This window comes from Streptomyces sp. NPDC048590, assembly GCF_043199535.1.
Classification (GTDB): Bacteria; Actinomycetota; Actinomycetes; order Streptomycetales; family Streptomycetaceae; genus Streptomyces.
Genome location: NZ_JBICWC010000008.1, coordinates 56,177 through 112,923, shown reverse-complemented (window position 1 = coordinate 112,923; position 56,747 = coordinate 56,177). Strand labels below are relative to the sequence as shown.

At 69.9% G+C, this 56,747-nt stretch carries 41 protein-coding genes, 8 pseudogenes and 1 riboswitch (1 of these 50 cut by a window edge); of the genes and pseudogenes, 20 read left to right on the top strand and 29 right to left on the bottom strand.

All coding sequences use genetic code 11. The features are described from left to right. Together ACGFNN_RS23425 and ACGFNN_RS23420 are read left to right on the top strand one after the other, a co-directional pair. Window positions 1-593 (top strand): annotated as a pseudogene (locus tag ACGFNN_RS23425) (ABC transporter substrate-binding protein); it begins 538 nt to the left of the window's first position. Next, window positions 506-1,285, top strand: coding sequence for an ECF transporter S component (locus ACGFNN_RS23420; RefSeq protein WP_393558615.1), 780 nt, complete (start codon window positions 506-508; stop codon window positions 1,283-1,285). The pseudogene ACGFNN_RS23425 and the gene ACGFNN_RS23420 overlap by 88 nt, the downstream one beginning before the upstream one ends. Here the strand turns inward: ACGFNN_RS23420 and ACGFNN_RS23415 are convergent. Then, window positions 1,273-1,583, bottom strand: a pseudogene (locus tag ACGFNN_RS23415) (short-chain fatty acyl-CoA regulator family protein); the annotation flags it as partial. The gene ACGFNN_RS23420 and the pseudogene ACGFNN_RS23415 sit on opposite strands and share 13 nt — an antisense overlap. A gap of 69 nt (window positions 1,584-1,652) precedes the next feature. On the opposite strand from ACGFNN_RS23415, the gene cobF reads away from it, so the two are divergent. After that, a complete protein-coding gene (gene cobF / locus ACGFNN_RS23410) occupies window positions 1,653-2,495 on the top strand; it encodes a precorrin-6A synthase (deacetylating) (protein ID WP_393558613.1) in 843 nt (280 codons plus the stop codon). Between the two features lie 351 nt (window positions 2,496-2,846). On the opposite strand, the gene metE is transcribed toward cobF, so the two are convergent. The 4 genes and pseudogenes from metE to aceA form a co-directional block, all read right to left on the bottom strand. Continuing rightward, on the bottom strand, window positions 2,847-5,165 hold the full coding sequence (metE, locus tag ACGFNN_RS23405; RefSeq protein ID WP_393558611.1) for a 5-methyltetrahydropteroyltriglutamate--homocysteine S-methyltransferase: 2,319 nt from the start codon (window positions 5,163-5,165) through the stop codon (window positions 2,847-2,849). Between the two features lie 162 nt (window positions 5,166-5,327). Continuing rightward, a riboswitch (cobalamin riboswitch) is annotated at window positions 5,328-5,555 on the bottom strand. Window positions 5,556-5,718: 163 nt separating this feature from the next. Next, window positions 5,719-6,597, bottom strand: coding sequence for a 3-hydroxybutyryl-CoA dehydrogenase (locus ACGFNN_RS23400; protein ID WP_393558610.1), 879 nt, complete (start codon window positions 6,595-6,597; stop codon window positions 5,719-5,721). An 8-nt stretch (window positions 6,598-6,605) separates the two neighbouring features. Next, a pseudogene (locus tag ACGFNN_RS23395) lies at window positions 6,606-7,966 on the bottom strand (hypothetical protein). A gap of 332 nt (window positions 7,967-8,298) precedes the next feature. After that, on the bottom strand, window positions 8,299-9,582 hold the full coding sequence (gene aceA, locus ACGFNN_RS23390; RefSeq protein ID WP_393558608.1) for an isocitrate lyase: 1,284 nt from the start codon (window positions 9,580-9,582) through the stop codon (window positions 8,299-8,301). A gap of 394 nt (window positions 9,583-9,976) precedes the next feature. Here aceA and ACGFNN_RS23385 point away from each other — a divergent pair, with 394 nt between their 5' ends. Then, entirely contained in the window at window positions 9,977-11,377 is a 1,401-nt protein-coding gene (locus ACGFNN_RS23385) for a short-chain fatty acyl-CoA regulator family protein (protein ID WP_393558606.1), read from the top strand. Window positions 11,378-11,636: 259 nt separating this feature from the next. Beyond that, window positions 11,637-11,948, top strand: coding sequence for a hypothetical protein (locus ACGFNN_RS23380; protein ID WP_393558604.1), 312 nt, complete (start codon window positions 11,637-11,639; stop codon window positions 11,946-11,948). Between the two features lie 184 nt (window positions 11,949-12,132). Here ACGFNN_RS23380 and ACGFNN_RS23375 read toward each other — a convergent pair. Together ACGFNN_RS23375 and rpmF are read right to left on the bottom strand one after the other, a co-directional pair. Next, window positions 12,133-13,294: pseudogene (locus ACGFNN_RS23375) on the bottom strand (GTP-binding protein). A gap of 7 nt (window positions 13,295-13,301) precedes the next feature. Next, window positions 13,302-13,472 carry a 50S ribosomal protein L32 gene (rpmF, locus tag ACGFNN_RS23370; RefSeq protein WP_393558603.1) on the bottom strand — a complete coding sequence of 57 codons (171 nt, stop codon included), beginning with the start codon at window positions 13,470-13,472 and terminating at the stop codon, window positions 13,302-13,304. Between the two features lie 434 nt (window positions 13,473-13,906). Between rpmF and panD the strand changes: the two genes are divergently transcribed. Further along, entirely contained in the window at window positions 13,907-14,332 is a 426-nt protein-coding gene (panD, locus tag ACGFNN_RS23365) for an aspartate 1-decarboxylase (protein ID WP_393558601.1), read from the top strand. Between the two features lie 445 nt (window positions 14,333-14,777). On the opposite strand, the gene ACGFNN_RS23360 is transcribed toward panD, so the two are convergent. The 3 genes from ACGFNN_RS23360 to ACGFNN_RS23350 all read right to left on the bottom strand — a co-directional run bounded on the left by ACGFNN_RS23360 (window position 14,778) and on the right by ACGFNN_RS23350 (window position 18,069). Continuing rightward, a complete protein-coding gene (locus ACGFNN_RS23360) occupies window positions 14,778-16,064 on the bottom strand; it encodes a diaminopimelate decarboxylase (protein ID WP_393558599.1) in 1,287 nt (428 codons plus the stop codon). Between the two features lie 125 nt (window positions 16,065-16,189). Continuing rightward, the gene (locus tag ACGFNN_RS23355) at window positions 16,190-16,987 is read right to left on the bottom strand and encodes a family 1 encapsulin nanocompartment shell protein (protein ID WP_393558597.1); all 798 of its coding nucleotides are present in this window, start codon (window positions 16,985-16,987) and stop codon (window positions 16,190-16,192) included. After that, window positions 16,984-18,069 carry a Dyp-type peroxidase gene (locus ACGFNN_RS23350; RefSeq protein ID WP_393558596.1) on the bottom strand — a complete coding sequence of 362 codons (1,086 nt, stop codon included), beginning with the start codon at window positions 18,067-18,069 and terminating at the stop codon, window positions 16,984-16,986. Before ACGFNN_RS23350 ends, ACGFNN_RS23355 begins: the two co-directional genes overlap by 4 nt. A 356-nt stretch (window positions 18,070-18,425) precedes the next feature. On the opposite strand from ACGFNN_RS23350, the pseudogene ACGFNN_RS23345 reads away from it, so the two are divergent. Continuing rightward, window positions 18,426-18,655 (top strand): annotated as a pseudogene (locus ACGFNN_RS23345) (IS110 family transposase); the annotation flags it as partial. A gap of 18 nt (window positions 18,656-18,673) precedes the next feature. Here ACGFNN_RS23345 and ACGFNN_RS23340 read toward each other — a convergent pair. Further along, the gene (locus tag ACGFNN_RS23340; RefSeq protein WP_393558594.1) at window positions 18,674-18,907 is read right to left on the bottom strand and encodes a hypothetical protein; all 234 of its coding nucleotides are present in this window, start codon (window positions 18,905-18,907) and stop codon (window positions 18,674-18,676) included. A gap of 414 nt (window positions 18,908-19,321) precedes the next feature. Between ACGFNN_RS23340 and ACGFNN_RS23335 the strand changes: the two genes are divergently transcribed. Both ACGFNN_RS23335 and ACGFNN_RS23330 read left to right on the top strand, forming a co-directional pair. Then, window positions 19,322-19,942: an SMI1/KNR4 family protein gene (locus ACGFNN_RS23335; protein ID WP_393558592.1), complete on the top strand. Its 621-nt coding sequence runs from the start codon at window positions 19,322-19,324 to the stop codon at window positions 19,940-19,942. Between the two features lie 254 nt (window positions 19,943-20,196). Next, the gene (locus tag ACGFNN_RS23330; RefSeq protein ID WP_393559092.1) at window positions 20,197-21,294 is read left to right on the top strand and encodes a methyltransferase domain-containing protein; all 1,098 of its coding nucleotides are present in this window, start codon (window positions 20,197-20,199) and stop codon (window positions 21,292-21,294) included. 89 nt (window positions 21,295-21,383) lie between these two features. On the opposite strand, the pseudogene ACGFNN_RS23325 reads toward ACGFNN_RS23330, so the two are convergent. The 4 genes and pseudogenes from ACGFNN_RS23325 to ACGFNN_RS23310 form a co-directional block, all read right to left on the bottom strand. Further along, a pseudogene (locus ACGFNN_RS23325) lies at window positions 21,384-21,515 on the bottom strand (AAA family ATPase); the annotation flags it as partial. A gap of 616 nt (window positions 21,516-22,131) precedes the next feature. Beyond that, entirely contained in the window at window positions 22,132-23,571 is a 1,440-nt protein-coding gene (gene gndA / locus ACGFNN_RS23320; protein WP_393558590.1) for an NADP-dependent phosphogluconate dehydrogenase, read from the bottom strand. A gap of 256 nt (window positions 23,572-23,827) precedes the next feature. Next, window positions 23,828-25,681 carry an ABC transporter ATP-binding protein gene (locus ACGFNN_RS23315; RefSeq protein WP_393558588.1) on the bottom strand — a complete coding sequence of 618 codons (1,854 nt, stop codon included), beginning with the start codon at window positions 25,679-25,681 and terminating at the stop codon, window positions 23,828-23,830. Window positions 25,682-26,254: 573 nt separating this feature from the next. Continuing rightward, complete coding sequence (locus ACGFNN_RS23310) at window positions 26,255-26,722, bottom strand: DUF5709 domain-containing protein (protein WP_393558587.1); 468 nt, start codon at window positions 26,720-26,722, stop codon at window positions 26,255-26,257. 1,121 nt (window positions 26,723-27,843) lie between these two features. Between ACGFNN_RS23310 and ACGFNN_RS23305 the strand changes: the two genes are divergently transcribed. Both ACGFNN_RS23305 and ACGFNN_RS23300 read left to right on the top strand, forming a co-directional pair. After that, on the top strand, window positions 27,844-29,361 hold the full coding sequence (locus ACGFNN_RS23305) for a carboxylesterase/lipase family protein (protein ID WP_393558585.1): 1,518 nt from the start codon (window positions 27,844-27,846) through the stop codon (window positions 29,359-29,361). Between the two features lie 210 nt (window positions 29,362-29,571). Further along, window positions 29,572-30,705: a S1 family peptidase gene (locus ACGFNN_RS23300; protein ID WP_393559090.1), complete on the top strand. Its 1,134-nt coding sequence runs from the start codon at window positions 29,572-29,574 to the stop codon at window positions 30,703-30,705. A gap of 283 nt (window positions 30,706-30,988) precedes the next feature. Here ACGFNN_RS23300 and ACGFNN_RS23295 read toward each other — a convergent pair whose 3' ends face one another. After that, a complete protein-coding gene (locus ACGFNN_RS23295) occupies window positions 30,989-31,342 on the bottom strand; it encodes a cupin domain-containing protein (RefSeq protein ID WP_393558583.1) in 354 nt (117 codons plus the stop codon). A gap of 75 nt (window positions 31,343-31,417) precedes the next feature. Here ACGFNN_RS23295 and ACGFNN_RS23290 point away from each other — a divergent pair. Further along, a pseudogene (locus ACGFNN_RS23290) lies at window positions 31,418-32,055 on the top strand (Tn3 family transposase); the annotation flags it as partial. A 179-nt stretch (window positions 32,056-32,234) separates the two neighbouring features. Then, window positions 32,235-33,482, top strand: a complete 1,248-nt coding sequence (gene thrS, locus ACGFNN_RS23285) for a threonine--tRNA ligase (protein WP_393558581.1) — start codon at window positions 32,235-32,237, stop codon at window positions 33,480-33,482. On the opposite strand, the pseudogene ACGFNN_RS23280 reads toward thrS, so the two are convergent. After that, window positions 33,483-33,963: pseudogene (locus ACGFNN_RS23280) on the bottom strand (site-specific integrase); the annotation flags it as partial. It lies immediately after the preceding gene. A 414-nt stretch (window positions 33,964-34,377) separates the two neighbouring features. Between ACGFNN_RS23280 and ACGFNN_RS23275 the strand changes: the two are divergent. Continuing rightward, window positions 34,378-35,511 (top strand): DUF1996 domain-containing protein, encoded by a 1,134-nt coding sequence (locus ACGFNN_RS23275; protein ID WP_393558579.1) that lies wholly within the window; start codon window positions 34,378-34,380, stop codon window positions 35,509-35,511. A 95-nt stretch (window positions 35,512-35,606) separates the two neighbouring features. Further along, window positions 35,607-37,373, top strand: a complete 1,767-nt coding sequence (locus ACGFNN_RS23270; protein ID WP_393558577.1) for a discoidin domain-containing protein — start codon at window positions 35,607-35,609, stop codon at window positions 37,371-37,373. Between the two features lie 156 nt (window positions 37,374-37,529). Here the strand turns inward: ACGFNN_RS23270 and ACGFNN_RS23265 are convergent, their stop codons facing one another. Further along, window positions 37,530-39,530 carry a hypothetical protein gene (locus ACGFNN_RS23265; RefSeq protein ID WP_393558575.1) on the bottom strand — a complete coding sequence of 667 codons (2,001 nt, stop codon included), beginning with the start codon at window positions 39,528-39,530 and terminating at the stop codon, window positions 37,530-37,532. 199 nt (window positions 39,531-39,729) lie between these two features. Continuing rightward, the gene (locus ACGFNN_RS23260; RefSeq protein ID WP_362553801.1) at window positions 39,730-40,104 is read right to left on the bottom strand and encodes a hypothetical protein; all 375 of its coding nucleotides are present in this window, start codon (window positions 40,102-40,104) and stop codon (window positions 39,730-39,732) included. A 283-nt stretch (window positions 40,105-40,387) separates the two neighbouring features. Between ACGFNN_RS23260 and ACGFNN_RS23255 the strand changes: the two genes are divergently transcribed. Continuing rightward, entirely contained in the window at window positions 40,388-41,716 is a 1,329-nt protein-coding gene (locus tag ACGFNN_RS23255) for an ROK family protein (RefSeq protein ID WP_393558573.1), read from the top strand. Between the two features lie 41 nt (window positions 41,717-41,757). On the opposite strand, the gene ACGFNN_RS23250 is transcribed toward ACGFNN_RS23255, so the two are convergent. From ACGFNN_RS23250 to ACGFNN_RS23240, 3 genes are all read right to left on the bottom strand, one after another. After that, entirely contained in the window at window positions 41,758-42,786 is a 1,029-nt protein-coding gene (locus ACGFNN_RS23250; protein ID WP_393558571.1) for a DMT family transporter, read from the bottom strand. Beyond that, complete coding sequence (locus ACGFNN_RS23245; RefSeq protein ID WP_393558569.1) at window positions 42,783-43,388, bottom strand: TetR/AcrR family transcriptional regulator; 606 nt, start codon at window positions 43,386-43,388, stop codon at window positions 42,783-42,785. Before ACGFNN_RS23245 ends, ACGFNN_RS23250 begins: the two co-directional genes overlap by 4 nt. Window positions 43,389-43,673: 285 nt before the next feature. Beyond that, window positions 43,674-44,234: a TetR/AcrR family transcriptional regulator gene (locus ACGFNN_RS23240; RefSeq protein WP_393558567.1), complete on the bottom strand. Its 561-nt coding sequence runs from the start codon at window positions 44,232-44,234 to the stop codon at window positions 43,674-43,676. A 114-nt stretch (window positions 44,235-44,348) separates the two neighbouring features. Between ACGFNN_RS23240 and ACGFNN_RS23235 the strand changes: the two genes are divergently transcribed. Together ACGFNN_RS23235 and ACGFNN_RS23230 are read left to right on the top strand one after the other, a co-directional pair. Continuing rightward, window positions 44,349-45,035, top strand: a complete 687-nt coding sequence (locus tag ACGFNN_RS23235; RefSeq protein WP_393558565.1) for an SDR family oxidoreductase — start codon at window positions 44,349-44,351, stop codon at window positions 45,033-45,035. A 130-nt stretch (window positions 45,036-45,165) separates the two neighbouring features. After that, window positions 45,166-46,170, top strand: coding sequence for an NADP-dependent oxidoreductase (locus ACGFNN_RS23230; protein WP_393559088.1), 1,005 nt, complete (start codon window positions 45,166-45,168; stop codon window positions 46,168-46,170). Window positions 46,171-46,279: 109 nt separating this feature from the next. On the opposite strand, the gene ACGFNN_RS23225 is transcribed toward ACGFNN_RS23230, so the two are convergent. Continuing rightward, complete coding sequence (locus ACGFNN_RS23225) at window positions 46,280-47,350, bottom strand: LacI family DNA-binding transcriptional regulator (RefSeq protein ID WP_393558563.1); 1,071 nt, start codon at window positions 47,348-47,350, stop codon at window positions 46,280-46,282. Window positions 47,351-47,547: 197 nt separating this feature from the next. Here ACGFNN_RS23225 and ACGFNN_RS23220 point away from each other — a divergent pair, with 197 nt between their 5' ends. Then, window positions 47,548-48,798, top strand: a complete 1,251-nt coding sequence (locus ACGFNN_RS23220) for a transglycosylase family protein (RefSeq protein ID WP_393558562.1) — start codon at window positions 47,548-47,550, stop codon at window positions 48,796-48,798. On the opposite strand, the gene ACGFNN_RS23215 is transcribed toward ACGFNN_RS23220, so the two are convergent. From ACGFNN_RS23215 to ACGFNN_RS23190, 6 genes are all read right to left on the bottom strand, one after another. Further along, window positions 48,768-49,904, bottom strand: coding sequence for a DMT family transporter (locus tag ACGFNN_RS23215; protein WP_393558560.1), 1,137 nt, complete (start codon window positions 49,902-49,904; stop codon window positions 48,768-48,770). The two genes, ACGFNN_RS23220 and ACGFNN_RS23215, sit on opposite strands and share 31 nt — an antisense overlap. Window positions 49,905-50,085: 181 nt before the next feature. After that, window positions 50,086-50,544: an ATP-binding protein gene (locus ACGFNN_RS23210; protein WP_393558558.1), complete on the bottom strand. Its 459-nt coding sequence runs from the start codon at window positions 50,542-50,544 to the stop codon at window positions 50,086-50,088. Window positions 50,545-50,644: 100 nt separating this feature from the next. After that, window positions 50,645-51,088: a response regulator gene (locus tag ACGFNN_RS23205; protein WP_362553827.1), complete on the bottom strand. Its 444-nt coding sequence runs from the start codon at window positions 51,086-51,088 to the stop codon at window positions 50,645-50,647. Then, window positions 51,085-52,710, bottom strand: a complete 1,626-nt coding sequence (locus ACGFNN_RS23200; protein ID WP_393558556.1) for a CHASE3 domain-containing protein — start codon at window positions 52,708-52,710, stop codon at window positions 51,085-51,087. The genes ACGFNN_RS23205 and ACGFNN_RS23200 overlap by 4 nt, the downstream gene beginning before the upstream one ends. Before the next feature lie 13 nt (window positions 52,711-52,723). Continuing rightward, a complete protein-coding gene (locus ACGFNN_RS23195; protein ID WP_393558554.1) occupies window positions 52,724-53,950 on the bottom strand; it encodes a PP2C family protein-serine/threonine phosphatase in 1,227 nt (408 codons plus the stop codon). Between the two features lie 146 nt (window positions 53,951-54,096). After that, complete coding sequence (locus ACGFNN_RS23190) at window positions 54,097-54,993, bottom strand: RNA polymerase sigma factor SigF (RefSeq protein WP_362553836.1); 897 nt, start codon at window positions 54,991-54,993, stop codon at window positions 54,097-54,099. 230 nt (window positions 54,994-55,223) lie between these two features. Between ACGFNN_RS23190 and ACGFNN_RS23185 the strand changes: the two genes are divergently transcribed. Further along, window positions 55,224-56,699 carry an MFS transporter gene (locus tag ACGFNN_RS23185; protein ID WP_393558552.1) on the top strand — a complete coding sequence of 492 codons (1,476 nt, stop codon included), beginning with the start codon at window positions 55,224-55,226 and terminating at the stop codon, window positions 56,697-56,699. The last annotated feature ends 48 nt before the right edge of the window (window positions 56,700-56,747 follow it).

Sequence of the window (56,747 nt, the reverse complement as noted above, 5' to 3'; positions counted from 1 at the left end):
TCACCCTCGTCCTGCGCAAGCCCGACTTCGAGTTCCCGAGCGCACTCGCCGCGGCCGGCACCGAGATCGTTCCCGAGGACACCAAGGACTTCCGGCATCCGATCGGGTCGGGGCCCTTCACCTTCAAGTCCTTCACACCGGGCGGCAAGGCGGTGTTCAGGGCGTGGGACGACCACTGGGCCGGGCGCCCGCACATCGACGAGCTGCAGTTCGTCCCCGTCAACGAGGAGCGGGCCCGGCTGAACGCGCTGCTGTCCGGTCAGGTGGAATACGCCCATGACCTGTCCGCCGCCTCCGCGACGCGGCTGAGCGGGCGGGACGGATTCGCGCTCGCGCAGAGCAAGCTCGCCACCATGCAGGCGATCCTGCTCCGTCTCGATCAAGCTCCCTTCGACGACCCCGCCTCGTGCGCGCCTTCGCGCTCGGGCTCGACCGTGAACACCTGGCCGGCGAAGAGACCCGCCCCCGCCATCAGTCTCTCCCCCGGGTCGGCCTCGTCATCGCGATGGCGGCCTTTCTCGGTGTCGTCGCGTTCTTCCGGCCGTTCGTCGTCGCGCCCGGCACCTTCGGCTCGAACTACGCGCCCCCGCTGATCTTCGGCGTGCTCCTCGTACTGATCCTGTGCGTCGTCCTGTCCGAGATCGCCGAGGGCGGAATCGACTCCAAGGCCCTGGCCATGCTCGGCGTGCTGTCCGCGGTCAACGCCGCCCTGCGCCCGCTCGGCGCGGGCACCGCCGGCATCGAGACGGTCTTCTTCGTCCTCGTTCTTGCCGGTCGCGTATACGGGCCCGGCTTCGGCTTCACCCTCGGCTGCACGTCGTTGTTCGCCTCCGCGCTGATCACAGGTGGAGTCGGCCCCTGGATGCCGTACCAGATGTTCGGCTGCGCGTTCGTCGGGATGCTCGCCGGGTTCCTGCCGCGCGCGACGGGCCGCGTCGAGATCCTGCTGCTCGCCGTCTACGGTTCGCTCTCCGGCTACCTCTTCGGCTTCCTGCTCAACCTGTCGTTCTGGCCCTTCTCCCTCGACCCCAACAGCTCCATCGCCTACCTGCCCGGTCTGCCGTTCACCGAGCAGTGGCACCGCTACGTGGCCTTCGACCTCGCGACCTCCCTGGGCTGGGACACGGGACGCGCCGTCACCAACTTCGTGTGCGTCCTGCTCGCGGGTCCGGCCGTCCTCACCACGTTCCGGCGAGCGGCCCGCAAGGCCAGGTTCCGGGCGCCCGTACGGTTCGTCCCCCGGCAACGCGGCGGGCGGGACGGTGCGGGAGATCAGTCCTCCTGACCCTCCACGGGATACGGCACGTACGTGCGCCGGTCCGCGTCGATCGACAGCCGCCCACCGGCCGGCGGGCGGCGGGCCCGCTGGGCGCAGTCCCGGCGTTCACAGATGCGGCAGCCGAGCCCGATCGGTGTGGCGGCACGAGGATCGTCGAGAGCCACGCCCGCGGCGTAGACCAGCCGGTGAGCGTGGCGCAGTTCGCAGCCGAGCGCCACGGCGAACTCGGCGCGTGGAGGCCGTGTCCACCGCGTGTGACGGTCCGCGCGACCCAGAAGTGCCGTTTCCCGTCCGGCATCTCGGAGCCACCTCCGAAACTCGCCCGGGCGGGACCGGGGGGCGCCCTCGGAGTGGCCCCTGGGAGACTGTCCGTATGAGCATGGAACGGCGCGAAGTCCTCGTCATCGGTATCGGGGCCGGCGACCCCGACCACCTGACCCTTCAGGCGGTGAAGGCGATCCGCCGCGCCGACGTCTTCTTCGTCGTCGGCAAGGGACCGCACAAGGCGTCCCTCACGGACCTGCGCCACCGGATGATCGAGGAGCACGCGCAGGGACCGTACCGGGTGGTGGAGGTCGAGGACCCCAGCCGCGACCGCCGCCCCATGGGCCGCTCCGACTACACGGCGGTCATCCAGGACTGGCGTGAGCGACGCGGCGAGATCTTCGAACGGGCGATGCGTGAGGAGCTGACCGCCACCGAGACGGGAGCCTTCCTCGTCTGGGGCGATCCGTCGCTCTACGACAGCACGCTGGGCATCCTCGCCGACATCGAGGCCCGAGGCGCGCTCTCCGTGAGCATGGAGGTGATCCCGGGCATCACCAGCATCGCCACCCTCACCGCCCGGCACCGTATCCCGCTCAACCAGGTGAGCCGGCCGGTGCACATCACCCCGGCCCGCCTCCTGGCCGACATCGGTCGCGACGACGGCGGCGACATCGTGGTCATGCTCGACGCAGGCGAGTCGTTCGCCCAGGTCGCGGGCGACGACGTGTGGATCTACTGGGGCGCGTATCTCGGCACCCCGGACGAACTCCTCGTCGCGGGCCCTCTCCACGAGGTCTCCGACCACATCCGGCAGGTCCGTGCCGAGGCTCGCGAGCGGCACGGCTGGATCATGGACACGTATCTGCTGCGGGCCATCGATCCGCCGGTTCGGGGTGCCGGGCCGCTGGTGCCGGGGGAGACGTCCGAGGATCGCGGGAAGGGCTGCTGACCCCTGGCTCCGGTGAGCGCCCGCGCGTGCCGGATGTGACGGCGAAGCTCGGCGGGCTGTGGTTCCCTGGCGGCTTCCAGCCGTTCCAGGAGGTCGGCCACCTCGCTGAGGGCTCTCCGAAGCGTCTGCATTCGGGCCCCCTGTGCCCCCAGCTGTCTGCGCAAGGCGAGCAGGGACTCGTACTGCGCCACTGGTACGGCGACCATCCGCTCACCGTCGACGAAAACGGTCCGCGGTTCGTGCTTCACGACTGCCCCTCCCTCCGGTCCCCTTCGGCGCAACGACGGGGGTGGGGGGGGGGGGGGGGGGGGGGGGGGGGCGCCCCCCCCCCCCCACGGCACCCGTTACCGATCAGTCCGAGTCGAGCTCGGCACGGACGGTCCTGGCGGCGGCGACCAGGTTCTCGAGGGAGGTGCGGGTCTCGGGCCAGGCGCGGGTCTTCAGGCCGCAGTCGGGGTTGACCCACAGCCGTTCGGCCGGGATGGCCTTGAGTCCGGTACGCAGCAGGGTGGCCGCTTCCTCCTGGCTCGGGATGCGCGGGGAGTGGATGTCGTAGACGCCGGGGCCGGCCTCGCGCGGGTAGCCGTGGTCGGCGAGCTCGTAGGCGACCTGCATGTGGGAGCGGGCGGCCTCCAGGCTGATGACGTCGGCGTCGAGGTCGTCGATGGCCTGGACGATGTCGCCGAACTCGGCGTAGCACATGTGGGTGTGGATCTGGGTTTCCGGACGCACCCCCGCGGTCGACAGCCGGAACGCCTCGGTCGCCCAGTCCAGGTACGCGGAGTGGTCGGCGGCGCGCAGCGGCAGCGTTTCGCGCAGAGCGGGCTCGTCGACCTGGATGACCGAGGTGCCGTTCGCCTCCAGGTCGCCGACCTCGTCGCGCAGGGCCAGGGCGACCTGGCGCGCGGTGTCACCGAGGGGCTGGTCGTCGCGGACGAAGGACCAGGCGAGCATGGTGACGGGTCCGGTGAGCATGCCCTTCACGGGGCGGTCGGACAGCGACTGGGCGTACGAGGTCCAGCGCACCGTCATCGGCTCGGGCCGGGAGATGTCGCCGGCCAGGACCGGCGGGCGGACGTAACGGGTGCCGTAGGACTGGACCCAGCCGTGCTGGGTGGCGAGGTAGCCGGTGAGCTGCTCGGCGAAGTACTGCACCATGTCGTTGCGCTCGGGCTCGCCGTGCACCAGGACGTCGATGCCGGTCTTCTCCTGGAAGGAGATGACGTCCCGGATCTCGGTCTTGATGCGCTCCTCGTACCCGGCGGTGTCGATGCGGCCGGCGCGCAGGTCGGCGCGGGCGGTGCGCAGCTCGGTGGTCTGCGGGAACGAGCCGATGGTCGTGGTCGGCAGCAGCGGCAGGCCCAGGTGGGTGCGCTGGGCGGCTGCCCGGTCGGCGTACGGCTGGGAGCGGCGCGAGTCGGCGTCCGTGACGGCCTCGGCACGGGCGCGGACGGCCGGGTCGCGGGTGATGGGCGATGTGGCGCGGGAGGACAGCGCCGCCCGGTTGACCGTCAGCTCGGCGGTGATCGCGTCCGTGCCCTGGGCCAGGCCCTTGGCGAGGGCGACGATCTCGGCGGTCTTCTGGCGGGCGAAGGCCAGCCAGGTCAGGATCTGCGGGTCGACGTCCTTCTCGAGGGCGGCGTCCAGCGGGACGTGCAGGAGCGAGCAGGAGCCGGCAACGTCGACGCGGTCGGCGAGACCGAGCAGGGTGCCGAGCGTGGCGAGTGACTTCTCCAGGTCGTTGACCCAGATGTTGCGGCCGTTGACGACACCGGCGACGAGGCGCTTGCCGGAGAGGCCGCCGACGGCGGCGAGAGCGTCGAGGTTGGCGGCCGCGGCGTCGGTGAAGTCGAGGGCGAGGCCCTCGACGGGCGCCTTGGCGAGCACCGGCAGGGCGTCACCGAGCCGGCCGAAGTAGGAGGCCACCAGCAGCTTCGGCCGGTCGGTCGCGGTACCGAGGTCGCGGTAGGCGCGCTCGGCCGCGTTCAGCTCGGCCGGGGTGCGGTCCTGGACCAGGGCGGGCTCGTCGAGCTGTACCCACTCGGCGCCCGCGGCGCGCAGGTCGGCGAGGACCTCGGCGTACACGGGGAGCAGGCGGTCGAGGAGGGTGAGCGGGTCGAAGTCGGCGGCGACACCGGGAGCGGGCTTCGAAAGAAGGAGGTAGGTGACGGGGCCCACCAGGACCGGTCGGGCGGTGAGGCCTTCGGCGAGGGCCTCCTTCAGCTCGGCGACCTGCTTGGCGGAGTCCGCGGTGAACACGGTGTCCGGGCCCAGCTCCGGGACCAGGTAGTGGTAGTTCGTGTCGAACCACTTGGTCATCTCCAGCGGCGCCACGTCCTGCGTGCCCCGCGCCATGGCGAAGTACCCGTCAGGGGCGTCGGCGGCGACTGCGGCGCGGTGCCGCTCGGGGATGGCACCGACCATGACCGTGGTGTCCAGGACGTGGTCGTAGTACGAGAAGTCACCGGTGGGCACCTCGTGGATGCCGGCCGCAGTCAGTTCCTGACGGTTGCTGCGGCGCAGCTCGCAGGCGGTGGTACGCAGGGCCTCAGCGGTGACGCGGCCCTTCCAGTACCCCTCGATCGCCTTCTTGAGCTCGCGGTTCTCCCCCTGGCGGGGGTAGCCGTACACGGTGGCTTGCGCTGCCGCGGCTGCGGTCTTGGTGGTCACGGAGTTCTCCTTCGAGAGACGTATCCCTGAAATCCCGAAGACCGGAACGCGTGAAGGAGCGACAGAACCGTCGGTGCGACCTCGCGCGGCAAAGGCGCGGCCGTCCGCCGAATGTGTACGCCGACCCGCCCTCGAGGTCACCGGGATGTCCGCGCACGCGTTGGACGTGCACGGGCAACGGGCAGGTCTTCGGACTCGCGGGCACACCCACCGGATCGAACCGGAGGGCACCTACTGGCCGTCGCTTCCCAGGCCCGGTACGTCGGACCCAGTGCGTATGACGGCGGTCGTTCCCGCTCACCGCTGCGGGGCAGTCCCGGATTCCCACCGGGTTCCCTCTTACGACACCCCGCCTGGCGGACAGGGCGAACCAGCTGCGGTGCTCACCCTACGGCCCCCGGGTCCGAGATGACCAGCGCGTCCGGACAGCGGACGGTGACGTCGGGCCCGCCGGTCACATACACATGCCTGTGGGGGTGGACCGGTCCCTCTCCGGTCCACCCCCACAGGTTCCGCCGTCGGGCCCTGTTCCCGACGGCGGCACCCGGGCCCCTCAGCTCGGGTGGTTCGCGGTGGCATCCTGTTCGTAGACGTGGAACCCGCGCCCGGTCTTCCGCCCCAGCAGGCCCGCCTCGACCATGCGCTGGAGCAGTGGCGGCGGCGCGTAGAGGGGTTCCTTGAACTCCTCGTACAGCGATGCCGCGATCGAGGCGACCGTGTCGAGACCGATCAGGTCGGCGAGCCGCAGCGGCCCCATGGGGTGCGCACAGCCCAGCTCCATGCCGTGGTCGACGTCGGCCGGTGTGGCGAAACCGGACTCCGTCATACGGATCGCCGACAGGATGTACGGGATGAGCAGCGCGTTGACGACGAAGCCCGCGCGGTCCGGGGAACGCACGACGGTCTTGCCGAGCGTCGAGGCGGCGAACCGCTCGACCAGGGCGGCGGTGTCGGAAGAGGTGTGCAGGGAGGCGACCACCTCGACCAGCGGCAGGACCGGTACCGGATTGAAGAAGTGCAGTCCGACGACCCGGTCGGCACGCTCCGTGGCCATGCCGAGGCGCATGACGGGGATGGAGGAGGTGTTGGTGGCGAGGACGGCCGCCGGATTCTCCACGATCTTGTCGAGCGCGGCGAACAGCTCCGTCTTGGCCTCGGTGTTCTCGACGATCGCCTCGATGACGAGATCCCGGTCGGCCAAGTCGTGGAGCTCGCCGGTGAACGTCAGCCGCGCCATGGCGAGTCGTGCCTCCTCGGCCGTGCACCTGCCTCGGCCGACCGCCTTGTCGAGCGAGGCCGTGACGCGGTCACGGGCGCGCCGGACAGCCGTGGCGTCTGCCTCGCACACGATCGTGTCGATGCCGGCACGGGCGCAGACCTCGGCGATGCCCGCTCCCATCTGGCCGCCTCCGACGACTCCTACACGGTTCATGTCGATGATCATGACGACCGCTCCGTGGTCCGGACGAGATGGCGTGTATAGGCGTCGGGGGTGAAGAAGAGCGGGAGTTCGGTGTCGAGTGCGTTGCGCCGGAAGAGCTCCTGTATCTCGTCCAGCGGCGTGAAGGGGAACTCGGCAACCAGTGCGGACAGTTCCTCGTCGAGAAGCGACAGGACGGTCTCCCGGTCGACGTGGCGGTGGCGCAACCACTGCCAGACCTGCACCCGGGCGATCTCGGCGGTGGCGGCATCCTCCATGAGACCGTCCAGGGCGACCGCCCCCTGCCCCCGCAGCCAGGCGGCGAAGTACCGCAGCGCGACCGAGATGTTGGTGCGGACGCCCTCAGTCGTCGGAGGCCCGCTGACCTTGCGCACGGAGAGGAGTTGTGCGGGCGTCACCTCCACGTCCTCGCGTGTCGTGCCCAGCTGGTGCGGTTCGCTGCCGAGCACGCCGTCGAAGACCTCCCGGCAGATGGGGACCAGTGCGGGGTGGGCGACCCATGACCCGTCGAATCCGTCCTCCGCCTCGCGTTCCTTGTCCAGACGCACCTTCGCTCCCGCAGTTCGTACAGGATCTCCTCCATCTCGAACACCGCGGTGATCGTCTCGATCAGCACCGTCGCGCGGATCGTGCCGCGGGGGATGGAGAGGAGTTCCTGCGCGAGGACGAAGATGTCGTTCCACAGCCTGGCCTCCTCGCGGTTCTCGAGCTTGGGCAGGTAGAAGTACGGGCCGTGCCCGGCATCGATCTGCCGCTGCGCACAGTGGAAGAAGTACAGGCCGAAGTCGACGAGCGCGGCCGGCACCGGGCGGCCGTCGACCTCCATGTGCTCCTCGTCGAGGTGCCAGCCACGCGGCCGCACCACGATGGTGGCCGGCGTCCTGTCGGTGGCGAGCCGGTACTCCTTGCCCTCGTCGGTGGTGAAGTCGATGCGCCGCTTGATCGCGTCGAGCAGGTTGATCTGCCCCCCGATCACGTTGTCCCAGGTCGGAGAGGTGGCGTCCTCGAAGTCGGCCAGCCACACCTTCGCACCGGAGTTCAAGGCGTTGACCGTCATCCGCCGTTCGGGCGGACCGGTGATCTCCACTCGCCGGTCGACGAGACCCGGAGCCGGAGGGGCGACGCGCCAGCCGGCGTCCTCGCGGATACGTCGGGTCACCATCGGGAAGTCGAGCGGATACCCCTCGGCCAGCCGCATGGCCCGACGACGGCGCTCCTTGAGCAGACGTGCACGGCCCGACGCGAACGTGCGCGCCAGCTTACCGATGAAGTCGAGTGCGGCCGGGGTGAGGATCTCGTCGTGACGATCGCCGGGAGCGGCGCGGACGTGAGCGGGCCGGGTGATGAGCTGCGGGGACATCGGATCTCCTGAGGGAGGGAGGCGAAGGCGCGATGAGTGGGTGTGTTGCACGATGCGGGAGCGGTCACGGGAGTGAATGCGGATGGTCACGGGGCGGTCGTCGAGCGCTTGACGCCGCCCGTCGTGGTCCGCCGTGCCGACCGGTGGCGTTCCTGTGGCGGAGGCCCGCAGGGCCAGGAGCCCGGAAGTGACGCCGAAGCGTTCGGGGGCGGGAGCCGGGTCCGGCAGCCCCGCCGTCGAAGGCCAGTTCCTGCCGCTGCCGGGCTGGGCGGTGAGGACGACGCCGCCGGCACGGTGACCAATGGCGGACCGGCGGGGCGCCCCCTGCTCTTCTAGTGGAACTGCTCTTCCTCGGTGGACCCGGTCAGGGCGGTGGTGGAGGAGTTCGGGTTGACCGCCGTAGAGACCAGGTCGAAGTAGCCGGTGCCGACCTCACGCTGGTGCTTGACCGCGGTGAAGCCGTGCTGCTGCGCGGCGAACTCGCGCTCCTGGAGGTCGACGTAGGCAGTCATGCCGTGCTCGGCGTAGCCGCGCGCCAGGTCGAACATGCCGTGGTTGAGGGAGTGGAAGCCTGCCAGGGTGATGAACTGGAAGCGGTATCCCATCGCGCCCAGTTCGCGCTGGAACTTCGCGATCTGGTCGTCGTCCAGCGCGGCCTTCCAGTTGAAGGACGGCGAGCAGTTGTACGCGAGCATCTGGTCCGGGTGCTCCGCGTGGATCGCCTCGGCGAACTCACGGGCCTGCGCCAGGTCCGGGGTGCCCGTCTCCACCCAGATCAGGTCGGCGTACGGGGCGTAGGCGAGACCGCGGGCGATGACTGGAGCCATGCCGTTGCGCACCCGGTAGAAGCCCTCGGCCGTGCGCTCGCCCGTGACGAACTCGGCGTCGCGCTCGTCGACGTCGCTGGTGAGCAGATTGGCCGCGAGGGCGTCCGTGCGGGCGACGATCAGGGTGGGCACGTCGGCGATGTCAGCCGCGAGCCGCGCCGCGTTGAGGGTGCGGACGTGGTGGGAGGTCGGCACGAGAACCTTGCCGCCGAGGTGGCCGCACTTCTTCTCCGAGGCCAACTGGTCCTCGTAGTGGATCCCGGCGGCACCTGCGGCGATCATCGCCTTGGTGAGTTCGAAGGCGTTGAGCGGGCCACCGAAGCCGGCCTCGGCGTCGGCCACGATCGGGGCGAGCCAGTCGATGGAGTCGTCGCCCTCGCTGGTGGCGATCTGGTCGGCGCGCAACAGCGCGTTGTTGATCCGGCGCACGACCTGGGGGACGGAGTTCGCCGGGTAGAGGCTCTGGTCCGGGTAGGTGTGACCGGCGAGGTTGGCGTCGGCGGCGACCTGCCAGCCGGACAGGTAGATGGCCTGGAGCCCGGCCTTCACCTGCTGGACCGCCTGGCCGCCGGTCAGCGCGCCGAGCGCGTGGATGTAGTCCTGATCGTGCAGCTGACGCCACAGCCGCTCGGCGCCGCGCCGGGCCAGCGTGGCCTCCTCGCGGACACTCCCGGACAGACGGATCACGTCGTCGGCGCTGTAGGTGCGGTCGATCCCCTTCCAGCGCGGGTCGGTCGCCCAGCGGCGGGTGAGTTCCTCGGCTGCCTGCGTACGCGTGTCGGTTGCCATGACGGTCACCGTCTCCTCGGTCGTTCGTCTGCGAATCGTCTGCGAATCCAGTCATCACGCACGAAGGCCATCGAATGCAGTGGCACTGCGTGTCGGATGTGGGGTGCGGCCCACCGTCCCCGAGTGGAGTCGAGCTGAGCAATGCGGACGACGAGCGGGTGCGTTCGGTGCCGGGATCTCCGACGTCAGGGCATGAATCGTGCCCCGGTTCCGAGGCGCACCCGCCGGGGTCCGGTGGGCCGCACTAAGACTCTGGCACTGGCACTGAGTGCCATCAAGGATGGATCGATGCCAAGTTCTGCGAACCTTCCCGCTCCCGTTTGCCAATGTTGCGAAGGGCGGGAGCGGTTAGTGGTCGCTTACGCTGCGCCCAAGACCGAACAGGAGGGGTGCCGTGGCCAAGATCTACGCGGGGGCACGACTGCGTGGGCTGCGCGAGGAGCGAGGCATGAGCCAGGCGGAGCTGGCCCGTGCCCTGACCGTGTCACCCAGCTATCTGAACCAGATGGAGCACGACGCCCGACCGCTCACCGTGCCGGTGCTGCTGAGGCTGACCGAGGAGTTCGGCATCGACCCGTCGTTCTTCTCCGAACGCGACACGAGCCGTCTGATCGCGGATCTCCGGGAGGCGCTCGGCGCCGAACTCACCGCCGGCCGTGTGAGAGCCGCCGATCTGGGCGAACTGGCCTCGCGCCTGCCATCCGTGGCGCACGCTCTGGTCGACGTCGCCCGCCGCAACCAACGCCTCTCCGAACAGGTCGTCGGCCCTGACGGCCGCGAGGGGGCAGCAGGGGCACCGCCCACCCCGCACGAGGAGATCCGCGACTACTTCTACCGCCGTCAGAACTATCTCCACCACCTCGATCTCGCGGCCGAGGGACTCGCCGCCACCCTCGGCATCCGCCCCGGCGACGTACTGCGGGCACTCGCCGAGCGCCTCACCGATCACCACGACGTACGCCTCGTGACCGAGCCGGTCGGACCGCTGCACAACTACGACAGTGCGACCAGGACCCTGCACCTGTCCGCGAGGCTGCGTCCGGGGCAGCAGGCATTCCGCATGGCCACCCAACTCGCCCTGCTCGAACAGGCCGACGAGATCGACCGGCACGCGAGCGAGGACTTCACACCGGGTACGGAAGCCCATTCCCTGGCCAGAATCGGCATCGCCAACTACTTCGCCGCCGCGTTGATCCTGCCGTACGGAGCCTTCCACGCCTCCGCCGAAGGCTTCCGCTACGACATCGAGCGCCTCACCGACCACTACGGACTCGGTTACGAAACGATCTGTCACCGTCTGAGCACACTCCAGCGGCCCCGTCTGCGTGGCGTTCCCTTCTCCTTCGTCCGTGTCGACCGGGCCGGCAACCTGTCCAAGCGCCAATCGGCCACCGACTTCCACTTCTCACGCTCCGGTGGCACCTGTCCACTGTGGAACGTCTACGAGGCATTCGCCGCCCCCGGGAGGATCCACGTCCAGGTAGCCGAAATGCCGGACGGCAAGCGGTATTTGTGGACCGCGCGTGCGGTCGTCCGCCGCTCCGGCTGGGGAGACCCGGGCAAGACCTTCGCCATCGGGCTCGGCTGCGAGATCCGCCACGGCCACCGACTCGTCTACGCCGATGGTCTGGATCTGGGCAGCGCCGCCGCCACACCCATCGGGATGGGCTGCCGCGTCTGCGAACGGCTCGGCTGCTCCCAGCGCGCGGCACCGCCGCTCGGCCACTCTCTGCACATCGATCCGAACGCCAGCACGTTCGTGCCCTATCCCGTGGCGGACGGGACAGCCCACTGAGCGCAAGGCGCCGTCGGGCTCCCTACGCTGACGCTCCCGATTTGATCGGCGCTGAACCTCTCAGTTCACCGCCTTGACGTGTGAGTTGCTAAACCAATGGAGGAATGGCCTTTTTCCGGTGAAAATCGTTATCGACTTCACTTCTGCGAGTTGATGCGTTTGTTGCCGTGTGTCTCCCGTGGCATTGTTGTTCGCGGCGGTAGGAATTAGGAAACATCCAGCTGCCGCTCATGAATGTGCGGTAGCCCAAGCTGTGGAGATGAGTGGCGTGACAGCTTCAGTGCAGCACCGACCGCATGCCGGACACGACCACGTGCACGGTGAGGGCTGCGGGCACGTGGCGGTCCCGCATGACGGTCATGTCGACTACGTACACGACGGCCACCTGCACCGTACGCACGCTGATCACATGGATGAGTGCGAGGCGGGCGACCACCAGCAGCACGCCGGGCATGATCATGTGCACGGTGAGGGCTGTGGGCACGTGGCGGTTCCGCACGGTGGCCACCTGGACTACGTCCACGACGGCCACCGCCACGCGGCACACGACGGACACTGGGACGACCACTGAATTCAATACGTCCCCAGGGTGCATGCGCCCCTCGGTTAACCGGGGGGTGCATTTCTTTGTGACGATTTTCTGTTCCGGTTGTTCTTATCGGGTTGAGTGTGGAATCAGGGCAATTTCCCCGGCATCCTGGTGGTGTACCGGGCCGGACGGTGCCGTGGCTGCGACCACCGTCCGGCCCGGAGTCTCAGTGCCCCGTCACGGCGGCGAGGGGTTCGTGCTCGTGTGTGCAGGTCTCGTCGAAACCGTAGGTTTCCCAGGCGGGGAAGGGGTCGTGCGCGGCCGGTGCCTCGCCTTCTGTCATGAGGCAGGCGGTCAGGGCCGCGTGCAGGGGTTCCTTCTGCAGCTGGGTTCCGATGAAGACGAGTTCCTGGACATGCGGGCTGTCCGTGTCCCGCGCGGACGAGGGTTCGAAGCGTGCGACCGAACCGGCCTGTGACCACAGTCCCATCGCATGGGGCCTGCTGGCGAGGGTGAAAAAGCCCTTGGAGCGGAGAACCTGCCCGTAGGACCCGCTTTCCAGCAGCGTCTGCGTCACGAAGGTCCATAGGCGCCCGGGGTGGAAGGGGGCTGCGGAGCGGAACACGGTGGAGGAGATGCCGTATTCCTCGGTCTCGGGGACGTGGTCGCCGTTGAGCTCCCTGACCCAGCCCGGGGCCTGCTGGGCGCGTTCGAGGTCGAAGCGGCTGGTTCCCAGGACTTCGCCGACCGGAACGCGGCTTCGCACGGCAGACACGACATGGGCGGCTGGGTTGAGGCGGGCCAGGGTGGCTCGGAGCCGTTCGGCCGACGCGGAGTCCACGAGGTCGAGCTTGTTGAGGACGAGGACGTCGGCGAACTCGATCTGGTCCATGAGGAGGTCGCTGACGGTGCGTTCGTCGTCCTCGTACTGGTCGAGTCCGCGTTCGGTGAGTTCGTCGCCGGCGGCCAGTTCGGGCAGGAAGTTGGCGGCGTCGACGACGGTGACCATCGTGTCGAGGCGGGCCAGGTCGCCGAGGGTGGCGCCGTCGTCGCGGGCGAAGGCGAAGCTGGCGGCCACAGGCATCGGTTCGGAGATGCCCGAGGACTCGATGAGCAGGTAGTCGAAGCGCCCCTCGCGCGCCAGCCGGTCCACCTCTTCCAGGGGGTCGTCGCGCAGGGTGCAGCAGATGCACCCGTTGGTCATCTCGACCAGGCGCTCCTCGATGCGCGACAGGGCGGCCTCACCCCCGCGCACGAGAGAGGCGTCGACGTTGATCTCGCTCATGTCGTTGACGATCACGGCGACGCGCAGGCCCTCCCGGTTGGAGAGCACCCAGGAAGCCCGACAGGACGGTGACAGGAAGGCGCGACGAGGGAGCGTGAGTCATATCTGGATCAGCCCTTGGGGCGGAGCAGGCCGCGCTCGTACGCCTTGGCCAGCCGCTGCGGGACGAGGTACGGCACGCCGTCCACCGTGACCGACACCAGCTGGGGCGTCGTGGCCTTCCACTGGGCGCGGCGGTGACGGGTGTTGCTGCGGGACATCTTGCGCTTGGGTACGGCCATGCGGGCCTCCTGGTGCGATCGGCAGTGGACGGGAACGGACGATATATGAAAATGAATGTCGTTACTACTTCGCGGGGTGCGCGGCGGTGCGAGGGTGTGTGTGGCTCACCTGGCAGCCGTACTGCCTCGAAGTCCCTGCGGAGATGCGGCCCCTGAGCGTCAGGCCGCAGCCCTGCTGTCGGAGTGACGGTGATCACGAGTGCTCTCGAGGGGAGCGCTGCGTAGGCTTGCGCATGTCATCGAGCTGGAGGCCGAGGGGGCGGGCGGGGTCTCCATCTGTGCCTGATGATGCGTCAGGAAAGTCAGCGAGTGGTCAGCATGAGTCCTGGAAAACCTGGGGACAACTGCCCGGACATGCGACTGGTTGTAGGGTGTCGAAACAGCCCTTGACCTGCAAATGCGCAGGCAGGGAGCCTACTTGTGGGAGTGCCTCGATGTTGCGTACCATGTTCAAGTCCAAGATCCACCGTGCCACTGTCACCCAGGCCGATCTCCACTACGTCGGATCGGTCACCGTCGACGCAGATCTGATGGATGCCGCGGATCTCCTGCCCGGCGAGCTCGTGCACATCGTGGACATCGACAACGGCGCCCGCCTCGAGACTTACGTGATCGAGGGCGAGCGCGGCTCCGGCGTCATCGGGATCAATGGAGCCGCCGCCCACCTGGTGCATCCCGGCGATCTGGTGATCCTGATCAGTTACGCCCAGGTCGACGACGCCGAGGCGCGGGCACTGGTGCCGAGTGTCGTGCATGTGGACGCCGAAAACCGCATCGTCGCCCTGGGGACGGACGCCTCGGCACCCGTACCGGGTACGCGTACCGAGCGCAGCCCGCAGGCCGTGCCCGCGCGGGGCTGATCAGCCGGCGCCCGGCGGTCCGCTTCGGTCCGCTCTGCGCCGGTCGGGGGACACGGGCCACAGGTGTCACTGTGTGCACGTATGGACTCGGCAGGCGCGGGCAGCCGCACGGGGAGACGGTGGAGAGAGTCACCGTCTCCCGTTCGTCGCAGTTGGAGGACCGAGATGACGCAGCCGTATCCCGACCCCGTACCGCCCGCGCCGACGCCCCCGCCGATGCCGGGACCGCCCACACCGGTGCCCTCCCCGCCCCCCGTGCCGCCGGGGCCCGTACCCCCCGGACCGGCGCCGGATCCGATTCCGCAGCCGCCGAACCCCAACCCGGAGCCGGTACCCGAGCCGGAGCCGTCACCGCAGCCGGCGGGATGAGCGCGGGAGGCCGGACCCGCGGGTGAGCGCAGTGGTGACCCGGCCGGTCGGGTGCGAGCAGACCCGGTGCGGGCGCTCAGGCTTCCGCGTGGAGACCCGTCAGGGCGTTCACGTGGTTCAGCCCGCTCTCCGCCGCGACCGAGTCCAGCGACTGCGCGTCGCGGACGGTGGCGAAGCGTAGCCGCCCCGCCTTCCCGGCGAAGCCGTACACGGCGGGGCGCGGGAGGCTGTTGTAGGCCCAGGGGGTCGAGAAGTAGTACGCGCCCGTGTCGTACAGGGTCACGAAGTCGCCCTCGCGCAGTTCCGGCAGCTCACGGGCGTGGGCGACGACGTCCCCGGCGAAACAGCATGGTCCGGCCACGTCCTGCACCATCGGCGGCCCGGTCCGGGGGCTGCCCTCCGCGTCGAAGGCGCCGATCCGCAGCGGCCAGGCGTCAGGCATCAGTACCGTACGGGTCGCCACCTGCGCGCCGGCGTGGGTGAGCGCGATACGGCGCCCGCCCGCGTCCTTGGTGTACTCGACACGGGCCCCGATGAAGCCGTTCTTGGCCAGGAGTGACCTGCCGAACTCGGTGACCAGGTCGTAGCGCCCGTCGAAGAGGCCCGGGACCGCCGTACGGAGCGCCGCCACGTAGTCGCTGAAGGCCGGCCGGGCCTCGTCGTCGGCGAAGTTGACGGGCAGCCCGCCGCCGATGTCGATCCCGGTCACTCTGCGCGTGCCCAGCCGTTCGTTGATCTCCTCCGCCAGGCGGTAAGTCTCCGCGATGCCCGCGGCGATCAGCTCCAGGGAACAGCCCTGGGAGCCGACGTGGGCGTGCAGTCGGGTCAGCCAGGGCCGCTCGGCGAAGGCACGGACCACCCGTTCACGGGCGCCCGGGTCGTGCAGCGCCACACCGAACTTCGACGTCATCGTCGCCGTGCTCATGGCTCCGATGGCGCCGCCCCCGACCTGCGGATTGACCCGCAGCCCGAGGACGGACGCCGAGCCGGACGAGTGCAGTTCCTCGATCCGCCGGAGTTCACCCAGACTGTCCGCGTTCACCGCGACACCGAGTGCGAGAGCCAACCGGAGCTCGTCGCGGGTCTTGGCAGGGGAGTCCAGGACGATGCGTGAAGGGGCGAAACCGGCCTCTACGGCGAGCCGGAGCTCGCCCGGACTGGCGACCTCGCACCCCATGCCGAGGCCCGCGAGCAGCCGTAGCACCGGAACCAGGGAAGCGGCCTTCGCCGCGAAGGTGTGCAGGACCCTGACTCCGGGCTCGACCGCGAAGGCATCCCGCAGCGCGTCGACGGAGGCGCGAACCCCGTCCGCGTCCAGGAACCCCGCCAGCGGCCGCCGTTCGCCGATGAGGTCCTCCGCCACCGCGAGACGGAGCGCCTCGGCGAATCTCGCCGAGCGCGGGGAGCCGAAGGGGCTCTCGGACGCCTCGATGGCCGGTGGCCGTGTGCGGTGGATGTCGTTGATGGGAGCCTCGCAGGTCGGAGCCTTCAGGCGATGATCGGGACGACGGCCTCCGGCGTCAGCATCCGGAAGGTGAACGCCTGATGGAAGTAGAGCTGGATGCTCGTCGCGTCGTGGGCCAGGTATCCGATGGACAGGTCCTGGCCGAGGCACAGCTCGAAGTCCCCGCCGCGTGTGGACAACAGGACCCCGCCGGTGACGGCGGGTGCCCACAGGATGGTGTCGTCCAGCTGCCGGGCCAGATGGGTGGCCACCGGGTAGCCGTGGTCGGACGTCTCGGTCGCCTCGGTGAACGCGTCCGCGCCCAGCAACAGGCGGTAGGGCCCGTCCACCCCCGCGAGGCGCAGCCGGGTCAAGGCCTGGCTCACCGTGGTCGGATAGTCCCTCGCATCGGCCGGCAGCGGCAGCGCCGGGTGGGAGGACCCGTCCCGCAGCCCGGTGATCCCGGCCGCCGCGTATCCGTCGATGATCGCCATGTCCTCCGCGAACGCGCAGGTGCGCGCCGCGTCCTTCACCGGCTGCCAGTCGCTGTCCTCGGAGCCGCGTTCCACATCGTCGACGGCGGCCCTCGTCACGGTGAAGGGAACCCTCCACTCGATGACCGGCGTGGAGGTGCGTGCGCGGGCGATCACGTCAGGGGTCGGCGGATCGATGTCCCGCAGGTGCCCGTCGCCGATGGCCGACAGCTCAGGACCCTGCGGATCGCTCACGTCCACGACCCTGCGTCCTGCCACGTGCCGGCTGAAGGTGCGCCTGGCCTCCTCGTCGATCTGTTCCCAGGCGGCGTCGGTCACCGGGGCGAGTTCGCGGTGCAGATTGTTCATCGCGGGGCGCTTTCTCGGAGGCCGCCGAGGCTGCCGATGCGCAGCGAACCGTCGTGTTCCGCATCGGGGCCGACAGATGTCGTCGAAACCTCCGGGGAGCGGTCCTCAGGGACGGCCGGGAACCGCGTCAGGGCGGGCGGCGGTGGGGGAGCGTCGAGGAAGTCGGCGCTCGGGGCGTGGAAGAGCGTTCCGGTGACCGCGGTGGAGAAGTCGAGGATGCAGTCGTGGGTGCCGGGCGGACTGCCGAGGAACATGTTGCGCAGCATCTGTTCCGTGACACCGGGATCGGCCGCGTAGCCGATGAAGTACGTGCCGAACTCGCCCTGCCCGAAGCTGCCGAAGGGCATGTTGGCCCGCAGGATGTCGCGTTCGGTGCCGTCCGCATCGGTGATGGTGTTCAGCGCGACGTGGGAGTTGGCCGGTTTGTCCTCGTCGGCGAGCTCGATGTCGTCGAACTTCGTACGGCCGATGATCCGTTCCTGCTGCTCGGTGCTGAGAGCGTTCCAGCCGGCCATGTCGTGCAGGTACTTCTGTACGACGACGTAGCTGCCGCCCTCGAAGTCGGGGTCCTCGCTGCCCACGAGGGCTGCCGCCCGTGCGTCGTCACCGACCGGATTCTCCGTTCCGTCGACGAAGCCGAGCAGATCCCGGTGGTCGAAGTAGCGGAAACCATGTACCTCGTCGACGATCCTCACCGCGTCACCGAGCCTCCTGAACAGCTGGGAAGCCCACTCCCAGCAGACGTCCATGCGCTCGGCGCGGACGTGGAAGAGCAGATCGCCCGGCGTGGCCGGCGCGTGGTGAACGGGGCCGCGCAGTTCCCGGAACGGGTGGAGACGAGCCGGCCTCGGGCCTGCGAACAACCGGTCCCAGGCGTCGGAACCGAAGCCCGTGACACACGCCAGCCCGGCGCTGGGCACCCGGAACCCGACGGAGCGGGCGAACGCCGCCAGGTCGGGCAGCACCTCCCGGACGGCCGTCTCGCCACCCGGCGTGATCGTCGCGACCAGGACCACCGCGGCACTGGTCAGCGGTGCGACGACTGGCTGGACCACAACGGGATCCGGTACGGCCTCGGACATGCGCGCACTCCGTGGATGGTGGACGTGGCTCCCTGCCACTTATCCACACGGCGGCCCGGGGCGCACGCCGGACCGGGCCGGGCGGGCGAAGGCGAAGCCCGGCTCCGACGCCGATGGAGCCGTCGGGTACGGGGCCACGGAGCCGTCGGCCGGGAGCCGCGAGGCCACGGATCCGTCGGGCAACGGGTCCGAGGACTCACGGAGCTGCCGGGGATCAACGGCCCCCGCCCCCACCCGCGGCTCCAGCCCCATGCCCCCGAAGTCACGCGGCCCTATGACCCGGGGCAGACCCGACCGATTCGCCGTACCGGGGGACTGCCTGGATCAGCTCTTGGCATCTGTCCTGTCGCCGCCCCAGAGGGCAGCCCTCCAGACGCGGAAACAACAGCTCAAACGGGCTTTCTTCCTCTCCGCCTTCGCGGCCCTGGGCGACCCGGCCTCGCGGGCCTACTACGACAAGAAGATCGCCCAGGGAAAGCACCACACCCAGGCCCTGCTCTGCCTCGCCCGACGCCGGGCCGACGTCCTCTTCGCAAGGCTCGGCGACGGAACCTTCTACGAGCCCCAACCGGTTGCGGCCAGGTGAGGAGTCCAGAACACTCGATCAGTCCTCCGGCCGAAGCCGCTTACGAGCGGCCTCAAGCCGCTGGTCATAGTCAGGCGCGAACAGCCCCGGAAGCGCCTTGTCGAGCGTTCCGGCGATCTGATGGATCGGCGCCCAGACCGCCGGATCGTCGACAACACGGCTGAGGTCCGTCATCTGGAGCTTCTCCAGCCAGTGCGACAGCACCAGTGCCTCGTCACTCGTGAGCTTGATCGTGACCTGGCTATCACCCATGCACACCCCCACGGCTCGGCCCGCCCTTTGCTCGCACGAACCTACTGGCCTTGGACCTTGACCAAATACATAGGGGCCCCGCTGGCTGGACAGCGGGGGTCGACCACGTTGGGAGGGACGAGAGCCTGGTGTTGTTCGATTGCCGCACGGCTGGAAGAGGCCAGCCGAAGTGCCCGGCGTGAGGGTCTCGAGGATCGTGCGAAGCCAAGGGCTGCGTACGGCCGGTAGCCGGACCAAGGTGTGTTGGAACGTTCGCCGGTCGGCCCCGAACAGGTGGTTAGGGAGCAGCGGGAGCGGGTCGTCTCGGAGGACGTCTTGAGCTAAGGGGCCCGACGCGGGAACCGGCACCCGCCAGCCGTGCTGCCCGCCCAAGCCGCTAAGTTGAGCCGAGCAACTGGAAGGAAGGGGAGGCTGATGACCGAGCACCCGGATATCGCAGCACTGGCCCAGGTCATGGCCCCGACCTTCGGCGTTGACGAGGCCCTGGACTGGCCCTCGGTCGAAGAACGACTGGACTGCCGGCTGCCCAGCGACTACAAGGCGTTCATGTCGCTCTACGGCGGTGGGGGCATCGATGACCTGCTGAGTGTCCTCCTCCCTCTGCACGAGGACGGTATCCAGTGGGATCCCGGTGCCATCGAGGACGAGATTTCGGGCGCCCGCTCGACATGGGAGCACACTCCCGCGCAGCGGCGCCACGACATCGACCCGGCTCACATTCTCCCCTGGGGCCAGACTTCCGGCCCCGATCTCCTGTGCTGGCTTACCGCTGATCCCAATCCGGACACCTGGCCGGTGCTGGTCTGGGGCCGGCACACCGACGAGCGCTGGACCCTGTTCGAGTGTGGCATGGCCCGCTTCCTCCTGCGGATCTTCACCACTGACCTCGACACCTGCCCCCTGAGCGATACCTCGCTCTGGGGCAAGACCTCTCCAGGATTCGTTCACTGGCGCGAGCAGCAGATCCGATGGAAGGCCGGACGGGATCCCTTCACCAACGAACCGGACCCCTACGCCGACATGTTCCCCCGCTGAGCACAGCCCACAGTCTCATCGAGCGAGTTCGCGGAGCAGGGGAGTGGGGTCGGTGAGGTCAGACGTCCCGGAGCTCTGCAGTGCTGGAGCGCCCGGTAGCGACGGCCAAGACCTGTACTCCGTGAGTAAGGCCGGCGGCGACGCCGGCTGGACTTGTTTCCGCTTCGTGTTCGGCTCTTGCTGCCGTGGACGAGGTTCTTGACCCTCACGTGGCGTCAGGCTGCATAGTCGGTGCCGTGGACGATCACTGGACCGTGGGACGCGTGGCCGGGCTGGCCCACGTGAGCGTCCGCACGTTGCATCACTATGACGAGATCGGTCTCGTTCGGCCGTCGGCGCGGACCGCGGCCGGGTACCGGGTCTATTCGGCGGACGACGTGGAGCGGCTGCGGGAAGTGCTGGCCTATCGGCGGCTGGGCTTCGGGTTGCGGGAGGTCGCGGAACTGGTCGGCGATCCGTCCACCGACGCGGTCGCACACTTGCGCCGGCTGCGCGGCCTGCTGCTGGACCGGCGTGATCGCGCTGACGCCATGGTGACGGCCATCGACAGGGAACTTGAGTCACGAGCGAAGGGACTGAAGGTGACACCGGAAGAGCAACTGGAGATGCTCGGTGCGGAGCTGTACGACGCGATCGGCGGCGCTTACACCGCGACACGGCGTACCGAGCCCCGGATCGCCGCGCAGATCTGGGACGCGCTAGGGGACGCGCGGACGGTGCTGAACGTCGGGGCCGGCACCGGCTCCTACGAGCCCACTGATCGCGACGTGACCGCGGTGGAGCCATCGGCGGTCATGCGGGCGCAGCGGCCCGCCGGTTCGGCGCCGTGTGTGGCCGCCGCCGCGGAGAGCCTGCCGTTCGAGGACCACTCCTTCGACGTCGCGATGGCCGTCTCCACCGTTCACCACTGGGAAGACCCGATGGCGGGGCTGCGGGAGATGCGTCGTGTGGCCCGCCACGTGGTGGTACTCACGTTCGACACTGACGAGCCCGGATGGCAGGACCGGTTCTGGCTCACCCGCGACTACCTGCCTGAGTTCGCCTCCGTCCTCACGGAGTTCCCCTCGCTTGCCGGGATGGCCGATGCGATCGGCGCCCGCGCTGAGCCGGTGCCGATCCCGTGGGACTGTGCTGACGGCCTGTTCGAGGCGTACTGGCGTCGACCGGGGGCGTATCTGGAGGATCATGTGCGCCGTGCGTCGTCGGTGTGGACGAGGGTCGGTCCGGAGGCCGAGCAGCGGGCGGTGCGAAGCCTCAGCGACGACCTCGACTCCGGCCGGTGGGCCGAGCGCAACAGCGACCTCGCTGCCCTCGAATCGGCAGATCTTGGCCTCCGCCTGCTCATGGCTTGACCACGTCGCATGTTCAGAGCCATGGCGGCTCCTGGACGGCCCGCCGGCTCGGCTGGTTGTCAGGTGGTCTCTCCCCCCATGGCGCCCGGTCAGCTGGCCTGGGCTTGTTCGGCTTGGGCTTTGGTGTGGGCGAGGCGGTAGGACTCGGTGCCGGTCTGGATGATGGCGCCGTTGAAGGTCAGCCGGTCGACGATGGCCGCGCAGAGCCGGGGATCGGTGAAGGGCCCGCCGCACGATCGGGTGACATCTTGACCTGCCCTACCTCTCAGGTTCCAGTTCTGGTGACTGACTGACAGCCCTTCAGGAAAGGCTGGCAGTCATGCCTCATCCCTACCCGCCGGAGTTCCGCGAGGACGTCGTGCGGGTCGCGAGGAACCGCGGCCCGGGCGTCACTGTCGAGCAGGTGGCCGCCGACCTGGCTGTGCCCACTGCACTCGTACCCTCAGACGGCAAGAGCGCTGGCTCGGTCCTGATCTTGGCCGTACCCAACCGCAAGCAGCGAAGTCTCCCGGGAATATCCCAGGGACTTTTCAGGGACTTTCCGCCGCGTAAGCAGGGAAGGCCCCGACAGCGCTGAAAGAAACGAAAGCGCTGGCCATGGCCTATTTCCCTAGCACTCGATGATGTTCACAGCCAGCCCGCCCCGGGCCGTCTCCTTGTACTCCGCCTACAAGAGGACATGCGTCCCGCCTGTGGATGGGGGTGTTCCTCTCCCTTGCGTCCTTGTGTGCCGTGGCTCGACTGGAGCGTGGTCTCGTCCATCACCGTTGATCTCTTCAGCTTCCCGATCGTCTCTGGGGCGATTCCGCTCCGGTGTCGGCTTGCGCGGGTGGTCGGTCAGCTTTCGACTTCGGTCCTGTCGCCGCCCCAGAGGGTGTGGAAGGTGCCGTCGCGGTCGGTGCGGTGGTAGGTGTGGGCGCCGAAGTAGTCGCGTTGGCCCTGGGTGAGGGCGGCGGGGAGGCGTTCGGCGCGCAGGGCGTCGTAGTAGGCGAGGGTGGCGGCGAAGGCGGGAGTGGGGACGCCCTGGGGGACGGCGGTGGAGATCACGGCGCGCCAGTCGTCCTGGGAGGCGGCGATCTCGTCGGCGAAGCCCTTGTCGGCCAGCAGGCTGACGAGGCCGGGCTCGGCGTCGTAGGCCTGGGTGATGCGGTCGAGGAACGCGGCGCGGATGATGCATCCGCCGCGCCAGATCGAGGCGACCTTGCCGAGATCGATGTCCCAGTCGTACTGGGCGCTGCCGGCGGCGATCTGGTGGAAGCCCTGGGTGTAGGACACGATCTTCGAGGCGTAGAGGGCCTGCTCGACCTGGTCCGCGAACGCGGCTGCCTCGTCCTTGCCGAATTGGCGGGCGCTGGGGCCGGCGAGGTGCCTGGATGCCTTCCGCAGGTCGGCGTGGCCGGAGACGGAACGCGCGAAGACGGCCTCGGCGATGCCCGAGACGGGAACTCCGAGGTCCAGTGCGATCTGCACGGTCCACCGCCCCGTGCCCTTCTGCTCGGCCTGGTCGAGGACCACGTCCACGAACGGCTCACCCGTTGCCGCGTCCGTGTGTGCGAGCACCTCGGCGGTGATCTCGATCAGGTAGGAGTCCAGCCGCCCCGTGTTCCACGTCCGGAAGATCTCCGCAATCTCGGCGGGGGAGTAGCCTCCGACGTCTCGGAGCAGTTGGTACGCCTCACCGATGAGCTGCATGTCGGCGTACTCGATGCCGTTGTGAACCATCTTGACGAAGTGGCCCGCGCCATCCGGCCCGATGTGCGTGACACAGGGGTCGCCGTTCTTGGCCTTGGCGGAGATCTTCTCGAGCATGGGCCCGAGTGATTCGTACGACTCCGCGCTGCCGCCGGGCATGATGCTCGGACCGTTGAGCGCCCCCTCCTCACCGCCGGAGACGCCCGTACCGACGAAGTGGATCCCGTGGTCTCGGAGTTCCCGCTCGCGTCGGCGGGTGTCCGCGAAGTGCGCGTTGCCCCCGTCGATGATCATGTCCCCGTCCTCGAGGAGCGGAGCGAACTCGGCGATCACGGCATCCGTGGCCTCGCCAGCCTTCACCATCACGACCAGGCGGCGCGGCCGTTCCAAGGCGGAGACGAACTCCTCGGCGCTTTCGGTGGCGATGAAGTCACCCTCGTCGCCGAACTGTTCGACGAGTTCGTGGGTGCGGGCGACGGTCCGGTTGTGCAGGGCGACGGTGTATCCGTTGCGCGCGAAATTCCGGGCCAGGTTGCGCCCCATGACGGCAAGTCCTGTGACACCGATCTGCGCTGTGCTGCTCATCGTGACCTGCCTGCTTCCGGTCTCGTGGTGTGCGGTGGCCCGGCGTACCGCCGTGCTCGAACAGGCCACCGAGCCTACGGTCTGCAGCCGGTCGCGGCCCGATGCCCGTCGAGGTGTCGCGGACAGGCCCCCGGACGGTCGTCAGCGATCGCGCCGGGGCTCGTCGGTCAGCCCAGCCCGCACCGGCCCTGCGCCTGAACCGGACGTGCCGCGGCCCTGCCCCACAGGGACCGGGCCGCGGTGGTCACCGCGTCGGCTACTTCGCCGCCAGGGGGCCGCCCCCGGTCCCCGCCACACCGGCAGCGGGCTCGACCGTCACGGCGTCCGCGAGGAATCCACCCGACTGGTGGTGCCAGAGCTTGGCGTACGCGCCTCCGGCTGCCAGCAGTCCGTGGTGGGTGCCCTGTTCGGCGATGCGGCCGCGATCGAGCACGATCAGGTTGTCCATCGCCGCGACCGTACTCAGACGGTGGGCGACGACCAGTGCGGTCCGGCCCTCCATCAGCTGCCACAACGCCTGCTGGACCAGCGTCTCGCTCTCGGAGTCCAGCGCGCTGGTCGCCTCGTCCAGCAGCAGGATCGGTGCGTCACGCAGGATCGCCCGGGCGAGGGCGACACGCTGTCGCTGACCTCCGGAGAGTTTGACGCCGCGTTCGCCGACCATGGTGTCGAACCCGGCGGGGAGCTGATCGGCGAACTCCGACACATGGGCTGCGTCGGCGGCAGCGCGGATCTCCTCCTCGGTGGCGTCCGGGCGGGCGAAGCGGATGTTCTCCTTGAGCGTGCGGTGGAACATGGCCGGTTCCTGCGGCACGTACGAGATCAGGCTCCGCAGATCGGACTGGCGCAGCCTGCTGATGTCCTGACCACCGATCAGGATGCGGCCGGATCGGACGTCGGCCATGCGGAGCAGAAGCCTGGTCAGGGTGGTCTTGCCGCCCCCGGACCGGCCGACCAGTCCGATCCGCGCACCACTGGGTACGTCCAGATCGAGGCCCTCGAAGATCGGGTCACCACCGTCGTGGGCGAAGGTCACCCGGTCGAATCGGACGGCCGCGCCCTTCGGGGCGAGTGGTTCGGGAGTCTCGGGGTCGAGAACGGTGGGGGAGACGAGGAGCAGTTCGGTGAACTGGGCGGCCTCGGTCATCGAGCTCTCGAGGCGGCGGTAGATCTGGTTGAACTCGAACATGATGCGGGTCGACCCGGTGTAGTAGGTGAACGCGACCACGATCGCCTCCACACCGCCGGCACCGGCACCGATCCCGACCGCGAGCAGCAGTCCGAGGCCGTTGGTCAGCACGGAGAGCGGTGCGACGAGGGTGTCGATCCGGAGATTTCCGTAGTCCCACGAGCGCAGCGTCAGCCTCCGGGATTCCGCGACCCGCGCCCGGTGTTCGGCGGCCTCACGCTTCTCCGCGGCGAACGCGCGCACCGTGTCCATGTTCATCAGCGAATCCGAGACGTGCCCGGACACCCGGGCGATGGCCTCCTCCCGCTTGTTCACCAGCCGCTGGCGGCGCCGGATGAGCGGTGTGGCGCACACGGCGGTCAGCGTGATCATGGTCAGCAGCCCGGCCACCAGCAGGGGGTCGTAACTCCACAGGATGACCGTGCCGAACAGCAGCGGTGCCAGACTGCCGACGATGTTGAAGGTGAGGGTGTCCACGAACTCCTCGAAGCGGGAGGCGAAACTCAGTACCCGCTTGGTGAGTGATCCGGCGAAGTTGTCCTGGAAGAACGCGGCGTCCTTGGCGAACAGGGCGTCCATGCCGGTGACGTAGAGATGCTCGATGCCCCGGGCGTCGACACGGTTGAGGCAGTGCAGCCCGAGCCGCCACATCGTCTCCGCGAGAAGCAGTACACCGGCGAAGACGCCGACGTACGGGAGGGCCGTGGAGATGTCGACGCTCCCCTCTTCGGAGATCCGGCCGACGAGCTTGGCGACGACGAGTGGCGCGACGTACGTGATCCCGATGTTGCCGAGCGCGGGCAGTGCGAGAGCGAAGACGGAGAGCCTGCGCTGACGCGACAGCTCCCCCAGGTAGTGGCGGAGTGCGAGCCGGACCGGGCCTCTGTCCGGCCCGGTCCGTCGAGACTGCTGCGGTCCCATGCCGACCTCATGTCGTTTCGCGGGCAGTTGCGCCGGGCCTCCGCAGGGTGGGCGGCCGAGCCGTCGAGGCGGCGTCGCCGCACCGGGCGGAATCGCTGGTCACGCGTCCGCCGCTGGAGATCCGGGAGAGAAGAGTCTCCCGTGACGGGCGTCGGCCGTCCAAGTGTTTTCGGGAGCACGGGCCGCTCGGCGGCGCGATTCGGCCGCTCCACGATTCTCCCCGCGCTGCGAGGTGCGCCTGGCGCACGGGCGCGGGTGCGGTTGGCGGGCCTGGTGGTTCCCGAGGTGCTGCCGGCGGTGCGCGCGGTCGTTCGCGTACGGGATCAAGGGCGTGAGGGAGGCCTGAAGTTTTCGAGGGGGGGACCCCGGGCAGGCCGACCGGAACCTCGGTGCAGAGTCCGACGGAAGGGCGCCGCAGGGATCTCCACGAGGCGGATGCTGGGCGATCGCGGGGATCGCGGACGGCGGCGGGGCAGGGAGCCGTGGGGATCGTGGACGGCGGCGGGGCAGACCGCCGCGGGGATCACCGACGACGGCGGTTCGGATCGGCGGGGTGTGCGGTTCGGCCTGGTCCTATCCGAAGAGGTCCCTCTCCTCGGGGATGACGTGCATGGCGCTCTCCTCGGCGGATGAGGCCGCGCCGTCGATGCCGACGTCCTGGGCGGTGAGGGTGGAAGGGACGTGTCCGTCGCCCTCCTGCGTGAGACGTCCCGTTCGGTCCGTCCACCCCCGGGTGCCGTCGACGTCCGCCTCGCCCTCGCCGTCCGTCTCCTCCTCGGGGCGGTCGCTGAGGGGGTCGTCGTTCTCAGGGACTTCCCGCGTCAGCCGGTGGTCGAGGGATTCACCGGAGTGCTGTTCGGAGGCGGTGGTGCCCTCGTCCTCGACCGCCCAGGGCCGCTCGGGTGGGGAGTATCCCTCGTCCAGGACGTCGTCGAGCCCGGATGTGTCGAGGGTGTCCTCGAGATCCAGCAGGTCAGCGGGGTCCGATGCCTCCGGCTCCTGCGGCTGGTAGACGTCGTCCCCCAGTTCGCTGTCGGTCATGGCGTGCCCCTTCCTGCGGGTCCCCCTGTATGCAATTCCACTCCGGTCCGGCGAGTGACGCAACGGAAGCGCGTGTCCGGCCGAGGTGCCGCTGCTTCGCATCGCGGTGAAAGCGACTGCCGACGGTTGTCCTATGGCCACCGGGGGACTCTCCGTATCGGCGTGATGCCCGTCTGTCGTGAGTACGGTGCGGGTGGGGCGGGCGATACCGAGGCGGTCACTCTGACTGCCGGTGATCGAGAGCCGAGGCGCCGCGGGAGCGAGCGGACTGCCTGCGGAGGCTCGGAAAGCGGCGTCCGTATGCTCCGCATGCAATCGGCGGCCGGATCCGCGGGTGACAGCACCGACGGAGCGTGGCCGCCCGATGTTCACTGTGAGCGACGCTGAATCACGGCGGGGTATCCAACCTTGATGTGTTCCTTCCGCAAGTGGAGCGCCTGACAGTACGCGATTCGACGGGGTGATCACCCGCCGCCAGCATGACCGGGACTACGGCTGTGACCGCGATCTGCTTCGCCCTCGCTCGGACCGGTCGCGTGCCCGTACGGACCGTTCGCGCCACCGAGGCGCTGGAGGCGCCCACACCGGGTTGCCCCGACCCGACCGGTCCTGCGGACCTGACCGATCCTGCGCGACCGGTGGCACAGCCGGACTTCGCTCGGCGGTGTGCGAGGGGCGGTGGGCGGCCACGTCGGATACCCGCCGTACTCAGCGCCGGCACAGTCCCGCCGAGCCAGGGCGGCAGGGCGTCGGGCGAAGGGCCAGGTGGGCGCGAGGCCTCCGGTCCTCGGCGAGGGCTGCCCTCCCTCCGGAGCCCGTTCACGGCGCGGTGCTCAGGGTGTCGAGCGGATGTGTGTTGCCCCGCAGCCCTGGGTGTCGGCGCTCCGCTGTTCACGGGCTCGGCCTGAACCGGCCGGGTAGCGGTAGGAAACCGGGATCCGGTCTGCCGCACGTCTCGTACGATCATCGGGTCGTGGGCGCCGTGTGGCGCTCCGTGCCCACCCGGACCGAGCGACATGCGGCGCTCCGTGTCCACCCGCACCGGTGGATCCACGTCCGCGTGCTCACCCGTCGCGATGCGTGAATCGGAGCGGACCGTTCGGGTCCTGACGGAGGTAGGAATGGCAGAGTTCACCACATCGAACGGATCGGTCGCGGGGGAGCCGGCTCTCCGGGACCCTGCGGTGACCGTTGTTCGTGGAATCCCTTACGCGGCACCGCCGTTCGGTGCGAACCGGTTCCGTGCCCCTCGCCCGGCGGCGAACTGGGGCGGGGTCCGGAAATGTATGTCCTTCGGGCCGGTGGCCCCGCAGTCGGCCGAGCTTCCCGGGGCACCTGCCTGGTCGCCGGCGGACGAGGACATCCTGAGCCTCAACATCTGGACCCCGGGCGGCAAGGAGGATGCTCTCCCCGTGCTCGTGTGGGTCCACGGCGGCGCGTTCGCCTTCGGTTCCTCGGCCCAACCGGACTTCGACGGCACCGCTCTGGCGAGTCACGGTCTGGTGGTGGTCACCATCAACTACCGCCTCGGATTCGAAGGCTTCGGTCACATTCCCACCGCCGAGGGTGAGGAGCCCTGCCCGGACAACAGAGGTCTGCTCGATCAGATCGCAGCACTGCGATGGGTGCGGGAGAACATCGCCGCCTTCGGCGGGGATCCCGACCGCGTCACGGTGTCGGGCCAGTCCGCGGGCGCGACGTCGGTCGCCTGTCTGATGGTGATGGAGGACGCGCGCGGGCTGTTCCGGCGAGCGGTTGTGCACAGTGCGGTGAACGCCTGTGCCTCCCTGGAATCGGCGGCTCGTACCACTCGGGAAGTGGCGGCCGAGGCGGATGTGCCCGCCACCCTCGAAGGGCTGCTCTCGGCTTCCCCGAAGGTGCTCGTCGACGCCTCGGACCGGGTGGTGGAGCACTACCGCCGTGATCCCGGATCAGGTCCGCGCCACTACGATCCGGCGATCTACGGACCAGTCGCAGGCGGGAGCGGGTTGCCCCAGGACCCATTGACGGCGTTCGGGGCTGCCGGTGCCGGACGCGAGATCGACCTGATGGTCTGTCACACGACGGAGGAATACTGGCTGCTGGACGCGGTGGGCAGCTGCGCCAAGGTGAACACCGAGGAAGGTCTTGCCGGTTTCGCCGCCGATCACCGCCTGCCGAGGGCGCTGGTTGACGCCTACCGGGTGCTCATGCCCGACGCGTCCGTGAACGAGCTCTACCTGGCCGTCTACGGGGACGTGCTGTTCGGCGAGTACAGCAGCCGTCTGGCCGATGCACACGCGGGCAACGGTGGCCGGACCTTCCTCGCCCGGTTCGACCGGCGGCAGGGAGGTGGGGGCCGGTCGGTCAGGGCCTGGCACTGCGCGGACATCCCGTTCGCCTTCGGCGTCCTGGACGACGAAAGCGTCCACTTCCTCATCGGAGGCCCACCGGCGGAGGCCGACCGCGAGCTGGCCGGTCGCATGGTGCGGGCATGGGCGGACTTCGCCGCCACAGGGAATCCCGGCTGGCTCCCGGTCGCATCCTCCGACGGTGAAACGGTGAGGATCTGGGACACCTTGCCGGAGGGTGGTCACGGCCGACGGGACGACTTCCGTGTGCCCTGGAGAGCCGCTGGACTGCCGTTGCTCGAGCCCTGACCGCAGAGGAGCGCGGGAGCGGCTCGCCACCCGGCGTCCCCCATGGAGAGGGCATCCTCGGCACGTCATTGGCATGGACCTGTCCATCGAACTGCACTACAGTCCGTAGCGGCAAGTCTGAGAGCGCTCTCAAACGGCTCTCGGATGCTTCCTGTTCCACCCCCACGATGCTGGAACAACAGAAGGAGCACTCCCTTGAGACACACGACCATGGTGCGGACCGGCCTCTCCGCACTGCTCGTCCTGGGCGCATGGGCAGGCGCCGGGACACTTCAGGCCTCCGCCTCGGACGCCCCCTCCGCCTCCGCGCCCCAGGCTTCCGCCGGGATCATCACGGCGATGCAGCGGGATCTCGGACTGACGCGCAGCCAGGCCGAGGCGCGACTCACCGCCGAGAAGGCGGCGACGGCCCTGCAGGGCGAGGCGCGCACCGCTGCCGGAGCCGCGCTCGGCGGCTCATGGTTCGACGCCGGCAGCGGACGGCTCGCGGTAGCCGTCACGGACGCCTCCAAGGCCGGCGCCGTACGAGCGACCGGTGCCGTGGTCCATGTGGTCGACCACACCGAGCGGGAGCTGAACGCGGCCAAGCGCCGTCTGGATGCCCTCTCCGCACCCAGTGGGGTCAGCAGTTGGCACGTCGACCCCCGCGCGAACACCGTCGTCGTGAACGTCGTGGCCTCCGAGCGCACTGACAACGATGTCCGGGCCTTCGTCGCCCAGGCCCGCGAAACCGGCCTCGTCACGGTGAAGGAGACCGCCGAAGCTCCGCAGACCTTCGCCGCGGGAACAGTGGGCGGCGATCCTTACTACACCGGTAACGTCCGCTGCTCCATAGGCTTCTCGGTGCACGGCGGATTCGTGACCGCGGGGCACTGCGGGCAGGCCGGGGGAGCCGTCAGGGGCTGGGACGGCTCGGCCATCGGGTCCTTCCAGGGCTCGTCCTTCCCCGACAACGACTACGCCTGGGTGAACGTGGGCAGCGGCTGGTGGACGGTCCCTGTCGTCCTCGGCTGGGGCACTGTCTCCGACCAGTTGGTCCGCGGCTCCAACGAGGCTCCGATCGGTGCCTCGATCTGCCGCTCCGGCTCCACCACCCACTGGCACTGCGGGAACGTGCTCGCCAAGAACGAGACGGTGAACTACAGCCAGGGCGCCGTCCATCAGATGACCAAGACCAGTGTGTGCGCCGAACCGGGCGACTCGGGCGGGTCGTTCATCAGCGGTGACCAGGCGCAGGGAGTGACCTCCGGTGGCTGGGGCAATTGCAGCAGCGGTGGCGAGACCTGGCACCAGCCCATCAACGAGATCCTCAACCGCTACGGGCTGACCCTGCACACGGCCTGACGGCCGGGCCGCGGGTTCGGGCGGACCCGGGGCACATGAATCAGTCTGCCGAGGTCAGGGCCGGTGAGCCCTGGCCTCGGCAGGCCTCTGGTGGTGTCCGCAGCGTCAGTTCTTCGACCCGCCAGTTCCCGGTGGTCGCGGTGCGCCGCGTACTCGCCTCCGCCGCCGTTGCCGGCCGATGGGCGGCTGCTTTCGTGCCTGCATCGATGCTCGATGCGTCGCTCGTCTGCCCCCGGATCGACGCGCCTCAAGGCGGGCTGACGACGCGACACGCCCCAGGGGACTACGCCGACTTGGGGTGCTGCGGCCCGGGTTCCCGCGAACCGAAGGCGGGCCCGAACATCACCAGCAGTGTCAGATCCTCGGTCACCTCCGTGAACCGATGTTCCTCGCCCGCCGGTACGAAGATCACTGCCCCGGGGCCCACCTCCTCGATTCGGCCCGGTGTCGCGATCTTGGCGTTCCCGGCGGTGACGACGTATATCTCGTCCTCCGCGTGCGGGCTCTGCGTGTCGCGCCCACCGGCTGGGATGCAGTACGTCCCCACCGACACATCCGGCGTCCGGAACTGTTCGACCCAGTCGTGGCCCGCTGCGCCGGGGTCGGCCCACACTCCCGCACCCTCGATGATCTCCATGGGGCGAGCCTAGTGCTGGGCTGGGCGTCCAACGTCCTTTTCCATGTGGCCAGTTATCGGGGGTTGAGGAACATCGACCTGCCGGACCAGAACTGTGGCGCATCGACCGCACCGCCGACCACGGCGCCTTCCAGGAGGCGGCCCGCGGCCGGGGTGATCTCGCCCGGATCGAACCGCACTGGGAGGAGACCCTGCGCATTGTCGGCGCCATCCACACCGGTGCCGTGCGCGTGTACGACGTGATCCGGATGCTGTCGCGCGACGGCCGCCCCACTCCGCTCAGCGACGCGATCACGCACTACGGGCGGATCTCCAAGTCCCTGCAAGTCCTGCGCCTGGCCGACGAGCCCGGCTACCGGCGGCAGATCAAAAGCCAGGCCAACCTTCAGGAGGGCCGTCACTCCCTCGCCCGGAAGATCTTCCATGACCGCTCCGGGCAGCTCGACCAGCGCTACCAGGATGGCGCGGAAGACCAGATCGGCGCCCTGGGCCTGGTCCTCCATGCACTCGTGCTCTTCAACACCCGCTACATGGACGCCGCCGTCAACCAGCCGCGCGTGGACGGCTTCGATGTCCGAGACGAGGACGTGGCCCGCCTCTCACCGTTTGTGCGGCACCACCTCAACATGCTCGGCCGGTATTCCTTCCGACTGTCCGATCTGTCCGGCGGGCTGCGGCCCCTGCTCGAACCGGGCGCTCCTGACGAGGAATGACCGTGTGCACGTCGCTACGGCCTGCTAACGTCTGAGGCATGAAGCGCGCTGCTATGACGACGACGCCGGAGAATGTCCCGGCGCGCTGACAGACGATCTGATCCGAAGCCCCGGGGCAAGTGTCCCGGGGCTTCGTCGTATGCCCGGTCATTTGCTCCGCACCCAGCAGGGAGACCGCGATGACCGCCAAGCACGACCACCGCAAACTGGGCCGTGAGCTGGGCCTGTTCGACACCGACCCGCTCATCGGCGCCGGCCTGCCGTACTGGCTGCCCGACGGCGCGGCCGTGAGGCACACCCTGGAGGAGTACATCCGCGCCGCCGAACGGCGATCGGGCTACCAGCACGTGTACTCACCAGTCCTCGGCAAGCGGGAGCTGTACGAGATCTCCGGGCACTGGGCGCACTACAGCGACGACATGTTCCCCCCGATGGACCTCGGCGGTGAGCAGGTCGTTCTGCGGCCCAGCCTGTGCCCCCATCACGCGGTGATCTACCGCTCCCGCTCCCACAGCTACCGCGAACTGCCCCTGCGCATGGCCGAACTGGGCGGCATGTACCGCTCCGAACTCTCGGGCGTGCTCGGCGGGCTGACCCGGGTGCGAGCCATCCAGCTCAACGACGCTCACATCTTCTGCACCCTGGACCAGGTCGCCGAGGAGGCGCAGGCCGCGCTGGAGATGATCCGCCGGGCGTACGAGGCGCTCGGCATCGCCCCGACCCGTTACCGGCTCTCCCTCCCGGGCCCCGGTGGCAAGTACGTTGCCGCACCCGAGAAATGGCAGAGGTCCACCGCCCTGCTGACCGATGTCCTGGACCGATCCGGCCTGCCCTACGAGGCGGCAGAGGGAGAAGCGGCGTTCTACGGCCCCAAGATCGACGTCCAGGTCACCGACGGCGCCGGCAGGGAGTTCACCCTGTCCACCGTCCAGGTCGACTTCCACCAGCCCGAGCAGTTCGACCTGCACTACATCGGCCCGGACGGCGCCAGGCACCGCCCGGTCATGGTCCACCGCAGCATCATCGGCAGCGTGGAACGCGCCGTCGCCCACCTCATCGAACAGCACGCCGGTGCCTTCCCCGCCTGGCTCGCCCCCACCCAGCTGGTGATCCTCCCGATCTCCGACACCGAACTGCTGAACGCCGAAGCCCTCGCCCGACGCTGCACCCGCCTCGGACTGCGTGCCCAGATCGCGGGACCGGACCGCGGCAGCCTGGGCGCCCGAATCCGAGAGGCCCGCCTGATCCCCTACCAAGCCGTCATCGGCGCCAAGGAAGCCGCTGACGATCACACCGCACTGCGCTTGCGGGACGGACGCCGACTCGACCCGCAGCCGGTCAGTGACGTACTCACCCGCATCAACGCTCTCATCGAGGCTCACAGCACCGACCTGTGGGCCGACGCCACCTCATGGCAGGCGTCGTGATCAGCGCCTGCCGTCGCCCGGAGCGAGGAGGCTGGTGATCTCCGCGATGGCCTCAGGGGAGGCCTTGCGGTAACGGCGGACGTTCTCCGGCTTCTTGTGTCTCGACCTGGCCATCATTATCAGGCCGGTCCCGGCCTCGCCCAGGTGGGTGAGGCCGGAGTGACGGTATTCGTGCAGGTCCCAGCCCTTGCCCGGCCTGCGCACGGCGGTGTGCTCGTCGAGAGGAGCGCGGGCCTGCCCGTACGACAGCCGGGCCGGCCCGGTGTCCGGGCACGCGTCACGAGGGCTGACGACCTTGCCCGGCCCGGGGCGGCGGTGGGTGACTAGCACCTGTCCGCGCGTGCTGCCCTTCAGCGGCTGGGGCGGCAGCCGGGCGGTACCGGCGTCCCGAGTGCACCGTCTCCAGCGCGAAGTCCTCCCGCGCCTGGCCCCGGCGGCGGGCCTTGCTCCGCGCGCCCTCCGCTTTGACCAGGCAGCCACGCCCTCTTACCGGGGCCGACGGAGATCGGCGCCCGTCGTTTCGATCTTGGCGTGAAAGGGGCGGAGCCAGCCGCGCGCCCTCCGTCGGTGGAGCTCACCGTGGGATCTCCGTCTCTCTCCCGCGTACTCCCGCCCCGAGCTCGAGCCGGGCCGCCGCGTCTTCCCTCCCCGCCCGAGTGGGCCTGGTGGCGCTGCGGCCGGGCGGTCTTGGCGAAGCGGTCCGGGTCCACCTGCCTCAAGTCCGCTTCCATCGCAAGTTGTTCACTCAGTCTTGACATGTCCAAAGCGGCGGCGTAACACTGGCACCGCTTTGGGAGAGCGCTCTCCCGGCGTTCCGCACGACGCACCGTCCAGCTCAACTCTCCCCCCACCGCGCATCCGATGTGCGCGGACGCAGAGCGGCATGGAGGTCCGCATGGCCGAAAGAATGAGCAGAACCACCCTGGTGTCCGCCCTGGTCGTCGCAACCGCGCTGGCCCTGGTGGTCATGGGCTTCACCGCGATCACCCGCGCCGGAGACCGGGTGGCGGCAGAAGCCCCGAAAGCCGCCGCCGCTGAGCCCGTAGCGGCGTCGCACGTCATGGGCGCTCAGCAGGCGCAGGGTCACGCCATGGCCGCGGCGGCCCCCGTACCCTCGGGTGACGATCCCGACGGCGACGGCTACATTCCTGCGAACCCCCCGGTCACGGGGGTGGAGCCGTCCACCGAGATCCCGCCCCACCGGTACTTCCACGAGTTCCAGGCGAACTGCTCGGTCAATCACACCGGTTCGGTCGACCCGATCGTCTATCCCGGACAGGCGGGCAAGTCCCACAACCACACGTTCATGGGGAACGACACCACGGACGAGAACAGCACCACGGCCTCCCTCGGGGCCGGCGGAACCGTGTGCAAGGCGCCCGGCGACCTGTCCGCGTACTGGATGCCGACGCTCTACAACGGGGATCAGGAGATCCGCCCCGTCGGCCCGCAGACCATCTACTACAAGGCCGGTGTCACGGACTACCGCACCGTGCGGCCGTTCCCCAAGGGGCTGCGATTCGTCGTCGGCAGTCCGACCCAGACGGCTCAGGAGTTCCGCGACCACCCCGGCATGGTCGAGGGGTACGAGTGCGGTGAGAGCTACCACAACTACGAGTTCCCGGCGACCTGCCCCACCAGCCAGGACACGCAGCTCAACCTTCGTATGCAAGCGCCCAGTTGCTGGGACGGGCAGCATCTGGACACCCCCGACCACAAGGCTCACATGGCCTATCCGATCGTGATGGGCGCCAACCAGGACGTCTGCCCGGCCAGTCACCCCGTCGCCCTGCCGATGATCGAGTTCAAGATGGCCTGGCCCGTCAACGGCGACATGTCGCAGGTGAGACTGGCCAGCGGCACCGGCCACTCCTTCCACTACGACTTCTTCAACGCCTGGGACGATGCAACGCTGGACGCCATGGTCGACCACTGCATCGTGGGCGGCCTCCAGTGCGACGCCCGGGGCTACGACCAGAACAACCCTGGCGAGGGTGCCGCTCTGGACGAGAACTACGAACTGCCCTGACCGTTCCCGGCTCTCCCTCCTGGGTGCGGTCCGCCCAGGAGGGAGAGCGCTCTCCCACTCCTTTCCCCTCTTCCCCCACGAGGAGCTGTCTGCCCATGAAACCGCCAACCCCCATCCACCGGTCCCGAGGCCGCAGCCGTGCGACGGCGCGGCTCGCCGTGACCGCGCTCGTCCTCGCCGGGGCAGCCGTCCTGCCCGCGCCCGCAGCCCAGGCAGCCGGAAGCGTCGTGAAGGTGGAGGGCTCGCAGGGAGCCTGGAAGCTGACCGTCGACGGCTCGCCGTACACGGTGAAGGGCCTGACCTGGGGGCCCGCCGTCGCCGACGCCGAGAGATACATGCCGGACGTCAGGTCGATGGGGGTCAACACCATCCGGACCTGGGGTACCGACGCGACCACGAAGCCGCTCCTCGACAGCGCCGCCGCCCACGGCATCAAGGTGGTGGCCGGATTCTGGCTCCAGCCCGGTGGCGGTCCCGGAAGCGGGGGCTGCGTCAACTATCTGACGGACACCGACTACAAGAACAACATGCTCGCCGAATTCCCCAAGTGGGTGGAGACCTACAAGGACCACCCCGGTGTCCTCATGTGGAACGTGGGCAACGAATCCGTACTCGGCCTGCAGAACTGCTACAGCGGCGACGCCCTGGAGCAACAGCGCGATGCCTACACCACGTTCGTGAACGACATCACCAAGAAGATCCACGCGGTCGATCCCAACCACCCCGTCACCTCGACCGACGCCTGGACCGGTGCCTGGCCCTACTACAAGAAGAACGCCCCCGATCTCGACCTGTACGCGGTGAACTCCTACGGCGCGGTCTGCGACATCCGCAAGACCTGGGAGGAGGGAGGCTTCGACAAGCCCTACATCGTGACGGAGGGCGGCCCCGCAGGTGAGTGGGAGGTCCCCGACGACGCCAACGGTGTACCGGACGAGCCGACCGACGTCGCGAAGGCGGAGGGCTACAGCAGGGCTTGGCAGTGCGTCACGGGCCATGAGGGAGTGGCACTCGGAGCGACCCTGTTCCACTACGGCACCGAGTACGACTTCGGCGGCGTCTGGTTCAACCTTCTCCCCGCGGGCCAGAAGCGGCTCTCCTACTACGCGGTGAAGAAGGCGTACGGTGCGGACACCTCGGGTGACAACACGCCCCCGGTCATCACCGGTATGACCGTGGACAACGCGTCCGCCGTCCAGGCGGGCAAGCCGTTCACCGTGAAGGCCTCGGTCTCCGACCCGGACGGCGACCCGGTCACCCACCAGATGCTGCTCGGCAGCAAGTACGTGGATGACAGCGGGCAGCTCGGCGACGTGCCCTTCACCGACCGGGGCAACGGCACCTTCGAGGTCACGGCGCCGGACCGGCTGGGGGTCTGGAAGGTCTACCTCAAGTCCTCGGACGGCAAGGGCAACGTCGGCATCGAGACCAAGTCCTTCCGGGTCGTCCCACCCGTGGCCGTCGGCACCGATGTGGCGGCGGGCAAGCCGGCGACGGCGTCCACCTATCAGCCGGGTGGCACGGGATGCCCCTGCACGGCGGGTAACGCGGTCGACGGTTCCTTCGACACCCGGTGGGCCAGTGACTGGGCCGACCAGCAGTGGATCCAGGTGGACCTCGGCAGCAGGACCGCGTTCGACCATGTCCAGCTCGCCTGGGAGACCGCCTACGCCAAGGCGTACACCCTGCAGACCTCCGACAACGGCCAGGACTGGACGACCGTCCACACCGTCACCGACGGCAACGGTGGTATCGATGCCATCGACGTCAGGGCCGAGGCCCGCTACGTGCGGGTGAACGCCACGGTACGCGGGACCCCTTGGGGCTACTCCCTGTACGAGTTCGGCGTCTACCGGAGCTGACGGCCCGCAGGACCCGCCGCACCGTCCCAATCCCCGCCGTCGGTGCGGCAGGTGGGTCCGCGGCCGGCCACGGAACCCCCGATGGCCGGCCGCGGACCCATGCCCGTCACCCGTGCCCCCGGACGCGTGGTCGGGACGGCCCTCGGGCCCGGCCACTCATCCGGCCGCGGGTACCGGACCACCGCCTCGCAGCTCGGCGCCCACCCGGAACTGAGCACCGCGCGGCGCGCGGAGGGCCAGCGTCGGCCGTTCGGCGCTCCCGCGTACGGAACCGGTGATCTCGATACGCTCGACAGCGCGGCTGCCGGCGGCGAGTACGTACCAGGAGCCGTCAGGCGCCCTCCAGTGCGCCCCTGCGACGAGGTGCTGGCCGAACCGGCTGCACAAGGCCGTGTTCCGTCGGTCGGACACCACTTGCGCACGGGCGACGGGGGATGCCGCGGGAGGAAGGAACTGCACCAGCACCCGGCCCTGCCCCTGCCAGGTGTCGGATCGGGTGCACATCCAGTCCGCCGGAGAGCCTCCGCCCGGCAGCGGTTGCCGGGCGAAATGCCAGTTGTTGACCGCCCGTACCCCGGTATGCCGCAGAGTCTGCAGCGAACAGGCCGTGCGGGCCCAGCCGGAGAGGGCTTCGGGCCCGGTCGCCTCCCGTGGCTGCCTGGCCGGTGCGTCGGATCCGGGAGCGGGGGTGTGGGTCAGGTGCACGGGGGACAGCGCACCCAGATCGGTGACGAGGAACGCGTGCTTCTCGACGATCCGTTCCGAGGATCGCAGCTGCATGACCGGCCATGCCGCGCAGTCACCGCCGTCCTGCGGGACGGGGACCGGCACGGTGACCCCGTCCCGCCCCACCTCCAGAGGCCGTGCCGGCGTCCCGGGAGTCAGGAGGTCACGCGTCGCGGACTCGGCGACCCACGGCGCCAGCAGATACCGAGCGGACGTGCGCGTACGGCCGACGGTGAGGGCGGAGGCAGTGGTGACGTCCGCGTCGTCCACCCGTGCGAACTCGAAGGTGGGGGAGCCCTTCCCGGACAACGGTTCGGCGTACCGGACCACCCGTACCCCTCCGTCGTGGAACAGGACCACGGCCTCGTCCGCCACGTCACCCGCGTACAGCAGCCGAGGCGGCAGCGCGGGTGCCACCCGGGACGTTCCCGGCGCGGTGGTGATCTCGGCGTCGGCCGGAGGGGCCGCCCAGCCGGAGAGTGCCCGCTCCAGCAGAGCGCGGTCCCCGGAGCGTCCGCCGCGCGCCGGCCAGGCACTGAAGTCCACCCGTGAGGTGTCGGCCCACTGCTCAGGAGGCGTCCGCAGCAGAGCCGAGGCGTCGAGGGCTCCCTCGGCCACCGTTACGGGGCGTGCGGCAGGCCTGGTGTCACCCGCCTCCGTGACGGCAGGGATGACGAGAGCGCCCGTGACCGCCAGGAGTACGAGCGCGGCCGCCCCCGCCCGCACCCGGTTCCGGCGCCGCAACAGATCGGTCGGGCGGGTCTGGACGGTGCAGGGGTCGAACTCGTCCGAACGCAGCATGCGCCCGACCCGGGCGTGGTCCTCGCCTGACAGACGCCCGGCCGTGCGCAGGGCCGCGGAGGAATCCCCCGCCCCCGCCTCCGTGAGCAACGCCGCGGCGCTGTCCGTGGAGAGGTTCTCCAACAGCCGCGCGCCCAGGGCCGCCCGTACCGTCGCGGGCACATCGGCGAGGGTCCGGTCCAGGGCCAGTTCGTCCATCCCGCCCGCACGAGGGAAGAGCCGCAGCCCCCGGACCACAGGCACCGAGGGGCGCAGCACAGCCGGGGCGGGAAGACGCCCGGGCCACCACCGTGGTCGGCGCTCGTGGGCCAGCGCGGCGCGAACCACCCGCAGACGTACGGCGGCGTACGCGGCCGTACGCGGGACACCGTCCGTCGTTCCGCCGGATCTCTGGGACGGGATGGCGTCCGCGCCCTGCTTCGCCGTGTTACGGGCGCCCGTGCGCAGGGCTCGCTGCACGACGGCATGGGCGGTGAGTACCCTGCGGTGCCTGCCGAGGGCCGGTGGCAGGATCAGATAGGCCAGCCGTACCAGGCGCGGGTAGTGCTCGACGAGGGCCGCCTCGGCCTCCTTCACACCGAGGCGTGCGCCGTGGCCGAGGACGCGGAGTGGCGAGGGATGGAGCGGCATGGGGGTGCCTCCGGGCCGTGGGGAGAACCGTCACTCCGGCAAACGAGCCAATCGTGTGACGGTCACATCGGCCTCGCGGGCGGTTCGCCCGAGATCGATGGGCCCTCGCCGCCGGGGCGGCCTTCCGGCCGGCTGCCGAAGGTCAGGGCCTGCGCGACGTCGTGCGGGTCCCACCGCCGCACCGCGTCCGGAACGCTCCTCAGAGCGGCCCCTCCGGTCCCTCTTCCCCCGAGCTCAACTCCTCGGCGCGCAAGGCCAGGTCCTGCAGCACATCGGCGGAGGTCACATCCTGCTGGCCGGAGTCGTGGATCTGGGCGAGAGCGATGAAGGCCAGGGTGAAGGCTCCGACCAGTTGCTCGACGGCGCCGCCCACCTCGCGCCCCACCAGTGCGGCCATTTCCTCGACCGTGGCGTCGGCGGGAATGGCGATGTGAGGCATCGTCTCGTTCAGCAGCGTCGTCACCATGTTCCCGCCCGCGTCCGGGTCGCCGTCGTCCTCCTCGACGTGGCGCTGCATCTCGCCCGCCTCCGTGAGGATGCCGATCACTCGCTTCAGGACTTCGCTCTGCTCCATACGGCGAGCATAAGCGCCGGGCGCCCGCGCCCGATCATGGTTCCCGCGGCCGGACCCGTGCGGTGCGCGCCCCGGAATAGCCGCAGGTGGGGTCGGCACCGGGAGGCAGGCCGGGCGACACCCCCCGCCGGGCGGCCGTGAGAGGCTGCTCATTCACGGCTCGGGGACGTGCGATCGGACCCGAAACCGCTCCGCCTCATATTTCAAGATATATTTTAAGTAATGAAAAAATGAGTTCGCCCGGGACCGGGCCGGAGTATGTTGCCACGGCGAAGGGAGCAACATGGCTGAGCGCGGCAGACGGACCGTGCGTGACCTGCGGCGGGGCAACCGGGCGCGGGTGCTGCAACGGTTGTACTTCGACGGCCCGCTGAGCCGTCAGGAACTCGGTCCTGCGACAGGGCTGAGTTCGGGGTCCATCAGCAACGTGGTCGGTGAACTGGCCGCGGAAGGCCTTGTGGAGGAGGCGGGCGTCGTCGAATCCGACGGGGGCCGTCCCCGCACCCTGCTGCGGATCGCTCCCGCGGGGGGTCTGTTCGTGGGGATCGACATCGGGGAGACCCGGGTCCGCGTCGAGCTCTTCGACCTGTCACTGGAGGAACTGGCGCGCACGGACCGTCTGCTGGCCCAGCACGGCTACGACGTCGAACGCATTGTCGGCCATGTCCGGACGGGTGTCCACGACGTCCTGCGCGACGCGGGAGCCGACCCCCGCTCACTGCTCGGCATCGGGATCGGGGTGCCCGGCATCATCGAACGCGATGCCGCGGGGGCCGCCGGTGGCCAGGGTGCCGTCGTGCACGGCCAGACCATCGGGTGGAGCGCCGTTCCCTTCGAGCGGCTCCTCCGCGAGGCCGTGGACGTACCGCCGGAGGTGCCGTTCTTCATCGACAACGGGGCCAAGACACTGGGCCAGGCCGAGATGTGGTTCGGCGGTGGCCGGGGCGCCGGCGCGGCGGCGGTCGCCCTGATCGGATCAGGGGTGGGCGCGAGCGTCAACCGCGGTGACGCCTTCGAGGAGGACCTTTCCAACACGGCTCTCGAATGGGGCCACACCACGGTGCAGATCCGCGGCCGTCGGTGCCGCTGTGGCTCCGTTGGGTGCCTTGAGGCCTACGCGGGTGCCGAGGCCATGCGGGAGCGCTGGCAGGAGGCCGGTGGCCCGCTTCCGGCCGACGCGGACGACGAGACCGCGCTCGCCGCCCTGATCGATGCGGCCCGTCCGACGGCCGGCGGGACCCCCGACCCGGTGGCCGCGGCGATCCTGGACGAGACAGCCGAATGCCTGGGTGCCGCCTTGGCCGATCTCGTCAACCTCTTCCTGCCCGAGCGCGTCGTCCTCGGCGGCTGGGCCGGGCTGCTGATCGGCCCTCACCTTCTTCCGGACATCCGGCGCCATGTCCAGGAGTACGCCCTCGAGCACGCCGTCGCCCGGACCACGATCGGGCTGGGCCACCTCGGCCCCGACGCGGTCACCGTCGGTGCCGCCACGCTGCCCTTGGCGGACTTCCTGGCACGCGGCGGGACCCGGCCCGCACCGGCCGCGAGCGCGGAGGCTCTCACGGCGGCGGACCGCGTCACGGCGAACCGGGGCCGGGACATGGCGCGCTGAGCGCCGGACCGCCACCCCGGACAGGAACGCGGCGCCGGGGCTCAGCCGGAGCCGCCCGGGCGCGAGCCGACCGGCGGCCGGGCGGTGTCGTACGCCCGTACGGCCTCGGCGTCACCCCTGCCTCCCTCGGTCGTCCGGGTCCGGCCGGACGAACCGCGGCGAGCGGGGGCGGTGAGTACGGCGAGGCAGGTGACGACGAGCCCGATGCCCGTCCAGCCGACGGCCGGCAGACGTTCGCCGACGATCAGGACGGCGAGAACGGCCGCGACGGCCGGTTCGAGCAGTGACAAGGTCGTGGCGGTGCTGGCGGGCACGTGGGCGAGGCCCCAGCCGAAGAGGACGTACCCGGCGAACATCGGGATCACGGCCATGTAGAGACCGACCGCGGCGTCGGACCAGGAGGCGGTGAGTGGTGCGCCGGTGACCGCGAGCACGGGCAGGAGCAGCAAGCCGCCGAGTCCGAAGACGGCCCCCATCGCGGCCCGCGAGGGGATCCGGCGTGTGATGAGGCGGTGCGCCGCCCAGGAGTAGAGGGCGTACGTGACGCCGGCGACGAGACCGAGCGCGATCCCGGCCAGTGTCCCGGTCACGGAGTCCGGCCCGTCACCTCCGGCGGCGTGCACGGCTTCGGCGACGCACAGGAGTGCTGTGCCGAGCAGGCCGAGGGCTGCCGCGAGCATCCAGCGGCGCGAGAGGCGGCGGCCGTCGGCCACACGCTCGATGAGTGCCGAGGCGAGTGGGGCGGTGCCGATCGACACGACGGTGCCCACGGCCACACCGGCCAGGTGCATGGAGCTGTAGAAGGCCAGGGGATAGACCGCCACGGAGGCCGCACCGAGCGCGACCGTGCCCCGCTCCTTACGCAACCGGTGCGCGGCGCCACGGATCCGGGAGCCCGCCACGAGGGCCTGGAGCAGTCCGCCCAGCCCCATTGCCGCGGCGCCGATCGCCAGTGGGCCCACGTCCGGGGCGAAGGTGGCCGCGGTGCCGGTCGTGCCCCAGAGGACCGACGCGGCGAGCACGCACAGGGCGCCGATGCCCGTGGCTCCACCGCGGGCATCCCCGCTCACAGGCGGTCCAGAAGATCCGCGGCCATCGTCCGCGCGTGCCGAAGGCGCTCGTCGTCGCCCTCCAGTCCGGCGCGGGTCATCGCGCCTTCCAGGAGGAAGGAGAGATGCTCGGCGGCCGCCCGCGCCTCGGCGGGCCGGCCCGGCACCAGGCTCCGGAGATGGTCGTGGATCAGGCGCTCGACCTCCTCCTTGTGCGCACGGACCACGGACCTGCCCTCGTGACCCACCGGCAGTTCCGCCGCGGCGTTCAGCAGCCCGCAGCCGCGGAAGCCGTGCTCGTACGCGAAGGCGGCGTGGTCCCGGTACGCGTCGAACACCGCGAGGACGCCGGCCCGAGCGCCGTCGGTCTCCGCGAGGCGCGCCCGGTAGAGACCTAGCCACTCCTCATGCCGGGCGTCGAGGTAGGCGCGTACCAGATCCGCCTTGGAGGAGAAGTTGTTGTAGAGGCTCATCTTCGCCACGCCGGCCTCGGCGGTGATCGTGTCGATGCCGGTGGCGGTCACGCCGTCGGCGTAGAAGCGGCGTGCCGCGGCCTCCAGCAGGCGCCGCCGGGCCGGCCTCGGACGGCCGCCGGCCGGGGCGCTCGCGTCGTTCTCACTCATCATCGTCCAGACTGGGTAGGTAGGTCTACCTACCTTAGCTCGCGGGTCGGCTCCGCGGTCAACCGATCGCTTCCGAATGGGGTCCGGGGCGCCGCCGCGTCGCGCGGTCGGTTGCGCGATGTCGGGCTCGTGCAGTGGGCGGCGGTGCCTGTCGAAGGTGTGGCCCCGGCCGGCACGCGGCGGTGCGATCGGAGCGCAAGCGGCCGGAGGGCGGCGGTGGGGCCCGCGGCCCGGTCGTCGGCGGCTACGGGGCGGGGTCGGGGCGCCCCCACTCCGTCCCGCCCGTCAGTCGGTGGTCGTCAGTGCGTCGCGTGCGGCGGCGAGGATCTCTTCGGAGAGCGGGGAGCCCTTGGTCGCACGGGACAGGGCGAGTGCGCCGACCATGGTGCACAGCCGTGTGATCCCGTCCTGATCCTCGGTCGTGAGCCAGTCGGCGAAGTCGCTCACTCCCTTGGTGTAGGCGTGATGGGCCTCGCTCGTTCCGTGGTCGCGAGCCATGTCGGTCGCCAGCGCGGCGGCAGGGCAACCGTCCGCCGCTCCGTCGCGGTGCCCGGTGGACAGGTAGCTCTCGATCAGCGCCCGCTGGGCGGTGCCGACGTGCCCGGCGTGCTGCGCGAGTCCTTCCCTGTGGCGCTGCCCGAGTTCGTCGAACGCGTGACCGGTGGCTTCGTCGATGAGCGCCTCCTTCGAGTCGAACTGCTTGTAGAAGCCGCCGTGGGTCAGCCCGGAGGCCTTCATGAGTTCGGCGACGCTGACCTGGGTGCCCCGCTCCCGGAAGAGCCGGGAGGCGGTTTCCACGACCCGTCGGCGGTTGGCCTGTGCTTGCGCCTGCGATACGCGGCCCATCCGTGACCCTCCCATTTCAATGTCGATTGACATCTATCCTAGGCCAAGATTAGATTGTGAGTGACATCTAATTAACGTGGGTCTTCAGCGCCCCGGAGATTTCAGAGGGTGTAAATGGAACTGAAGGAAGCGGTCGCGGTGGTCACGGGCGCCAACCGGGGACTCGGCCGGCATCTGGCCGCCCAGCTCCTGGAGCGGGGGGCCAAGGTGTACGCGGCGGCCCGTAGTCCCGAGTCGGTGGACCTTCCGGGCGTCGTCCCGCTGCGACTGGACGTGACGGACGTGGACTCGATCCGGGACGCGTCCCGTATCGCCTCCGACGCCACGCTCCTCGTCAACAACGCGGGCGTCTCCACCGGCACCTCTCTGGTCGCGGGCAGCCCGGACGCCGTCCGCCTGGAGATGGAGGTGAACTTCTTCGGCCCGCTCGCCGTGACCCGGGCCTTCGCCCCCGTGATCGAGCGCAACGGCGGCGGCGCCGTACTCAACGTGCTGTCGGTCCTGTCCTGGCTGCATCCCGCAGCCCTCGGCGCCTACGCGGCATCGAAGGCCGCCGCGTGGGCACAGACGAATGCGGTACGTGGAGAGCTGGCGTCCCGCGGGATCGCCGTTACCGCACTCCACGTCGGATACATGGACACCGACATGGCCGCGGGTGTGCCCGCCGACCAGAAGGCCGACCCCGCCGAGGTGGCCGCCCAGGCGCTGTCCGGTATCGAGACGGGGCAGCCCGAGGTCCTGGCCGACCCACTCACCCGGAGTGTGAAGCAGGCCCTGGCCGGCCCGCCGCAGGAGGCGTGAGCCGTCGCACTCCGTGCGGGCGCGGTCCGGACCCGGACGCCGCGTAGAGACAGTGAACACAGGAGACCTCTCGCCCCGCCGGGGCGACAGGCGCGTGCCGTCCGCTTGCGGGCGAGAAGTGGAAGCGATGATGAAGGCATATCTGATCGAGAAGTACGGCGACGCGTCCGAGGTGCGCGCGGCCGAGGTGCCGGATCCGGAGCCAGGTGCTGAGGAAGTCCTGGTCAGGATTCACGCGGCGAGCGTCAACCCGTTGGACTTCAGGATCCGCGACGGCGCCTTCAAGGCGTTCCTGCCGTACCGTTTGCCACTTGTGCTGGGTAACGACCTTGCGGGTGAGGTCGTGCGGACCGGCCCGGCCGTGACCCGCTTCGCGGTGGGTGACCATGTCTATGCCCGGCCAGACAAGGACCGCATCGGCGCCTTCGCGGAACTCATCGCCGTCCACCAGGACGACCTGGCGCCCAAGCCGGCCGCTCTCACCATGGCGGAGGCGGCTTCCCTGCCGCTGGTCGGACTCACCGCTTGGCAGGCCCTGGTCGAGAAGGCCCAGGTCCGGCCCGGCCAGAAGGTGCTGATCCACGGTGGATCAGGTGGCGTCGGCACCGTCGCGCTCCAACTGGCCAGGCATCTGGGTGCACATGTGGCCACGACGGCGAGCGCGGCCAACGTCCCACTGGTGAAGGATCTCGGTGCGGATGTCGCGATCGACTACCGAACCCAGGACTTCGGTGAGGTCCTGCACGGTTACGACCTGGTCCTGGACACCCTCGGGGGCGAGTCGCTGGAGAAGTCCATGAGCGTCCTCGAGCCCGGCGGGAAGCTCATCAGCATCGCCGGACCTCCCGACGCGGACTTCGCCCGCGAACTGGGCTTGAACCCGGTCCTCCGCCAGGGGATGGAGGCGCTCAGTTCCGGGATCCGGCGTCACGCCGAGCGCCGAGGGGTGACCTACGCCTTCCTGTTCATGAGGGCCGACGGGGCCCAACTCGGGGAAATCACGCGGCTCGTCGACGACGGAGTGATCCGCCCCGTCGTCGACAGGGCCTTCCCCTTCGAACGGACCCGCGAGGCCATGGAGTACGCCGAGCACGGCCGCACCGGAGCCGGAAAGGTCGTCGTCACCATGGTGTGAGAGCGCCGCTCGGCCGCCCGACGGGTGGCCGGCAGCCGTTCGGCCGACCACGTCCTGGCCTCGCGAGGATGTGCGGCCAGACCCGCAGCGCCATGCGGGAGGTGCCGGGTCAGGCCGAGTCCCTGACCACCAGCACCGGTTCGAAGACCACCGACGTGGCCGGCCGGTCCGGTGCGGACAGTCGGTCCAGCAGGAGTCCGGTCATCTCAGCCGCCATCTGCTCCACCGGCTGCCGCACCGTCGTGAGCGGCGGTCGGCAGGTGGACGCCGCGCTGCTGTCGTCGAAGCCGACCACGGCCACATCGTCCGGCACCCGCCTGCCGTGCTCCCTGAGCACATGACAGGCGCCGGTCGCCATCAGGTCGTTGCTCGCGAACACGCCGTCCAGGTCAGGGTGTTCGGCCAGCAGCCGTGTCATGGCGGCCTCCCCGCTCCCCTGGGTGAACTGCCCCTCGGCGACCGGGACATCATGGTGTCCATGGCGGGCCAGCGTCGAGGTGAACCCCTCGAACCGGTCCTGCCCGGCCGGTATGCCGAGGGGGCCACTGATCGTGACGATCCGGCGGCAGCCGCGTCCGAGGAGGTGTTCCGCCGCGAGCCTGGCCCCGTCCCGGTGCGCGAGGTCGACGTAGCTGATCCGGGCCGGCAGGGTGGGCCGTGCGTACAGGACGGCGGGCAGGCCGGCGTCCACGACCATGCCCGGGAGAGGGTCCCGTGCGTGGGTCGACACGATCAGCGCGCCGTCGGCGCTCCCCTGACGCAGGTAGGCGACCACCTCCTCGCGTGCCCGTGACGACTCGGCGAACATCAGTACCGGGTGCATGCCGCGCGGCCGGAGGTAGTTGACGACCCCGGTCATCACCCGGCCGAAGAACGGGTCGGCGAGTACCTGCGCGGTGAACGCCCCCGCCTCGGCCGGACCTTCCCCGTCCGGTTCGACGCCCGTCCCCGACACCACCAGAGCGACGGAGTCCGTCCGCCGGGTGACCAGGGAACGCGCGGCCCGGTTGGGTGTGTAGCCGGTCACAGAAACCGCGTGCCGGACGGCCGCCTGGATCGCGGGGTCGACGTTGCGTACCCCGTTGACGACCCGTGAGACCGTCGCGCGTGAAACCCCTGCGGCCCGGGCCACGTCCTCCAGGGTGGGTGACGCGCCGGGCGGCCGAAGAGCATCCGTCATGAGCGCATTTATAGCACCGGGACCCCTGGTGGAGCGCTCTCCTTCAGATGCCGCAACACTCCCTCATCAGGAGGAGCGGGGGAGGTGCGCCGGCGCACGGGCGGGGCGCACACATTCTGTTCCCTTGTCACCACCCTTGGTGGACACATAAGTTGGCCGCTTGCCACGTGTCCTACAGCCAGTGGGGGAGCCTGATCATGGCCGCGAACGGACGGCACCGCAGATACCAGCCCAGCAGGATCAACCGTGCCTCGCTCACGGTGACGGCGGGAGGAGCGGGAATCGCACTCCCGCTCCTCACGGCGGCCTCCGCCGGAGCCGCCTCGACCGATGTCTGGGAGAAGGTGGCCGCCTGCGAGTCGACCGGCGACTGGCACATCAACACCGGCAACGGCTACTACGGGGGATTGCAGTTCACCCGGTCCACGTGGGCGGCCTACGGTGGCACCGCCTACGCCGCACGCGCCGATCTGGCGACGAAGGACCAGCAGATAGCCGTCGCGGAGAAGGTGCTGGAAGGACAAGGGCCCGGCGCCTGGCCCACCTGTTCCGTGAGGGCGGGCCTGAAGAAGGGCGGTGACGCACCCGGCGTCACCACGCAGGCGCAGCGCACCGAGCCCGCCGTCAAGAGAGGGACACCCGAGTCGGGCCCGGGGGCACGAACGGCCCGTGACGCCGGGCCGAAGGCGTCACCGACCGCCGTGCCCGGCAAGCGTGAGGGGTACACCGTCGCGCGCGGCGACTCCCTCTCCGGCATCGCGTCGGCGGAGCGTGTCCAGGGCGGCTGGCAGAAGCTCTACGCAGCCAACCGCTCCGTGGTGGGCGCCGACCCCGACCTCATCCTCCCGGGCCAGCGGCTGACCCTCGACGTGGCCGGTGCGCCGGTCGCCGCCCCGAAGCCCGCCGCGGCCCCGAGGCCCAAGGTGTCGAAGCCGAAGACGCCGCGGCAGTCGGCCCCGCCGAAGGCCACGGAGAAGCAGGCACCGCGGACCACGGCACCCGAACAGAAGGCGAAGCCCGCCGCGAAGAAGGCGTCGAAGCCCCGCACGGGCCTCACCGCGCCCGTCTCGGCACGCACCGGCACCCCGTACCACCAGTCGGGCTCCTGGGCGAGCGGCTACCACACGGGGGTCGACTTCCCCGTGCCCACCGGCACCTCCGTCAAGGCGGTGAACTCCGGCACGGTTGTCTCGGCGGGGTGGGCCGGCGCGTACGGCTACGAGATCGTCATCCGGCACGGCGACGGAAGGTACAGCCAGTACGCGCACCTCTCCTCGCTCCATGTGCGCGCGGGCCAGCAGGTCACCGGGGGCCAGCGGATCGCCCGCTCCGGATCGACCGGCAACAGCACGGGCCCGCACCTGCACTTCGAGATCCGCACCGGCCCCGGCTACGGATCGGACGTCGACCCCCTGGCCTACCTCAGGGCCGGCGGCGTCAGCCTCTGAGCCGACCCTGCCCGGCCCTCTAAGTCACTCTTGCGTGCCTGCCCGGCGGCAGGCTTCCTACCGTCGAACTCCACCCGTCCACCGCCGTGGTCCGGAGGAAGGGTCAGGGGCAGAGAGAGGGCCGTCGGCGCCGGAAAAGGGTCCGGGAGCACCGCCGCGCCCTGCTCGGACAGCGCGTTCGCGGGCTTCGGGAGCACCGGAGCGCGCGAAGGGGCGGTCGCGCCCCCGGACGGGCCCTCCTCGGCGGTCCGGCCGGACCGATCGTCCTGCCGCGTCCGCTGCTGAGCGCCGACCCGCTCGGTGGTCAGCAGCACCAGCCCCGCGGCCGCCACCACACCGGATCCGAGCGCGAGCAGGGTGCCGGTCAACCCGAAGCGGAACTGCTCCCCGAACATCGTGAGCCCCACGGCCGCCGCGATCACCGGATTGACGACGGTGACCGTCGCCAGCGGCGCCGCCAGGCCGGCACCCCGGTACGCCGCCTGCGACAGCAGCAGGCCCGCCGCCGCGAGCCCGGCGATCACGAGAAGGGTCGGCGCCCCGGACGTCACCACGCCCGAGGTCCACTCGACCGCCACGGTCTTCGTGAACACCGAGGCCATCCCGAAGGCGATCCCGGCCCCGGTGGCGAGCACCACGCTGCGCGCCATCCGGTGCAGGCCCTTGGCGAGCGCCAGAAGTGCCACCAGGGCCCCGGCGGTCCCCGCCGCCAGAACGAACTGCTCCGGCCCGCTCAGCGAATGCGACCCGGAACTCCCCGTGAGCGCCAGCAGGCCCGCCAGACCGACCGTCGCCATCACGGCGCCCCGCCACGCGGTCCGTCCCGCACCCCGGCCCACGAAGAGCGCCGCCATCGGCAGCGCGAACACGATCGTCAGGGCCCCGAGCGGCTGGACCAGGCTGAGCGGCCCGTACGCCAGCGCCACCACGTGCAGCACCGCACCCACACCGTTGAGCCCCACCGCCACCCACCAGAGACCGCTGCGCAGCGGTGCGTACGGCCTGCTGCCGGCAGCCGAGGCCACGTGCTCCTGGACGATCGCGCCGGCCGCGTAGGCGAGCGCGGAGACCAGCGACAGGAGCACGGAAAGCGCAAGGGAACTCATGTACACCACGATGTCCCGTCAGGGTCGCCCAGTCGTCGTCCCTGAGGCGGCGATTCGGCGTACTGCTCCAGTAGTACGTACATCACTCCCGGCTCCTCCTTCCGACGGTAGTCCTCCTCGGCGAGGAGCTCAGAACTTGGCCGCGCGGAGCACGGCGAGCCGTGGAACGGGGAGAGGGTGCTCAGGTACTGAGCGTGAATTCGGCTCTGATGCGCTTGCCGACCGGCACACGCTCGGCAGTCAGCCGATCGCAGAGCGCCACCACGATCTCCATCCCGTGACCGCCGAGGCGGGCCGGGTCGGGGGAGTAGAGGACCGGAAGGGCCGTGCTGCTGTCGTAGACCGTGACGCTGATGTGCCGCGCGTCGCCCTCGAGCTCCAGCAGGTAGGGGCCGTGGCTGTAGCGGTCGGCGTTGGTGACGAGTTCGCTGACCGCGAGCATCAGATCACTGCGGGTGTGCTCACCGAGGACCGCGAACCACTCCGCCACGAGCCGGGCGAGAAAGCCGTCGGCGAGGGAGCGGGCCTGCGCGATGCATCCGGGCTCACCGTCGAACACCTCGGCGGCGAGCAGAACCTCCGATGACGGCGCGGATCCCTGCAAGGGGTCGTCCATCCGTGAGGGGGCCTGTTCGTTCATGTGCTCCAGCCAGGGCGCCGCAGGGGAGGTCGTCGACCTCGTTTCTCGCCGTTCGCCTACCCGCGTCGAGAGATCCCACTCCGGGGGATCCCTTCAGATCTTACGCACGCGGAGGCAACCGGACCACGCTTACGAAGAAGTCGTCGATCTGGCGCACCGCGCCGATGAACTGCTCGAGGTCGACCGGCTTGGTGACATAGGCGTTGGCGTGCAGCTTGTAGCTGCGCAGGATGTCCTCCTCGGCCGACGACGTGGTGAGGACCACGACCGGGATCAGCGCCAGTTCCGGATCCGTCTTGATCTTCTCGAGCACCTGGCGGCCGTCGTACTTCGGCAGATTGAGGTCCAGGAGAACCAGGTCCGGACGCGGCGCGTCGGGGTACTGACCCTGGCGGTAGAGGAAGTCCAGGGCCTCCTGGCCGTCCCGCACCACGTGCAGCGTGTTGCGGATCTTGTTGTCCTCGAAGGCCTCACGGGTCATCAGCTCGTCGCCGGGGTCGTCCTCGACCAGCAGGACCTCGATGGGTTTGACGGTGTCGTTCACGGTGTGACTCCCGGTCGGGGGGTGGGCAGGGCGGGTTCGAGCAGCTCCGCCGTGGTGTGCGTGGGGGCCTCGGGCAGAACGGGCAGGGTGAAGTGGATCAGTGTGCCCTCGGACGGCTCCGGGTCCAGCCAGATCCGGCCACCGTGGAATTCGATGATCTTCCGGCAGAGCGACAGTCCGATCCCGGTGCCCTCGTACTCGTCGCGGGCGTGCAGCCGCTGGAAGATGATGAACACCTTGTCGGCGAACTCCGGCGCGATGCCGATGCCGTTGTCGGCGACGCTCAGGTGCCAGTTCTCACCCTCCTGGACACAGCCGACGGTGATGCGGCACGGCACGTCGTCCCGGCGGAACTTGATCGCGTTCCCGATGAGGTTCTGCCAGACCATCGTGAGGGACGTCGCCTCGCCGAGCAGCTCGGGCAGAGGGGCGTCGCGTACGACGGTCGCCCCGGAGTCCTCGACGGCCAGGGTGAGATTGGACAGGGCGCGGTCCAGGGAGGCATCGAGATCGACGGGCTTCCAGCTCTGCTGGACCCGGCCCACCCGGGAGAAGGTCAGCAGGTCGTTGATGAGGACCTGCATCCGCTTGGCGCCGTCGACCGCGAAGTCGATGTACTGCCGCCCGCGGTCGTCCAGCTCGTCCCCGTACCGCTTCTCCAGCAGCTGGCAGAAGGAGGCCACCTTCCGCAGCGGTTCCTGGAGGTCGTGCGAGGCCACGTAGGCGAACTGCTCCAGTTCCGAGTTCGAGCGGCGCAGTTCCGCCGTCTGCTCGGACAGCAGTGTCTCCCGGTCCTGCGACTCCGCCAGCTCCGCGACGAGCCGTCGGCGCATGTCCTCCGCGGCCGCGGCCACGGCGCTGACGTCCGAGGGCCCGCGGACCTCGATCCGGTTGTCGAAGGCGCCCGCGCGGACCCGGTGGGACGCCTCGGTGAGCGCGGCCAGCGGACGGCCCACCACGCGCTGCAGCAGCACACTTAGTGACACGACGGCCAGTACGAAGCCGACCACCAGGGCGAAGAGCACCTGGTCGCGTGTGGTGCGGGCGTCGTCGAGCTGCTCCCGGACCTGGTCGCGCACGTCGTCCAGACGGCCTTGCTGAGTGGCGTAGAGCGAGCGCAGGGCGTCGAACTCCGCCTTGCTCCGCAGGATGGGGGCCGACGAGGCCCCGGTCGGACCGCTCGCCCGCACGGCGGCGATCAGCGGTTCCGCCCGCCGGGTGCGCCACTGCTCCGCGGCATCCGCGATCCGGTCGAGGTCCTCGGCGTAGGGCTGCTCGTCGCCGGTCAGCGAGCGCAGACGCCGGAGCCGGTCCCGCTCCGACCGCACGCCCTCCTCGTAGGGCTTCAGGAAGGTGGTGTCGCCGGTGAGCGCGAAGCCGCGTACCCCGGTCTCCTGGTCCAGGAGGGAGTTCTGCAGCTGGAAGGAGACGGAGCGGGCGGGCTGGATGCGGTCCACGAGTTCGGTGGTCCGGTCGGAGATCCGGGACAGGACGAGCCCGCCCACGACCAGGCATCCGCAGACCACCAGCACGAAGCCGGCCAGGATCAGATGAACCCAGTTCTGCACCGACAGGCGGGCTAGCCGGCCGGGCCGTCGGGCACCGGTCGCTTCCGTACTCACAGGTCCTCCGTACTCACAGGTCCGTCTTCCACCCGACATGGAGGACGGCGACGTCATCGGCCAGCCCTCCGAAGGGAGAGGCGCTCTCGGTGGCCTCGGCGACCAGCGCGTCGACGAACGCCCGGGGCTCCAGGGAGCCGTACCGTCCGGCCATCGCCAGCAGGCCTTCCTCGCCCAGCCGGGACTTCGGTCCCGTACGCCCCTCGAACAGGCCGTCGGTGAACAGGACGAGCTCGCTGCCCGGGGACAGCGCCACCTCCGTGACCTTCCACTGGCCGAGACCCGGGAGCAGCCCCAGGGCCATACCGGCGTCCGGCTCCACCCAGCTGACGTCGCCGCCCCGCCGCAGGAGCATTCCGGGATGCCCGGCGCGTACGACCAGGACCCTTTTCCGGTCCGGGGGGAAGACAAGTGTGGTGACCGTCGCGAACACGTGGGGATCGGAGCGCTCGGCGACGAGTATCTCCTCCAGCAGCCCGGTCTTCTCGATCTGTGTCACACCGGTCAGCACGGCCGTACGCCAGGCGACCCGGAGACAGACGCCGAGGGCCGCCTCCGCGGCACCGTGCCCGGACACGTCGCCGATCACCGCGTGCACCGCGCCGTCGGCGGTCTGCACCACATCGTAGAAGTCGCCGCTCAGCAGCCCGTGGGCCCGTCCGGCCTCGTAGCGGGCGGCCACCCGGAAGGTGTCGTCGCGCAGCACCGGGATCGGCAGCAGTGCCCGTTCCAGACGCGCGTTCTCCTGGGCGATGAGCTCGGTGGTGCGCATCGCCGCCGCGGAGCGCTCGGCGTACTTGCGCTGGAGGGCGTAACGGACCGCGCGGCCCAGCACCTCGGGGTCGATCCTGCCCTTGACCAGGTAGTCCTGTGCGCCCTGGGCCACCGCGGACAGACCGGTCTCCGACTCGTCCAGCCCGGTCAGGACGATGACCGCGGCGTCGGGGGCGGACGCGACGAGCCGCCGCACGGCATCGACACCGCTCGCGTCGGGCAGGTGCAGATCCAGCAGGACGCACACGGAGGTACGTGAGGTGAGGAGGAACCGCTGTGCCTCGGCCAGCGTCTTGCACCAGGTGAGCGGGGCGTCGAGCTCGCTGTCGCTGAGCATCTCCTCGACGAGCAGAGCGTCCCCGGCGTCGTCCTCGACGAGGAGCAGGGCGGCGTCGACGTTCCAGACGGAGGTCTCACCTTCGGCGAGCGCCCTCTGCTGCCCCGGAATCCCGCTGAGCCGCTGCATGCGCGCAGAGGTGTCCGACGACGACTCGGCCAACGCTCCACCCCCTCCGACGGACGGCTCACCCATGGCCGTTTCGGCAGGAAGCATATGCGACCGAGGCCCGGCGTCAGGCCGGGCCTCGGTGCTGGGACGGGGTGGTACGGGAATCAGGCCTCGACGCTCATTCCCGCACGGAGGCGCTGCACGATCCGGCTCAGCAGACGTGACACGTGCATCTGGGAAACGCCCAGTTCGGCGCCGATCTGGGCCTGGGTCATCTCCTGGCCGAAGCGCATCTGGACGATCTTCCGCTCCCGCTCGTCCAGCTGCTTCAGCAGCGGTGCCAGCGTGTGCAGGTTCTCGACGCTCTCCATGCCCGGGTCGTCCTCGCCGAGCAGCTCCGAGTAGGCACGCTGGTCACTGCCCGACTCGCTGTCGGCGTTGGGGGTGTCCAGGGAGCCCGCGGAGTAGCCGTTGGCGGCGACAAGCCCTTCGATGATCTCCTCCTCGGGGAGATCGAGGTGTGCCGCGAGCTCGGCGACCGTCGGGTCGCGGTCGAGCCTCGACGAGAGCAGTTCCTTGGCCTTGGCGAGCTCGACCCGCAGCTCCTGCAGCCGTCGCGGCACGTGCACGGACCAGGTCGTGTCGCGGAAGAACCGCTTGATCTCACCGACGATGTAGGGCACCGCGAAGGTCGCGAACTCGACCTCGCGGGACAGGTCGAAGCGGTCGATCGCCTTGATCAGGCCGATCGTCCCCACCTGGATGATGTCCTCGGTGTCGTCACCGCCCCGGTTGCGGAAGCGGGAGGCCGCGAAACGCACCAGGGAGAGATTCATCTCGATCAGGGTGTTGCGCGCGTACTGGTACTCGTGCGTGCCCTCTTCGAGGGTCTGGAGCCGGTCGAAGAAGAGCTTGGACATGGCCCGCGCGTCCTGCGGGGCGACCTTGCCGGCGTCCTCGATCCAGGGCAGAGCGGCCGTGTCGGGAACCGCACCCGCCTCGTCGCACCGCGTGGACGCCGTGCCGATCGATTCGGTGGTTCGCACTGACATGGCCGTCATGGTGTCGCCCTCCCTGGACTCCGCTGTAGTGACGGGCGCATGCCCCGCCTTCCGGAAGTCATGCCACCCGATCCGGAAATTTCTTTCCCGAGAGCAGAACTCGTCCCATGGCCGCCGTTCGGGGCAACGCACGGTCACCGTCCGGGTGGTTCCCGTTACGCTTCCTGGCCGACCTGTGAGTCACGCCTCGTTCCGGGCACCTGTGTGTTCCGGAGCGATGAGGAGGGCTCATGAGCGACACCGGTACGGCGGCCGGGCGCACCGTCACGACCAGGATCCCGGCCCGGCTCGACCGGCTGCCCTGGTCACGGTGGCACTGGATGATCGTGATCGGCCTGGGCACGGTCTGGATCCTCGACGGACTCGAGGTCACCGTCGTGGGCAACATCGCCAGCAGACTCTCGGAGGACGGCAGCGGTCTGGCCATCACCGACGCGCAGGTGACCGGTATCGCCGCCGCGCTGTACGTGGCGGGTGCCTGCTCGGGGGCGCTGTTCTTCGGATGGCTCACCGACCGCTTCGGTCGCAAGAAGCTCTTCCTGATCACGCTGGCCGTCTATCTCGCCGCGACCGCGCTCACCGCGATCTCCTTCTCCGCCTGGTGGTTCTTCGTCTTCCGCTTCCTGACCGGTTTCGGCATCGGCGGTGAGTACGCGGCGATCAACTCGGCCATCGACGAACTCATCCCGAGCAAGTACCGGGGCCGCGTCGACCTCATCATCAACGGCAGTTTCTGGCTGGGGGCCATGGCGGGCTCCCTGCTCTCCGTCCTCGCCCTGAACACGGACATCTTCCCCAAGGACATCGGGTGGCGGCTGACGTTCGCCCTGGGTGTCGTCCTCGGCCTCGTCATCCTGCTGGTACGCCGCCATGTGCCGGAGAGCCCGCGGTGGATGTTCATCCACGGCAAGGACGAAGCCGCGGAGAAGCTCGTCGGCGAGGTGGAGCAGGAGGTCGAGAGGGAGGCCGGACACGCCCTGCCGCCCGCGGAGCCTGCGATCACGGTGCGCCAGCGCAAGAGCATCGGGTTCGGCCTGATCGCCCGTACGGTCTTCCGCTCCTATCCCAGGCGCGCCGTGCTCGGCCTCGCCCTCTTCATCGGTCAGGCCTTCCTCTACAACGCGATCACCTTCGGCTTCGGCTCGATCCTGGTGAAGTTCTTCGACGTCTCCAGCGGCGCCACGGGCTACTACTTCGCCGTCATCGCGTTCTGCAACTTCCTGGGGCCGCTCCTGCTCGGCAGGCTCTTCGACACCGTGGGCCGCAAACCGATGATCGCCGGCACCTATATCGCCTCCGGTCTGCTGCTCTTCGTGACCGCCTGGCTCTTCCAGAACGGCTCCCTGACCGCCGCCACCATGACCGGCTGCTGGTGCGTGGTCCTGTTCTTCGCCTCTGCGGGCGCGAGCTCCGCCTATCTGACCGTCAGCGAGATCTTCCCGATGGAGACGAGGGCCATGGCCATCGCCTTCTTCTACGCCGTCGGCACGGCGGCCGGAGGTATCACCGGGCCGCTGGTCTTCGCCGACCTCACCGAGAGCGGGATCCCCGGTGACACGGCCCTGGCCTTCTGCATCGGGGCCTCCCTGATGGTGGTCGCGGGACTGGTCGCCCTCTTCTTCGCCGTCGCGGCCGAGCAGAAGTCCCTGGAGGACATCGCGACCCCGCTCTCCGCGCAGGAGCGGGAGGACTCCACGCCGCGCTGAGCAACGTCCGACTCATGGCAGACTTGACCGGGGCATTCCGCCCGTGCG

What these genes read in the sequence shown, in the direction of transcription:
- ACGFNN_RS23230 (WP_393559088.1), top strand. Translation starts at nt 45,166, where the DNA reads ATGAAGGCATATCTGATCGAGAAGTACGGCGACGCGTCCGAGGTGCGC.
- ACGFNN_RS23275 (WP_393558579.1), top strand. Translation starts at nt 34,378, where the DNA reads ATGGCCGAAAGAATGAGCAGAACCACCCTGGTGTCCGCCCTGGTCGTC.
- ACGFNN_RS23295 (WP_393558583.1), bottom strand. Translation starts at nt 31,342, where the DNA reads ATGGAGATCATCGAGGGTGCGGGAGTGTGGGCCGACCCCGGCGCAGCG.
- panD (WP_393558601.1), top strand. Translation starts at nt 13,907, where the DNA reads ATGTTGCGTACCATGTTCAAGTCCAAGATCCACCGTGCCACTGTCACC.
- ACGFNN_RS23270 (WP_393558577.1), top strand. Translation starts at nt 35,607, where the DNA reads ATGAAACCGCCAACCCCCATCCACCGGTCCCGAGGCCGCAGCCGTGCG.
- ACGFNN_RS23235 (WP_393558565.1), top strand. Translation starts at nt 44,349, where the DNA reads ATGGAACTGAAGGAAGCGGTCGCGGTGGTCACGGGCGCCAACCGGGGA.
- ACGFNN_RS23215 (WP_393558560.1), bottom strand. Translation starts at nt 49,904, where the DNA reads ATGAGTTCCCTTGCGCTTTCCGTGCTCCTGTCGCTGGTCTCCGCGCTC.
- ACGFNN_RS23260 (WP_362553801.1), bottom strand. Translation starts at nt 40,104, where the DNA reads ATGGAGCAGAGCGAAGTCCTGAAGCGAGTGATCGGCATCCTCACGGAG.
- ACGFNN_RS23335 (WP_393558592.1), top strand. Translation starts at nt 19,322, where the DNA reads ATGACCGAGCACCCGGATATCGCAGCACTGGCCCAGGTCATGGCCCCG.
- ACGFNN_RS23400 (WP_393558610.1), bottom strand. Translation starts at nt 6,597, where the DNA reads ATGAACCGTGTAGGAGTCGTCGGAGGCGGCCAGATGGGAGCGGGCATC.
- ACGFNN_RS23225 (WP_393558563.1), bottom strand. Translation starts at nt 47,350, where the DNA reads ATGACGGATGCTCTTCGGCCGCCCGGCGCGTCACCCACCCTGGAGGAC.
- ACGFNN_RS23265 (WP_393558575.1), bottom strand. Translation starts at nt 39,530, where the DNA reads ATGCCGCTCCATCCCTCGCCACTCCGCGTCCTCGGCCACGGCGCACGC.
- ACGFNN_RS23420 (WP_393558615.1), top strand. Translation starts at nt 506, where the DNA reads ATGGCGGCCTTTCTCGGTGTCGTCGCGTTCTTCCGGCCGTTCGTCGTC.
- ACGFNN_RS23380 (WP_393558604.1), top strand. Translation starts at nt 11,637, where the DNA reads ATGAGTGGCGTGACAGCTTCAGTGCAGCACCGACCGCATGCCGGACAC.
- ACGFNN_RS23185 (WP_393558552.1), top strand. Translation starts at nt 55,224, where the DNA reads ATGAGCGACACCGGTACGGCGGCCGGGCGCACCGTCACGACCAGGATC.
- ACGFNN_RS23190 (WP_362553836.1), bottom strand. Translation starts at nt 54,993, where the DNA reads ATGACGGCCATGTCAGTGCGAACCACCGAATCGATCGGCACGGCGTCC.
- ACGFNN_RS23195 (WP_393558554.1), bottom strand. Translation starts at nt 53,950, where the DNA reads ATGCAGCGGCTCAGCGGGATTCCGGGGCAGCAGAGGGCGCTCGCCGAA.
- ACGFNN_RS23315 (WP_393558588.1), bottom strand. Translation starts at nt 25,681, where the DNA reads ATGGGACCGCAGCAGTCTCGACGGACCGGGCCGGACAGAGGCCCGGTC.
- aceA (WP_393558608.1), bottom strand. Translation starts at nt 9,582, where the DNA reads ATGGCAACCGACACGCGTACGCAGGCAGCCGAGGAACTCACCCGCCGC.
- ACGFNN_RS23220 (WP_393558562.1), top strand. Translation starts at nt 47,548, where the DNA reads ATGGCCGCGAACGGACGGCACCGCAGATACCAGCCCAGCAGGATCAAC.
- ACGFNN_RS23255 (WP_393558573.1), top strand. Translation starts at nt 40,388, where the DNA reads ATGGCTGAGCGCGGCAGACGGACCGTGCGTGACCTGCGGCGGGGCAAC.
- ACGFNN_RS23350 (WP_393558596.1), bottom strand. Translation starts at nt 18,069, where the DNA reads ATGTCCGAGGCCGTACCGGATCCCGTTGTGGTCCAGCCAGTCGTCGCA.
- gndA (WP_393558590.1), bottom strand. Translation starts at nt 23,571, where the DNA reads ATGAGCAGCACAGCGCAGATCGGTGTCACAGGACTTGCCGTCATGGGG.
- ACGFNN_RS23300 (WP_393559090.1), top strand. Translation starts at nt 29,572, where the DNA reads ATGGTGCGGACCGGCCTCTCCGCACTGCTCGTCCTGGGCGCATGGGCA.
- ACGFNN_RS23240 (WP_393558567.1), bottom strand. Translation starts at nt 44,234, where the DNA reads ATGGGCCGCGTATCGCAGGCGCAAGCACAGGCCAACCGCCGACGGGTC.
- ACGFNN_RS23340 (WP_393558594.1), bottom strand. Translation starts at nt 18,907, where the DNA reads ATGGGTGATAGCCAGGTCACGATCAAGCTCACGAGTGACGAGGCACTG.
- ACGFNN_RS23305 (WP_393558585.1), top strand. Translation starts at nt 27,844, where the DNA reads ATGGCAGAGTTCACCACATCGAACGGATCGGTCGCGGGGGAGCCGGCT.
- ACGFNN_RS23355 (WP_393558597.1), bottom strand. Translation starts at nt 16,987, where the DNA reads ATGAACAATCTGCACCGCGAACTCGCCCCGGTGACCGACGCCGCCTGG.
- ACGFNN_RS23210 (WP_393558558.1), bottom strand. Translation starts at nt 50,544, where the DNA reads ATGAACGAACAGGCCCCCTCACGGATGGACGACCCCTTGCAGGGATCC.
- ACGFNN_RS23245 (WP_393558569.1), bottom strand. Translation starts at nt 43,388, where the DNA reads ATGAGTGAGAACGACGCGAGCGCCCCGGCCGGCGGCCGTCCGAGGCCG.
- thrS (WP_393558581.1), top strand. Translation starts at nt 32,235, where the DNA reads ATGACCGCCAAGCACGACCACCGCAAACTGGGCCGTGAGCTGGGCCTG.
- ACGFNN_RS23310 (WP_393558587.1), bottom strand. Translation starts at nt 26,722, where the DNA reads ATGACCGACAGCGAACTGGGGGACGACGTCTACCAGCCGCAGGAGCCG.
- rpmF (WP_393558603.1), bottom strand. Translation starts at nt 13,472, where the DNA reads ATGGCCGTACCCAAGCGCAAGATGTCCCGCAGCAACACCCGTCACCGC.
- cobF (WP_393558613.1), top strand. Translation starts at nt 1,653, where the DNA reads ATGAGCATGGAACGGCGCGAAGTCCTCGTCATCGGTATCGGGGCCGGC.